The organism is Aeromicrobium terrae, from assembly GCF_008039565.1.
Taxonomy (GTDB): domain Bacteria; phylum Actinomycetota; class Actinomycetes; order Propionibacteriales; family Nocardioidaceae; genus Aeromicrobium; species Aeromicrobium terrae.
On sequence record NZ_VDUX01000002.1, the window covers coordinates 555,963 to 607,327 of the forward strand.

Below are 51,365 nucleotides of genomic sequence, written 5' to 3' on the forward strand. Positions count from 1 at the left end.
ATCCAGTGCCACGATCCTGACGTCGAGACCCACCTGCTTTGCCGTCAGGGCTAGGAACAGCGTCGATACGCCGCTCCCGCATTCCACGACGACCGACGGCCGTACGACCAACATCTCCTGCACGAGGATGTTCAACGCGTCCGGCGAGACGGCCCACCCACGCATCGGTGGCACGGGTGCCTTGACGTCGGCCAGGGTGAACAGGTTGATCGTGGCCTGGACCTGTTCGAACGTGGATTGGGACTCGCGCGTGATCTGCCGCAGAAGGCCGGGCTTCGTCGGGTCGACGAAACCGTCGCGCATCAGCTTGAGTCGATGGATGACCTCGTTGGTGGCCAGCTCGTTCGCCGACACAGCGCGGCGCAGCTGCTCCATCTGGGCTGGTCCCAACGACTTGCTCAGGGCCGTCATCTGAGCGGCACGCTCGCGGTCGCGGGCGAGCAGACGTCGACTCTGCTGCTCCGATCGCAGGATGCCCACTGCCACCAGCATGGCAAGCCCCGTGCTGAGGGTTGCCAGGTAGTACTCGTCGAGGAGTGCGACGAGTCCGATGCTCAGGGCGAAGGCCAGCAGAGCCACGACCACCGCAGCCGCGACAAGCTTGCGCCGCATGAACAGCGCAGCGCGAAGTCGCTGCGCACGTCCGGCTCGGGGAACGGACGCGACCGCGGGAGGCGGAGGAGCCGGGCTCGGCGCGGGCGAGACCGGTGCCTCCGGACTCGGCGCCTCGATTGCGGACAACCAACCATGCAGGAACGGGCCGGCCGACATCTGTGCGTCATCGGTCGGCTTGAGCACGGCGGAGCGGAACTCCTCCTCGGTCTCGACGACCTCGAAGCCGACGAATGCGGTGGCCCACGACTCGGCGTCGGCGTCGGCGACCGACACGGCAGTGACGTGGACATCGCCGGGACCGAGGCTCGCAGCCAGGTCGACAAGGGAGCGCAGCTCAGCGGGCGAATCACCTGAAGCCACGACGACGACTCGCGCGTAGGGAGCATGAGCCGCGTCGACGCCCCCGTCATCCGACACCAGCGTCACATCGGTCTCGGGGCCGTCGCCGAGATTACCGGCGAGGTCTTCGAGCGAGCGGAGGATGATGAGGGCTCGCTCATCGGGCATGCTGTGACCACTCCTCAGTCGGCCGGAACGGGTCGACGTGGCCATCCCCACGACGTCCAGCCCGATCGTAGCGTCTGACTACCATGGGGAGACCATGAGCCTCGAGTCGCCCGGCGTCAGCGTGCTGGTCAGGACCCACGAGGGCGCTGCCTCTATCCTCGAGACCCTCGAGTCGCTCACGGGACAGACTCTCGAACCGGACCGTTTCGAGATCCTGGTCGTACCCAACGGCCCCGACGACGGCACTGTCGAGCTGGTTCGTGACTTCCGGGACCGGCATCATGAGTCGAACATCCGCATCATCTGGTGCCCTGTCACAGGCGTCGGCCCCAGCACCAACGTGGGCATGGCTGCGGCACGCCGCGAGTACGTCACGATCGTCGACGACGACGACACTGTCTCGCCCAGCTTCCTGTCCTCGCTGTTGGCTGTGGCGCGGCCCGACACCATCGCGCATGCCTATCTCGCAGACGTCTCGCCAGACGAGGACTTTCCCGACTTCGACACCTATGTCAACCGATCCGTCACCCGTGCATCAGGCCGCACGGTTCATCCGGCAGAGGTCAGGTCCGCCCTCAGCTTCAACACGGCCAAGCTCGTCCTGACACGGCACGCCCGGGCCGTGAGAGCCCGCGAGAACCTGCGGTTCGGGACCGATGTGGTGTTCTGGAACACCCTCGCCAACCGGTTCAAGCTCTCCGTCACCGTCGTGCCGACCAGCGACCATGCCATCTACTATCGGCACCGCCGGATCGGCTCATACTCACGGCCGGCCGAGCTGTCGCGCGAGATGGGGATCAGCGCCCGGTTGGACACCATCGAGGCGTTGTGGCCCATCTACTCGGACCCGACCCAGTACGGACACCGCGCCGCCAGGCATGCGGTGCAGTCCGCGGCGCGCGGCATCGGAGAGTTCCTCCACGAGCACCCGGACGATCACGAGCTCGCCGTCGACGAGATCAAGGACCGCCGTCTCGAGCCCTTCCCCTGGCGCTCCATGAACCGCGATCGGGCGCGTGACCTCGCCACGTGCTACGCCTTCCTGCCCAGCAACAACACGAGCGCGATCGTGGGTGGACGCCGGGTGCGTGCTCATGGACTGGCCGTCGATCTCATCACGCAGGATTTGTCGTCCCGATTCGAGCACGACCGAGCTGCTCTCGACATCGTCAAGCCGTACGTGGGCAACCAACACACCGTGGGCGGCAGACCCGGGGAACGCACGTGGGCACCGATGGCCGCCTACGCGCTCGAGGGCATCGAGAAGATCGCCGAGTGGGAGCGAGCACAGGGTCCGTACCGATCCGTGTACAGCCGCGCCATGTGGCCCGCTTCCCACGTACTCGCTGCCTTGCACAAGGTCAGACGGCCATCGACCTTCTGGATCGCAGAGTTCTCTGACCCCTTGTCCCACGGCCTTCGATCGCAGCCTCGCCGATCCGGACGAGGCGAGGACGCCTTGACCGAGGAGCTGGACCTCGGCTTGCGTCAGGCAGGTTTCAAGCCGCCGAGTGGCGAGCTACTCATGCCCTGGATTGAGCACCTCGCCTACGTCCTCGCCGACGAGATCCTGTTCACCAACGAGCACCAGCGCTCGTACATGATCAGCCACATCGACGACGAGGCGCTTCGCCGGCGCGTGCTCGACCAGAGCGTCGTCACCCCGCACCCGACGCTGCCGCCGGAGTTCTACCAGCGCAGTGACGCCACACTCGCCCGCAAGCCCGACACGGTGCACGTCGCCTACTTCGGGGCGTTCTATGTCACCCGCGGACTGACCGAGGTGGTCGACGCGGTGCGCCGCCTCGACGCGTCGCAGCGGTCACGCCTGGAGATCCACGTGTACACGAAGGACCCGCGCGACCTCGGCGACCAGCTCAAGAAGCACAAGCTCACCGGCATCATCAAGCCGCACCCGTACGTGCACTACCTCGACTTCCTGCACCTCACCACGCAGTTCGACTGCCTGATCGTCAACGACGCCCGCACGCTCGACACGCACGAGGTGAACCCGTACCTGCCGTCGAAGCTGAGCGACTACCGCGGGTCCGGCCGGCCGATCTGGGCGGTCGTCGAGCCCGGCAGCATCCTCAGCCGGCAGGACGTCGAGCACATGTCGGAGCTCGGCGACGTCGAGGGCGCGCTGCGCGTGCTGACCGACCTGCTGGGCGAGGGTCAGGCGCCGACGACGTCGGCCACCACGGCAGCGATCCGCTGACCCGCGGCGCCGTCCCACAGGGGCGGCGTGACGGCCGGGGTGTCGGTGCGCGGCAGCGCGAGCGCCTCCTGCACCGCACCGGCGAGGCCGTCGGACGTGACGAGCCGGTTGGTGCCGTGCGTGATGGTGACCGGCCGCTCGGTGTTGGGCCGCAGCGTCAGGCACGGGACGCCGAGCATCGTGGTCTCCTCCTGCACGCCACCGGAGTCGGTGACCACCGCGCGGCTGCCGCGGACCAGACCGATGAACTCGACGTAGCCGAGCGGCTCGATGACCGTGACGTTCTCGTGGTCCATCAGCCCGGCGCGCGCGAAACTCTCGCGGCCGCGCGGGTGCAGCGGGATGACGACGCGGACGGTGTCGGCCACCTCGTGCACGGCGCGGACGATCTTGGCGGCCTGCTCGGGGTCGTCGACGTTGCCCGGCCGGTGCAGCGTCGCCACGACGTAGTCGCCCTCGAGCCCCAGGTCGGCCGTGACGGCGACCGGGTCGAACGTGTCGAGGTTGGCGAGCAGCGTGTCGATCATCGGGTTGCCGACGAAGTGGATCTTGTCGGCCGCGACGCCCTCGGTGCCGAGGTGGACGTTCGCGTCCGGGCTGGTGGTGAACAGCAGGTCGGCGAGCGCGTCGGTGACGACCCGGTTCACCTCCTCCGGCATCGTGCGGTCGAAGCTGCGCAGGCCGGCCTCCACGTGGGCGAGCGGGATCTGCAGCTTGGCGGCGACGAGCGCGGCGGCGACGGTGGAGTTCACGTCGCCGTAGACGATGACCAGGCTCGGCCGGTCGGCGACGAACATCTCCTCCAGCGCCACCATGACGGCGGCGGTCTGCGCCCCGTGCGACCCCGACCCGACACCGAGGTTCACGTCCGGCTCCGGCAGGCCGAGCTGCTGGAAGAACACCTCCGACATGACCGGGTCGTAGTGCTGGCCGGTGTGCACCAGGACCTGCCGAACCCCGAGGCCGTCGAGCGCTCGGATGACCGGTGCCGCCTTCGGGAAGTTGGGCCGGGCGCCGGTCACGTGGAGGACGTGCGGAGCGGCGGTGCTCGTCATGGGCGCCACCGTATCGGTGGGGCCGACGTGGCAGAATGAGTTGGTACTCCAACACCTCCTCGCGGTGGGGTGACCCGTGCGAACCGCCCCCGACCACGTGACTGTCACAGCTCCTTCACGACGCACGCCCGAGCCTGCTCGGGCCCCGTCGTCGACGGCGATCCGTGGTGACGTCCAGGGCCTTCGCGCCCTGGCGGTCTCCCTCGTCCTCCTGTTCCACCTGTGGCCGAACCGGCTCAGCGGCGGCTACATCGGCGTCGACGTCTTCTTCGTCATCTCCGGTTACCTGATCACGTCGCACCTGCTCGGGCGCCCGCCGCGCGACCTCCGCGGCCTAGGCACCTTCTGGTCGCGCCGCATCCGGCGCCTGCTGCCCGCGTCCTTCCTCGTGCTCGCCGTCACCCTGCTGGCGTCGCGACTGATCGCCCCCGAGACGCAATGGGCCAACACAGCGCGCGACGTCCGGGGCGCGACCCTGTACATCCTCAACTGGCGGCTGGCGGGCAACTCGGTCGACTACCTCGCCGCCGAGAACGCACCCTCGCCCGTGCAGCACTTCTGGTCGTTGTCGGTCGAGGAACAGTTCTACCTCGGCTGGCCGGTCCTGATGCTCGTGCTCGGGTTCCTCGCCGTCCGTCGTGGACGCGACGCCCTGACGACGATCCTCGGCGGTCTGGCCGTCGTCGTCGCCGCGTCCTTCACCTACTCGGTCTGGATGGGCCAGCACTCACCCGCCCCGGGCTACTTCGTCACGCCCACCCGCATCTGGGAGCTCGGCATCGGCGCCCTCCTGGCCGGGTACCTGCTCCGCCGCGAGCGGTCCGGGCAGGGGTACCTCGCACCGGCCGGCCCGGCGCGAGCAGTCGCCACAGTGCTCGGCCTGGCCGCCGTCGTGTGGGCGGCGTTCGACTTCTCCGGCGCGACACGGTTCCCGGGATGGCACGCCGCCATCCCGGTGCTCGGGTGCGCGCTGCTCATCGGCATCGGTCCGGCCGACCGGGGCGGCGCGCTCGACCGCGTGCTCGACAACCCGGCCGCACGCTGGCTCGGCGACATCTCGTACTCCGTGTACCTGTGGCACTGGCCGATGATCGTGCTGCTGCCGTCGGTGAGCGGCGGCGAGCTCGGGCGGCTCGACAAGGCCGCGATCATCGTCACGGCGCTCGTGCTGTCGGCCCTCACCAAGACGTTCGTCGAGGACCGGTACCGCCGCGTGCGCACCACGGGCCGCAGTCGTCCGCGACTCACATCCGTGTTCGTCACCGCTGCCACCGGCATGGTGCTGCTCGTCGGCCTCACCGTGGCGCAGACCCACGAGGTCGCCCAGCGGCAGGAGGATGCCCGGGCGTCGCTGCAGCGCGCGCTCAGCGGCGACCAGAAGTGCTTCGGCGCCAACGCCATGACTCCCGGTTCCGGGTGTGGGATCACGCGGTCCGGCGACGTCGTGCCCGCTCCCGCGCAGGCCGTGGACGACCACTCCACCGCCTACGACCACGACTGCCGCGCGGTCGAGCCGTTCAAGAGCACGCCCACCTGCACCTACGGCGACCCCGACGGCGACGTCAAGGTCGCCATCACCGGCAACTCGCACGCCGTCCACTTCCTGCCGGCGCTCGACCGGATCGGCAAGCAGTCGGGCTGGAAGATCACCACGTACCTGGCTTCGGCCTGCCGACCCACCGAGGCTCGTGACGTCTGGGACTCCAAGGAGTCTCAGACGGGTTGCTACGAGTGGGGTCAGCGAGTCCTGGAACAGATCCGCAAGGGCGGGTTCGATCTCGTCGTGATGTCCAACTCCACCACCGGTGAGGCCGAGGGGGCTTCGGATCACTCGGAGAGTCTCCGGATCTGGCAACGCGGCTACGAGAAGTACCTCGGGGAGCTGACCCGGGCCGGCGGCCCGTCCATCGTCGCGATCCGCGACGTCCCCACCCCGGCACGCACGCTTCGCACTGCCGTGCCCGACTGCGTGGCAGAACATCGTGACGATCTCACGAGATGTTCGGGCCCGCGGAAGGCATGGCTGGTCGAGGATCCGTTGATCGACGCTGCGAAGGCCATGCGTGACCGGAAGGTTCGAGTCACCGACCTCACCGACCGCTTCTGTGACGCCAGAACCTGCTTCGGCGTGATCGGAGGAGTGATCGTCTACTTCGACCACCAGCACATTTCTGCCACCTACTCCATCAGCCTCGCCCGATACCTGGCTGAGCCTCTCTCCGAGGCGCTCGGTGCAGCGACCGGGTGATCCGCATCGCTCAGGTAGCCTGACGCTCGGCATCCTCACGAATCACAAGGAGAACGCGTTGTCCCACGACATGGCCATCATCGGCCTCGGTTACGTTGGACTCCCCCTCGCCCAGCAGGCAGCACGCTCGGGCCTCTCCGTCGTCGGCTTCGACGTCAACCGGGGCCTGGTCGACTCGCTGAACGCGGGCACCAGTCACATCGACGACCTCTCCGACGCCGACGTCGCCGAGATGCTCAACCTCGGCTTCTCCGCCAGCACGGACGAGGCCGTCCTCGCCGACGCCGACACGATCGTGATCTGCGTGCCCACGCCGCTGTCCGATGAGGGCGAGCCCGACCTCGCGGCCGTCCGCGCCGCCACCACGACGATCGCGCGCCAGCTCCGCGCCGGCCAACTCGTCGTCCTGGAGTCCACCACGTACCCCGGCACCACCGACGAGGTCGTCCGCCCGATCCTCGAGGAGGGCGGGCTCGTCGCGGGCCAGGACTTCAACCTCGCGTTCTCGCCCGAGCGGGTCGACCCGGGCAACCCGACCTACGGCATCGAGAACACCCCGAAGGTCGTCGGCGGGCACACGCCGGCGTGCACCGAGCGGGCCGCCGCCTTCTACGGCCGCTTCATCACCACGGTCGTGCCGTCCAAGGGCACCCGCGAGGCCGAGATGACGAAGCTGCTGGAGAACACGTACCGGCACATCAACATCGCGCTGGTGAACGAGATGGCGCAGTTCTGCCACGAGATGGACATCGACCTCTGGGAGGTCATCCGCAACGCCGCCACCAAGCCGTTCGGCTTCCAGGCGTTCTATCCCGGCCCCGGCGTCGGTGGTCACTGCATCCCGATCGACCCCAACTACCTGTCCTACAAGGTGCGGGCGTCCCTCGGCCGGCCGTTCCAGTTCGTCGAGCTCGCGCAGTCGATCAACCTGCAGATGCCGGCGTACGTGGTGGAGCGCGTCGCCGATCTGCTCAACGACGAGGGCAAGGCGCTGCGCGGATCGTCGATCCTGCTGCTCGGCGTGACCTACAAGCCCAACATCGCCGACCAGCGCGAGTCGCCGGCCACCCCGCTGGCGCAGCTGCTGCTCGACAAGGGCGCCGACCTGAGCTTCCACGACCCGCACGTCCAGGAGTGGTCCCCCAACGGCGTCTCCGTGCCCCGGGCCGACGACCTGAACCAGGCGATCGCCCAGGCCGATCTGGCGGTCCTGCTGCAGAACCATGCCGAGTACGACCTCGAGGCGATCGCGAAGGGCGCCCACCTGCTGTTCGACACCCGTGGCGCCACCCAGCATCCTGGCGGCTTCCGCCTCTGACCAGCCGAATGGGCTGACGTTCGTCTCAGTCATCTCCGGACGCTCGAAGGATTCGCTGGAGCGCCTCGGACTCGGTGACCACGCGCGCCGAGACGTTCGCGACGTCGCGAGACACCCGCAGCTCCATGCGACGCAGCTGCTCAGCCTTCTGGAGGTGAGTCTGGAGAAGCAGCAGCCCGACGCTCACCAGTAGACCGATCACCCCCGTCGAGGCGAGGCGCCAGGAGTCGATGGCGACTCCGACCATCCCGACGACACTGGCAGCGCCGCCCATGACGACCAGGCTGAGCACACGACGACCAAGACGCTTCACCATGTCACCCATTGTGGTCGATCAGGTCGGACACCTGGTGCACGTACACGGCCGCCGTCAAGCTCTCGTCGACGTGCCGCCACCCACGCTGCTGCTGCTCAAGGTAGCGACGCGGGTCGTTCACGACGTCGCTGACGACCTGCGGCACCTCCGGAGCAGCGGCATAGAGGACCGCCTCACCCCACGTCGACCGGTACGTCTCGTCGGCAACCACGAGACAGCCGACGGACAGTGCGTCGTCGACGATCGTCGACCGGGCAGGCCCCCAAGATCGTGGCGGCAGGGAAACGAACGCGTCGAGGGACCAGAGCATGTCGTTGACGGTCCCGGCATGGACGAGCCAGTTCGGTGGAACCGCGCGGGTCCCCCTCACCCGCTCGATGACGCCCGCTGGGTCGTGGATCCGGACATCGAAGGCGTCGTCATCGGGCAGGCGGTCCACCAGGTCCGACCACGTCGGGCGATCCTTCGACGGGACCTCGAGACCGGCGGTCCCGATCACGGGCCGTCCACTCGTCGGACGACCCGAGTACGGCCGGCGCTGCGAGGCAGCGACGCCCCAAGGCCGCGGTTCCAGCATCGGTCCGATGGCGCCCTCGGCACGAAGCTCTCGCGCCACCTCATGGGTGGCGGGCCACCACGTCGCCTCGACATGAAACAGCGATCTCACGGCGGACTCGACGTACGCCGGGTCATACGTGAGCCACCCGCCCTCGGGCGCCCGGGGTGGCCACGCGGCCTTCACGACGACCCGCTCGGCGCTAAGACGGACGCGCGCGGCGGGCGGCGCATGTCCGAGGATCTCGGGATCGTCGACGAGCACGAGACGAGAGGTGACGTCAGAACCCCAGAAGTCCCAGTCCAGAAGCCCGGCCGCGACCGCGGCGTTCACCCGCCGATCATTCGGATGACGACCCCTTCGAGCGAAGCGCGGAGTCTCGGCATGAAGGAAGTGCGTACGCCATGGCGACCCGGCCAGCGCCAGGAGCTCTTCCACGGCGCCTCGGTACCGTCCGATGCCAGCCCGCCAGTCAGAGATCACGAGCACGTCGCACGTCGTTCTGGCGACGTCTTCTCCGAGGATCTGCGCAGGCGCCCGAAAGGGTCGGGGCGCCGAGGGGTCGAGCCACGGATCCGCGCGACCCGCCTGGATCTCCTCGTGCCAGAGACCGTAAGCCTGTCGGTAGGCCACCCGGTCGGGATCGTGGTGCCCGAGACGGAAGTCCGAACGCGACAAGGACCCATGGGTGAGCTGGATCAGCGCCAGCGGCTCGTTGATGCTGGTCACTGACGACGCGCCGAAGACAGCCACCAGTCGGGACGTGAACTCCGAGTCGGCGGCCTTGCGTGTCGTGTCGAAGCCGCCGAGACGCTCGAGGACCGGTGCCCGACGAAACACCAGCGAGGACGTGTTCACCCAGTACGGCGAGTAGCCGATCTTGACGGAGCTCAGCTCGGGATACACGCGCACCGCTCTGCTTGTCGTGGCGAGCACGGCAGCGTCCTCCAGCATCGGCGCCATCTGTCGTCTGATGCGATCGGGGTGCGACCAATCGTCCGAGTCCTGGAACGCGATGAACTCCCCTCGGGCCAGGGCGAGGGCCCGGTTCCGGATGCGGTAGGTGCCGCCGTTGATCTCCATTCGCACCAGAGTGAACCGATCGTCGGTGGCGACCGCCTGCTCGATCAACGATGTGTAGTCCGGGCCAGAGCAGTCGTCCACCACGAGAACCTCGAGCGACCGCCACGTCTGTGCGGACAGAGACCGAAGAGCCGTGAAGAGGCTGTCATCGGGGCGGAACACCGACATGACCACGGTGACGAGGGGGCCGTTCTCGACCACCAGCGAGGGATCGGTGACGCCGTGCAACCGGTTGAACGCCTCGGGTGCGTCACCGTGGAGCTCCACGGGGGTCAATCCGCGCTCGGCGAAGATCTCGTTGAACACCTTCAGCCAATGGTCTTGGCTGACCGCATCGTGACCGGCTCGACGGCGCAGGAGCTCCGTGCGAACCATCCACCTGACCCAGCGGTCATTGAGCCGGGACACCAGGCTGGCCGCGTACTCGTCCCGCCCGATCGCCACGTTCGTCTGGGCGTCCAGGAGCTCCGAGGTCCGATCGAGCGGCTCGGACCCCGACAACAGCCTCAGAACCTGGTAGAGGTCGGCCGCTTCCTCCGCGCGATGGGTCGCGCGACCCGCTGCCAGCCACGCCAAGGCGGCCAGACCCTGCAGGTCCGTGGACCGTCGCTCCGCGTCCAGGTCGTGGTCCGATGGCGAGGCCAGCAGGTCGCGCGCCCAGGCCAGCACCTGGGGGAAGTCGCGACGACCCTGTGAAGCGATGAGGGCCAGATGCGTCTCGCCTACCTCGGCGTCGAAGCGAAGAAATGCGGCGCTGAGGGCCAGCGGGTTTTTGGCAAGATGAAGAGCCTGGTCACGCAAATACCCCGGGACGTTGTCCAACGCGGCTCAGCTGACCCAGGTGGGGCGCAGGGGCATGTGCGCGTCGCCGTCGGGGCCGACCTTGACGCCGAGCACGTGGTGCAGGCCGATCTCGTTGCGCTCGAACGCGAGCCGCGAGCCGGCCATGTAGATGCCCCACACCTTGGCGGTGCCGAGGCTGACCTCCTGCAGCGCCTCGTCCCAGTGCGCCTCGAGGTTCTCGTTCCAGCCCTTCAGCGTCATGGCGTAGTGCTCGCGGATGTCCTCGACGTGGCGCACCTCGAGGCCGTTGTCGTGCACGGCGTTGACGATGCGGCCGACCGAGGCGAGCTCGCCGTCCGGGAACACGTACCGGTCGATGAACGCGCCCGGGCTGGTGTCCATGGTGTTGTCGCGGCGGGTGATGCAGTGGTTGAGCAGGCGCCCGCCGACCTTGAGCTTGCCGGCCAGGAACGAGAAGTACGACGGGTAGTTGCGCACGCCGATGTGCTCGGTGAGGCCGATGGAGCTGACCGCGTCGAAGCCGGTCTCGACGACGTCGCGGTAGTCGCCGAAGCGCACCTCGGCGAGGTGGTCGAGGCCCTGCTCCTTGATCTTGTCCTGCGCCCAGATGGCCTGCTGCTCGCTGAGCGTGACGCCGATGGCCTTGACGCCGTAGTGCTCGGCGGCGTGCCGGACCATGCCGCCCCAGCCGCAGCCGACGTCGAGCAGGCGGTCGCCCTCCTTGAGGTCGAGCTTGCGCGCGACGAGGTCGTACTTCGCGAACTGGGCCTCCTCGAGCGTGGCGTCCTCACTCGGGAACACGGCGCAGGTGTACGTCATCGACGGGCCGAGGACCATCTCGTAGAACCGGTTGGAGACGTCGTAGTGGTGGTGGATGACCTCGGCGTCGCGGGCCTTGCTGTGCCGCCAGCCCTCCATGACGCGCCGCCACTTGGGGAGGTGCTCCTCCGGCGGGGGCGGCGGCGGCTTGAGGTTGGAGATGCCGAGGCTGCGGACGATCTGCAGCAGCTCGGTCGGCGTCGGCACCTTGAGGGTGAGCTTGCTCTGGATGAGCTTCATCGCCTCGTACGGGTTGCCGAGGCTGATGCCGTCGGCCTCGAGGTCGCCGGCGACGAACGCGCGGCCGAAGCCGAGGTCGCCCGGTGCCGTCATCAGGTAAGCCAGTCCCCGCTCGTTGAGCAGGCGGAGCGTGAACGGGGCGTCGTCGGCCGACGGGCCGGCGGTGCTGCCGTCGTACGCCTCGAACCGGAACGGCATGCCGTCCTTCATCAGGCGCGACAGCGCGTCGGCGATGGTCAGGCGGGTGCCGACATCGATCGTCATGAGTTCCTCACCGCTTTCTCGTAGAGGGTGCTGAGCCGACCGTCCGGGTCGTAGCGATGACGTGCAGCGGCCAGCACCTCGCCGCCGTACATCTGGGCGAACGTCTCCTCGTCGTAGAACGCCTCGGAGTACAGGGACTTGTGGCCGCCGAGGGCATGCACCTGCTCCTCGATGCGGCGGTTCATCAGGCCGGGCTCGGAGCCCGCGGGCACCTCGACCGTGCCCCAGAACCCGACGTTGACGTAGATCTCGCCGGGCGTCAGCGGGTACACCGGCCAGGTGCGGGTGGCGCGCAGCGGGCACAGCCATACCGGGCGCATGCCGACCTCGGCGTCGAACCAGGAGAGGAAGTCCGGGAGCTGCTCGACCGGCACCTCGATGTCCTGGATGACCTTCTCGCGCCCGGGCACGCGCTTGATCCGGTCGAGCACCTTGCTGACGCCGATCTTCGCGTCGAGGCCCAGGAGGCGGTGGTAGACGTCGCTCCGGCGGTACCGGCGCGGCCAGACGCGGCGCACCCAACGGTTCTGCGCGCCGAACGCGGCCGAGCACCAGAACCAGTCGGTGTCCCAGCGCCAGAGGTAGTCGTACATCGTCAGCAGGTCGGTCTCGCGCCGCTGGATCGACTTGTAGTAGACCCTTTGGCCCGCGTAGTCGCTGGTGGGGCCGGCCTTGTCGGTAAACGTGGCGAGCGTCAGGTAGATCTCGTCGGGGCTGAACGCCGTGCCGTCCAAGCCGTCGATCTTCTCGCCGTGCCACGAGCCGGCCTCGACGATCTCGGCGATCGCCTTGGCCGCCGACGGGGCGTCGACGAACCGCAGGTGCCGCAGCACGACGTGGCTCGGCACCTTCTCCAGCTTGATCCGGAGGCGCGTGGCGTAGCCGAGGCTGCCGTAGGAGTTGGGGAACGCGTCGAACAGGTCGGCGTGGTCGGTGCCCGGCGCCGCGGTGACGACCTCGCCGCTGCCGGTGAGGATGTCCATCTCCAGCACCGACTCGTGCGGCAGGCCGTTGCGGTACGACGTGGACTCGATGCCGAGGCCGGTGACGGCGCCGCCGAGCGTGATCGAGCGCAGCTGCGGCACGACGTAGGGGATTAACCCGTGCGGCAGCAGCTCGTCGACGAGCGTCTCGTACGTGCACATCCCCTGGACGTCGGCGGTGCCGGCGTCCGCGTCGATCGCAATGACGCCGTCGAGCCCGCTGACGTCGAGGCCCGGCGCGTCCGTGGCGCTGCGCGGACGGAACAGGTTCGACGTGGGCTTCGCGAGGCGGACCGGGTCACCCGGGGCGATGGCTGCGTACGACGCGACGAGCGCCTCGACGGCGCGAGTGTGAGACTCCCATCCCTTCACTCGCTCAGACTATGCCCGGCCGTCCAACGCAAGGAAGCGCAGGGCAGCCGCGTACCCCTCGGTGCCCATGCCCATGACCACGGCGGCGGCGATGTCGCTGAGGTACGAGGTGTGCCGGAACGGCTCGCGCGCATGGATGTTGCTGAGGTGGACCTCGACGAGCGGCGCGGTGAGCTGGCTGGCGGCGTCACGAACGGCGACGGACGTGTGCGTCCACGCGCCGGCGTTCAGCACGACGGCCGACCCGGCGTCGGCGGCGGCGTGCAGCCAGCCGATCATCTCGGCCTCGTCGTCGGTCTGCCGGACCTCGACGCCGAGCCCCAGCTCGGCGCCGGTCTTGGTGCAGAGCTCGACGAGGTCGTCGTACGTGGCGGTCCCGTAGACGTCGGGCTCGCGCACGCCGAGGCGGCCCAGGTTGGGGCCGTTCAGGATGAGGACCGTCATCGCGTCACCTGCCAGATCAGCGCGTCCGCGGGGCCGGACGCACTCAGATCGTACGCGGCTCCGTCGGTGAGCCGGGCCTCGTCGCCGGCCTCGAGCGTCTCGCCGTCGAGCGAGATCGACCCGGTGGTGACGTGCACCAGGCTGCGCGGAGCACCGGGAACCGTGACGCTCTGACCGGCGTCGAGGTGCAGCACGAACAGCTCCGCGGGCGCGCTCACCGACACCGCCGGCGTCAGCACCCCGGGCTCCGGGGAGACGTCGACGCTGTCGTAGTCGGGCTCGTCGAGGTGCTCGGACGCAAGCATCATCTGCACGAAGCGGAGCGGCTCGGTGGCCGACGCATTGCGCTCGGCATGCTCCACGCCGGTGCCGGCGCTGAGCCGCTGCGCGGTACCCGGACGGATCGTGCCGCGGTGGCCGGTCGTGTCCTCGTGGTCGAGCGCCCCCTCGAGCACCCAGGTGACGATCTCGACGTCGGCGTGCCGGTGCGCGTCGTACCCGGCTCCCGGCGCGACGTTCTCCTCGTTGATCGCGATCAGCGGGCCGAACCCGACGTTCTGCGGGTCGTAGTGAGCGCCGTAGCTGAACGAGTGGAACGTGGTGACGTCGGGCGACTCGGTGACGTACCGGTCGGCGGACCTGCGGATCTCAGGCATAGCCGAGCTCGTGCAGCCGGTCGTCGTCGATGCCGAAGTGGTGCGCGATCTCGTGCACCACGGTGATGCGGACCTCGTGGACCACGTCCGCCTCGGTGTCGCAGATCTCCAGCGTCGGGTTGCGGAACACGACGATGCGGTCGGGCAGCACGCCGCCGTACATGCTGTCGCGCTCGGTCAGGGCCACGCCGTCGTAGACGCCGAGCAGGTCGGGGTCGTCCGGCGGCGGGTCGTCCTCGATGAACAGGGCGACGTTGTCGAGCAGCGACGCCAGCTCCGGGGGAACGGACCGGAACGCCTCCTCGACCAGCTCGGCGAACCGGTCGTCACTCAGCTCGACCATTTCCCCATCCTGCCCGACCGCCGAGTACTACCGTTCGAGCAGAGGTACCAGATGGCCAAGTTCGCCCCCCACACCGCGTCATCAGCAGCCGCCCGGGCCAAGGCCAAGGTGGGCGAGAAGAACGCCGTCGGCATGTGCGCCCGCGAGGTGATCGTCGGGATCTTCGAGATCCCGCCGCCGTGGAAGTGGGGAGGCAACGGCAAGGCCTGGGCGGTCAACTACTTCAAGGGCGCCCAGCAGGTGGTGCGCACGAGCGACCCCAAGGAGATCCCGAAGGGCGCGATGGTCTTCTGGGACGCCCGCCCGAACGCGAAGACCAACGGCCAGCGGGCGGGTCACGTCGCCGTCGGCGCGGGCAACGGGAAGTGCTACTCGACCGACCTGCCGACGAGCGGCCGCTGGGGCCTGATCAACATCTCCCTCGTCGAGAAGCAGTGGGGCAAGAAGCTGCTCGGCTACGTCGTCATCGACGGCATGGGGTTCACGCTGACGGACGAACCGGTCGAGCTGAAGCCGCTCGACCAGTACACGTCGGCGGACTTCGGCACGGGCGCCGTCGGCCCGCAGGTGACACTGCTCGGCGAGCGCCTCGTGGTGCACCTCGCCGCGCTCGGCATCGCGTCGCCGTACGCGAAAGGTCCCGGCCCGAAGTGGGGTGACGCCGACGAGCGTGCCGTCCAGCTGTTCCAGCTCGCGCAGGGCTGGCAAGGCGCTGCGGCCGACGGGCTGCCCGGGCCCGAGACGCTCAAGCGGCTGGTGGCCGAGCCCACCGCGGTCGGGCCGATCGTCCCGCTCGTCGACATCCCGGCGACCGCCACGGTCACCGTCCGCACGCTGCAGATGAACGTCGCCGGCTACAACGCGGAGAAGGGCATGCGGACCGCGGTCAGCCGGTCGAAGCGCATCGTGAAGCGCGTGCGGGCGCTCGAGCCGCAGGTCGCGTGCTTCCAGGAGCTGTCCAACCTGAAGAAGTCGAAGATGCTGCCGCTCTTCGACTCCGGGCTCAAGGGTGTGCTGACCCGGGCGAAGGGCGGCTCGGACGGCCGGCACGTCTACTTCGGCGGGCCCGCAGGGCACCGGGTGCAGCGGGTCGCCTCGGGCGTCATCCAGGTGACGGCCGGCCACCGTTTCCGAGGGGACGACAAGCAGGCTGCCTGGCTGGCCTACACCGTCGACGGCGTCCTCGCGATGGATGTTTCGTTCCACCTGGAGAGCGACGACGGGATCGACGCCAAGACCGGCCTGACCGCCGACGAGCTCCGGCCGCTGCAGATGCTCGACTTCCTCGACCAGACGATCGCGCTGGCCAAGAAGCACCAGGTCGACCAGCGCAACGTCATGCTCTGCGGCGACACCAACAGCAAGCGCGCCGTCCGGGACGCGATGGCCGCCCGCGACTGGGTCTCGGTGGCCGAGGTGGCGAGGACCGCCGAGAAGGCCGACCTCCAGACGCACAACCGCTGGAGGAAGACCGTCAAGGGCCCGCCGATCGACTACGCGTTCGTCCCGAAGGGCGTCGAGTGCGTGAAGTGGCGGCAGGAACCGGACGAGACCCTGGCCGACCACAACCTCATCGTCTTCACCCGGGAGCTCACCCGTCCCTGACGGCACTATGCTGGTCCGGCATCAGGCCCCCATCGTCTAGCGGCCTAGGACGCCGCCCTTTCACGGCGGTAGCACGGGTTCGAATCCCGTTGGGGGTGCTTCGCCCACAGGACGGACGTGATGACGATGGCCAAGAAGACGGTGGAGACCTACTTCTCCGACCTCAGCGGCGCGCAGATCGACGGGTCGGCGCCCACCACGCACTTCGCGGTCGACGGCCGCTCCTACGAGATCGACCTCACGCCGCAGGAGAAGGCCGCGCTCGACCAGGCCCTCGCCCCGTACGTGGCTGCCGCCCGGCCGGCGTCCGGCACGCGGCGCGCCCGGTCGTCCACGCCGTCCGGCGTCGACCCGAAGACGGTCCGCGCCTGGGCCGTGGAGCAGGGCCTCGACGTGCCCGCCCGTGGACGGGTCCCGGCCTCAGTGGTCGAGGCCTACACGGCCGCGCACTAGCGTCGCGCGCTCGGCCCGGCGCTCACGCGCCTTGAGGAAGAGGTCCTCCGCCCGGAAGACCAGGACGTAGCCCAACGCTCCCACGACGAACAGTGCTGCGAGCGTGGCGATCAGGAACGTCAACATGCGTTGCTTCTCCTCGAACGTGCAGGTCAGGGGGTTGTTCCTGACAGTACCCAGAGCGTTCAAGGGCAAACCGAGATGCAGCCGCGGCCCGGGTGGCGTACGTCTGGAGACGAGAGCATTCCCCGACGAGAGGAGCCGTCATGGCTGCCGTGATCATCGTCCTGCTGCTCGTGGTGCTGGCGGGAGCGGGCGCCGCGATCTTCTTCGGGGGCGCGGTCGGCGTCAGTCGTGCGGGCGGCGCGGCGCACACCACCGAGCCGGACCTCCGGTACCCCGTGCCCTACGGCGTCGACCCGGCCACGGTGATCAACGTGCTCCGACGCGAGGGCTACGAGGCGACGGAGGCCGAGGACGTGCAGCACCAGCCCGTCGTGCACATCCGCGGCAAGGGCGCGACGGCGGACCGCGAGGCGGTGCGCTCCGCGCTGACCCGGGTGCCCTTCAACGAGGGGCACGACCCGGCCGGCGTGGCCGTCCGGTTCAGCGACGAGTAGGTCAGTCCGTCGCGACGGCGACGACGACGCAGACCACGGCCGCGAAGACCACCGTCGCCACGACGTCGAGGTTCACCCGGCGGTGGCTGACCACCTCGGCGCCCCTCGTCGTCGTCCGCTCGATCAGGCTGAACATCACGCCGAGCGAGCCGGCCGCCAGGAGCACCCAGAACGCCGGCATGAGCGACGCCCCGGCGAGCATCCGGAGCACGAGCGCCACCAGGGCCGTGGCCAGCGTCTTCGCGCCGTAGACGAACGAACGCGTGCCGATGGGGCGCTTCGCCACCTCGTCGACGTCCTCGACGTCCTCCTCCGGCGGCGGAACACGACTGAGGTCCTCAGGCTTCACCCTTCCGTTCTACCGACTCACGGCCGCGGCGCATCCCGAGCGCTCGACATACTGACCTCATGAGTGCCGGACGGTTCGCCCCGTCGCCGTCGGGCGACCTGCACGTCGGCAACCTGCGGACCGCGCTGCTCGCGTGGCTCTTCGCCCGGTCGACGGACCGGTCGTTCCTGATGCGTGTCGAGGACCTCGACCGCGTCCGGCCCGGCGCGGAGGAGCGCCAGCTCGACGACCTGCGAGCCATCGGTCTCGACTGGGACGGCGAGGTCGTCCGGCAGAGCGAGCGGCTCGCGCTGTACGAGGACGCCATCGACCGGCTCACGGAGGCGGGCCGGATCTACCCGTGCTTCTGCACCCGGCGGGAGATCCTCGACGCGCCGTCCGCCCCGCACGTGCCGCCGGGCTCCTACCCGGGTACGTGTCGCGACCTGACCGAGGAGGAACGCGCCCGCCGTGCCGTGGAACGGCCGGCGGCGCTCCGGCTGCGCGCGGACGTCGCCGAGTGGACGGTCACCGACGCGCTGCACGGAGAGTTCACCGGCGTCGTCGACGACCTCGTGCTCCGTCGCAACGACGGCGTACCCGCCTACAACCTGGCGGTCGTCGTGGACGACGGAGAGCAGGGCATCGACCAGGTGGTCCGGGGCGACGACCTGCTCACGTCCGCCCCGCGCCAGGCGTACCTCGCGTCGCTGCTCGGCCACGCCCAGCCGGAGTACGCCCACGTGCCGCTGGCCATCAACACCGCCAACCGGCGGCTCGCCAAGCGCGACGGCGCGGTGACACGTGGCGAGCTCGAGGAGCGCGGCGTCGACGTCCTGCGTCTGATCGCCGCCTCCCTCGGTCTCGAGGGCACCACCGCGCTCGACCTCCTCGACGGCTTCGACCCTCAGGCCCTCCCCCGCAACCCCTGGACCTTCGTCCCCCCTGCCTGACCAGCAATCGTGGCCCCCGGGTCCTCGAGATTTGGCCGCTTGCGCACGGTTTTCGCGTCGGATCGTCGAGATTTCGGTGCGCAAGCGGCCGAATCTCGCGGACCGGGGGGTGCGTGCAAGGCTGGAGGCATGACTGACTCGACGATCGTGGTGACCGGGGCGAACGGGTTCGTGGGGGCGCGGCTGTGCGAGGAGCTCGCGCGACGCGGGGCGACGGTCCGCGCGGTCGTCCGCCGCGAGGGCGCGGCGCCCCAGGCCGACGGGATCGAGGAGTGGGTCGGCGACTTCGGCGACGCCGATCTGGCCGCCCGCGTCACCGACGGTGCCGACGCCGTCGTCACCACGGTCCACCCGATGGGCTCGGACCGGGCGACGCAGCACCGCGTGGCCGTCGAGGGCACGCCGGTCCTGGCCCGTGCGGCGAGCGTGGCCGGCGTCGCTCGCTTCGTCCACCTCTCCACCGCCGCGGTCTACGACCGCTCCCCCAGCGCGGGCGACGTGGACGAGTCGTCCGCCCTCGTCGGCGACGACGCCAACGACTACGGCGCCACCAAGCGCGACACCGACCTGGCCCTCGCCGAGGTGGACGGCCTGACGACGGTGCTGGTGCGCCCGCCCGCGATCCTCGGCTCCGGGCCGACGTCGGTGTGGAACACCCTTCGCCCGCAGGGCATCCGCGACGACGAGAAGGCGCGCCACGCGATCCCGGACCAGACGTTCGCCTGGGTGCACGTCGACGACCTCGTCACGCTGCTCGCGGACCTCGCCACGGCGCGGATCGCCCCCGCGGACGACGTCACGGCCGGCCCCGTGACCGGCGCGTGCACGCCCCTGAACGTCGCGGCACCGCCGGCCACCGTGCGCGACTACTACGAGACGGTCACCAAGGCCCTCGGCGTCGATCCGGTCTGGGACGACCGCCCGGCCTGGACCGGCCGCATGGTCGCCGACCGGGCCCTCGGATGGGGCTGGGCGCCGACCGTCACCTTCGAGCAGGCCCTCGCGGAGCTCGACCGGGACGCTCGCGACGCCTAGTGCGCGTCGACGTGCGCGCGGATCAGCGCCGTGATCACGTCGGGCTGCTCCATGGTGCTCGAGTGGCCGGCACCCTCGACCACCTCGAGGCGCGAGCCGGCGATGCCCGACGCGATGACCTCGGACTTCGCCACCGGGGTCGCGACGTCCTCCGCACCCACGATCACCAGGGTCGGCGTGGTGATCGACGACAGCAGGTCCTCGCAGGGCTCGCGGTCCGTGACGCCGGCGATGGCGCCACGCATGCCCTTGCGCTGCGCTCCGCCGACGATCTCCACGAGCTCGGCGACGACGGCGTCGCCACGGGGCCCGTCGAGCGTCGACCGGCCGAACATGATCTGCGAGACCTTGCCGATGAGCGGCCGCATCCCGATCCAGCGGTAGATGTTCCCCAGCAGCCGGTACTGCGAGACCTTCTCCGGGTCCTCCGGACCGGCGCTGGTGTCGAGCAACGTCAGGGAGCGGAGCCGCTCCGGGTGCCGCGCGGCCAGCCGCATGCCGACGAACCCACCCATCGACAGCCCGACGTAGTGCAGCGTCTCGAGCCCGAGCTGGTCGATCAGCGCGACGACGTCGGTGGTGAGGGTGTCCATGTCGTAGCGGCCGTCGGCGGCGGGCTTCGACAAACCCTGGCCGCGGAAGTCGATGGTGATGCAGCGGTAGTCGCCGCGCAGCGCCTCGACCTGCGCGGCGTACATCCGGCCGCTGAACAGCAGGCCGTGGCCGAACAGGATCGCCGGGGCATCCGGCTTGCCGTCCGGCGCACCGGTGTCCTCGACGTTGACGTCGGTGCCGTTGAGCGCGAACAGGGCCATGTCAGCCTCCCTGGAGGTAGGCGACCACCGCGAGGACGCGACGGTTGTCGTCGTCGTCCGGCGGGAGGTCGAGCTTGGCGAAGATGTTGCTCGTGTGCTTGGCGATGGCCTTCTCGGTGACGAACAGCTGCGCGGCGATGGCGGTGTTCGACCGGCCCTCGGCCATCAGCGCGAGCACCTCGCGCTCGCGCTCGGTCAGCCGCTGCAGCGGGGTGTCGCCCTGGCGCCGCGAGAGCAGTGTCGAGACGACCTCCGGGTCGAGCGCCGTGCCGCCGGACGCCACCGTCCGCACGGCGTCGACGAATGCCGAGACGTCGGACACCCGGTCCTTGAGCAGGTAACCGACGCCACCGTCGCCGCTGCTCAGCAGCTCCCGGGCGTACAGCTGCTCGACGTACTGCGAGAGCACGAGCACCGGGAACCCGGGGCGCTCCGCGCGAGCCGCGATCGCGACCCGCAGCCCCTCGTCGGTGAACGTCGGCGGCATCCGGACGTCGACGACGGCCACGTCGGCCTCCGTCTCGCGGAGGGCGTCGGCGAGACCGTCGGCGTGCTCGGCGGCCGCGACGACCTCGAAGTCGTTGGCCTCCAGGATCCGGGTCAGTCCGTCGCGGAGGAGGGCGTTGTCCTCGCCGATGACAACGCGCACTCGACCTCCAGCGTGACGACCGTCGGCCCCCCGTCGGGACTGACCACGCTCATCCTGCCGTCCAAGGCATCAAGGCGTCGAGCGAGGCCCGCCAGTCCGCTGCCCTTGTCGAGCGAGGCGCCACCGACACCGTCGTCCGTGACGACCGCGCGGAGCGTCCCGTCGTCCCACGTCAGCTCGACGCTCGCGCGGGTGGCCTCGGCGTGCTTGGCGACGTTGGCCAGGCACTCCGCCACCGCGAAGTAGACGGCCGACTCGACCGGGGCCGGTGGCCGGCCGGGCAGCGAGACGACCGCGGTGACCGGCACCGCCATGTCGAGCGCGAGCGCCTGCACCGCTCCGGCGAGACCGCGGTCGGCCAGCACCGGCGGGTGGATCCCGCGGACGACCGAGCGCAGGTCACCGAGCGCGGTGGTGGAGGAGTCGCGGGCCTCGGCGAGCAGCCGGGCCGCGCCCTCGGGATCGGTCGTCAGCATCTGCTCGGCCAGGCCCAGCGTCATGCCGAGCGAGACGAGCCGGGCCTGGGCGCCATCGTGCAGGTCGCGCTCGATGCGCCGGAGCTCGGCGGCGGAGTGGTCGATGGCCTCGGCGCGGGTCTGCGCGACGTGGGCGACGCGACGCTCGAGCTGGTCGCGGGAGGGGGCGAGCATCGCTCGGTCGAGCCGCGCGACCCAACGGACGAGCACCGGCTCGAACCGCCACCACAGGGCGAACGAGACGAACATCCAGGTCCACTCGAAGAAGGACTCGATCTGGGTGTCGACCCTGAAGATGCCGTAGTTGACGTCGAACACGCCGTCGGGCGTGACCCAGAACAGGAACGGGTAGATCGCGTAGAAGATCGGCGCGAGCGTGAGCCCGAAGGCCAGCCACGAGATGGTCCAGCCGACCGTGACGCGCATCCACAACCAGGCGTAGTCGCGCCACCGGGCCGCGTCGCCGGCCCAGACGCGCAGGAGCCCCATCGACGAGGTGGCGCCGTTCATCGAGTAGGGACGCTCGATCTTCACGCGGAGGAGCCGGCCGGAGATCGCGCGGTGGGCGTCGGCGAACTTCGCCGTGAGGGGCACGAGGACGAGGAGGAGCGCGAGCCCGACGCCGACGGCCGCGACGCCGAGGGACACGGTCACCAGCACCAGCAGGACCAGCGCCGGGACGGCGAGCAGCACGTAGACGAACGCCATCGCGCTCATCCGCAGCCGGTGCGCGAGGCCGCCGCCGAACGACAGGAGTCGCTCGTCGCCCTTGCCGATGGTGGTGGTGCTCATGGTGATGCTCCTTCTCGGGATCAGGGTCTCATCCTGCGGAAACCCGCGGCCCGAGTCAGTGGGGCTGGGCCTACCTCTGAGTGGGGGTCCACGACCATCGATTCGCCGCCCGTCGCTCACGAGGCTGGAGTCCTCCCTTTGATCCGAGAGGAACGACTCATGAAACGCACCAACGCGACGGTTCGCGTCGCACGGTGGAGCGCCACCCATCCGTGGCGCGCCATCGCCCTGTGGGGCGCCGTCGTCATGGCCGCCCTGGCCCTCACGGCCACCGTCCCCACCCAGACCGCCTCGTTCTCCGACTCCCGTGTCGGCGAGTCCGGGCGGGCCGCCGACCTGATCGAGAAGGCCGGCCTCGCCGCCGACCCGGAGGAGTCCGTGGTCGTCACTGCACGGAAGGGCGCGCTCGACGAGGGCGCGGCCACGGCCGTCGCCGACGACGTCCGCACGCGGATGAGCCGGCTCCACGCGGTGAAGGCCGTCGCCGACCCGGTGTGGTCGTCCGACCGGTCGGCGCTCCTGGTGCCGATCTCGCTGCGCGGCACGCCGGACGACGCCGACGACAACGTCGGGAAGCTGCTCGACGTCACCGACGCCGTCCAGCGCGACCACCGCGACGTCGTCGTGCGCCAGGCCGGCTCGGCGTCGCTGGACTCCGGCATCAACGACCACGTCAACGAGGACCTGGCGTCCGGCGAGGCGCTCAGCCTGCCGATCACGTTCGCGATCCTGCTGGTGGCGTTCGGCGCGCTCATCGCGGCCGGCATCCCGGTGCTGCTCGCGTTCAGCTCGGTGCTGACGGCGCTCGCGATCTACGGACCGCTGTCCCACCTGGTGCCCGACGAGGGCACGGTGTCCAGCGTCGTGCTGCTGATGGGCATGGCCGTGGGTGTCGACTACTCGCTGTTCTACCTGCGCCGCGAGCGCGAGGAGCGGCGGCGTGGACGCTCGACCCTGGACGCGATCGAGATCGCCGCCCAGACGTCCGGTCACGCGGTGCTCGTCTCCGGTGCGGCCGTCGTCCTCGCGATGTCCGGCCTGTTCCTGATGCGCGAGGCGACGTTCGCCGGTCTCGCCGTCGGGTCGATCCTCGTCGTCGCCGTCGCGGTGCTCGGCTCCCTGACCGTGCTGCCGGCACTGCTGGCGAAGCTCGGCCGCTGGGTCGACCGCCCGCGCGTGCCGCTGCTGTGGCGCCTGAACCGGCGCATCGGCGAGGGCGGCATCAGCTCGCGGATCCTGCGTCCGGTGCTGGCCAACCCGCGGACGTCGACGCTGGTCACGGGCCTCGTGCTCGTCGGCGTGACGCTGCCGGTGCTCGGCCTGAAGACCGGCGAGGGCACTCTCGACACGCTGCCGCAGGACATCCCCGCGGTGCAGGCGTACGAGGCCGTCCAGGACGCGTTCCCGCAGGAGCACCCGACGATCGACGTGGTCCTGCACGGTCCGGCCGACTCGGCCGGCGCGGCACGTGCCGCGCTCGAGCAGGTCGGGTCCACGCTCGGCGGCGGTGACGTCCGGACGAGCGCGGACGGACGCACCAGCGTCCTGACCGTCGCGGCTCCGTACGTCGAGGGTGACGACCGCAACGCTGACGTCGTCGAGCGGCTGCGCGACACCGTCGTGCCGCGGGCGACCACCGGCCTCGACCACACCACGCACGCCGTCGGCGGCGACGTCGCCGAGCTCATCGATGCCGACGCCCAGCCGTCGCGCCTGCCCTGGGTGATCGCCTTCGTGCTCGTCCTGACGCTGGTGATCATGGGCTGGACGTTCCGCAGCGTCGTCATCGCGGCTGTCACCTCGGTGCTGAACCTGCTGTCGGTCGGCACGGCGTTCGGCGTGATGGTCCTGGTGTTCCAGCACAGCTGGGCGGACGGACTGCTCGACTACACGTCGCAGGGGTTCATCGTGGACTGGGTGCCGGTGTTCTGCTTCGTGGTGCTCATCGGCCTGTCGATGGACTACCACGTGTTCGTGCTCAGCCGGGTGCGCGAGTCCGTCGCCGCGGGCATGCCGTACGCGGACGCCGTCCGCACGGGCATCCGTGACACGGCCGGCGTCGTGACGAGCGCGGCCGCCGTGATGGTGTCGGTGTTCGCCGTGTTCGCCACGCTGAGCATGGTCGAGATGAAGCAGATGGGCGTCGGCCTCTCGGTCGCGATCCTCGTCGACGCGACGCTGATCCGCCTGGTGCTGCTGCCGTCGCTGCTGCTGCTCCTCGAGCGTCCGCTGTCGCGGGCGTGGGCGCCGCGGCCGCGGGCCGCCGAGCTGCGGGAGCCGCAGTACGTGTGAAGGAAATCCTTTCGACAGGCTTAAGGACCATTCCTTGAGCCAGGGGGCACCGCCCGCGGGCATTCCCGTGGGCGGTGTCCCCGTGGGGGAGCGAAAGGCTCTTGACAAAGTTTGTGAGTGATCACTAACTTGTCGACCCATGGCTCCTGACAAGCGCATGAAGGCCGACGAACGACGTCGGCTCATCCTCGACGCCGCGATCGAGGAGTACGGCCGGTCCGGCATGCACGAGGTCTCCACCGAGGCCATCGCCGAACGCGCCGGTGTCTCCCAGCCGTACCTGTTCCGCCTCTTCGGCACGAAGGCCGGGCTCATCACCGCGGCGATCAAGCAGCACACCGACCAGCTGCGCGAGCGCTTCCGGGAGGCCGCGGAGAACCGCGCCCCGGACCAGTCGCCACTCGAGGCCATGGGCACCGCCTACATCCTCCTGATGGAGGAGGACCCGAACTCGATGCGCTGCCAGCTCCACACCTGGGGCGCCGCGTCGGACCCGGAGATCGGGCCCGTGGCCCGCGAGACCTACCGCGACATCTGGCGAGACATCGCCGAGCTCAGCGGTGCCACTGCGGACGAGGTCCGCGACTTCATGGCCCAAGGGATGCTGCTCACCGTCGTGGCCGCCCTCGACCTGACCGAGATGTACGGCGACCCGCTCGCCGTCGTGAAGGAGTTCTGATGTTCGACGCCCTCTCCCGGCTGGCCACGTCGCGTCCCGGACGCGTCCTTGCCGTCACCGGATTCTTCTTCGTCGTCGCGGCGGCCCTCGGCGGCCCCGTCGCCGGCCTGCTCAACTCCGACAACGACTCGTTCAGCGACACCGGCGCCCCCAGCGCGACGGCCATGCGCCAGATCGAGGACGCGTCCGGAGCCGCGGCCACGCCCGCGATCCTGGTGGTCGTCGACCGCTCGGACGAGCAGGCCATGCGCGAGGTGCCGCAGATCCTCGGCGACGACCCCACCGTCGCCCGAGTGATCGGCGGACCGGACGCCGCGACCGGCGGCGGCCCGGCCTTCGTCTCCACGAACGGCGAGAAGACCTACTTCGGCGCGCTCTACAAGGCCGACGCCGACTCCGACACCACCACCGAGCACCTGCGCGACGAGCTCGACGACGTCGACGGCGTGGTCGTCGGCGGCTTCGGCCCGGCGTTCCAGCAGGTCAACCACCAGGTGGAGAGCGACCTCGTGACGGCGGAGATCATCGCGTTCCCGCTGCTGTTCGTGTTCTCGCTGCTGGTGTTCCGCTCCGCGGTCTCGGCCCTGCTGCCGCTGCTCGTGGGCGGTCTGACGATCGTCTCCTCGCTGCTCGTGGTGCGCGGGATCAACGAGGTGCTCGACGTCTCGATCTTCGCGCTCAACCTGATCACCGGCCTGGGACTCGGTCTGTCGATCGACTACTCGCTGTTCCTGGTCTCCCGGTTCAGGGAGGAGCTCGACCGGGTCGGGCCGGGCGCCGATGCGGTGCGCCGCACGATCATGACCGCCGGCCGGACGGTCCTGTACTCCGCGATCACGGTCGCGGGTGCCGGCCTGGCGCTGCTCGTCTTCCCGCTGCGGTTCCTCTACTCGATGGGCATCGGCGTGACCGTCGTGTCGCTCGTCGCCGCGGCCGTCTCGCTGATCGTGCTGCCCGCGCTGTTCTCCGTGCTCGGCACGAGGGTCAACGCCCTCAGCCTCAAGCGCTGGCAGCGCGCGCTCCACGCCGAGGCGCGCGCCGAGAAGTCCGGGTTCTGGTACCGGATGTCGACGTTCGTCATGCGCTTCCCGGTCGGCATCGCCCTCGTCGGCACGACGCTGCTGCTGGTGCTGGGTGCCCCGTTCCTCGGCATCAAGTTCACCGGCGTCGACGCCAGCGTGCTGCCCGACGGCGCGGAGGCCAAGACGGCCGACACGATCCTGCGCACCGAGTTCAAGGACGCCGACGTCTCACCGTTCATCATCTCGGTCAAGGCTCCGGCGTCCGACAGCGCCGAGATGGCGACGTACGCCGACGAGCTGAGCAAGCTCGACGGCGTCGCCACCGTGCGCGAGCCCCGCTCGCTCGACGCGAACACCTGGCAGGTCGACGTCCTGCCGGCCAAGCCGCCGCTGGACGAGAAGACGCTCGACCTCGTCGACACCGTGCGCGACGTCAAGGCTCCCGGCCCCGCCTCGGTGGGCGGCCAGAGCGCCGAGCAGGTCGACCAGGTGGCGTCCATCATGGACGGCATCCCGGCCGGCATCGCGATCCTGGCCGTGCTGACGTTCATCACGCTGTTCCTGATGACCGGATCGATCGTCCTGCCGCTGAAGGCGCTGGTGATGAACGTCCTGACCATCAGCGCGACGTTCGGCATCCTCGTCCTGATCTTCCAGGACGGCCGGTTCCAGGGCTTCCTCGACTACACCAGCCAGGGCGCGCTGGAGTCGACCCAGCCGGTGTTCCTGTTCGCCGTGGTCTTCGGGCTCTCCACCGACTACGCGGTGTTCCTGCTGACCCGCATCAAGGAGGCCCGCGACGCGGGGGCCGGCGAACGCGAGTCGGTGGCCCTGGGCATCCAGCGCACCGGCCGGATCGTCACGGCCGCGGCCCTGCTGTTCGCGATCGCGCTGGGCGCCTTCGCGACGTCGCAGATCATCTTCATCAAGGAGCTGGGCATCGGGACGGCCGTGGCCGTGCTGATCGACGCCACGATCGTGCGCGCCCTGCTGGTGCCGTCACTGATGGCCCTGCTGGGGCGGGCCAACTGGTGGGCCCCCGCTCCCCTGCGCCGGCTGCACCAGCGCATCGGCCTCAGCGAGGGCGAGCCCGAGCCCGCCCTGACCCGCTGAGCGTGACGTTTTCGCCCGGTTTTCCACGAAATCCGGGCGAAAACGTCACTGCCAGGGCTAGAGCAGGCCCTTGTCGGTCAGCCACTGCTTGGCCAGCTCGGCCGGGGCGACCTTGTCCGAACCCTGGTTCTTGGCGTTCAGGTCGAGCAGGTCAGCGGTGGTGAGCTGGGCCGAGATCTTGTCGAGGACGTCCTCGACGGTGTCGGTGGCCTTGTCCTCGTTGATCAGCGGCACGACGTTCTGGGCCGCGATGAGGTTCTCCGGGTCCTCCAGCGTCACCAGCTTGTTGGCCAGGATCGACGGGGTCGTGGAGTAGATGTCCGCGACGTCGACCTTGCCGTCGAGCAGCGCCTTGAGGGTGGCCGGGCCACCGCCGTCGCTGATCGGGGTGAACTTCACGCCGGTGATGCCGTAGACCTTCTCCAGGCCCGGGATGCCGTACGAGCGCTCCTTGAACTCCGGGTTGGCAGCCAGCTTCAGACCGTCGATCTTCTTGAGGTCGGCGATCGTCTTCAGGCCCTCCTTCTCGGCGAGCTCGGGCGTGACGTTGAGCGAGTCCTTGTCCTCGGCCTTGGACACGTCGAGGATCTCGAGCGGATCCGGCAGCGCGTCGTCCAGCGCCTCCTCGACGTCGGCGGGCGCCGTGGCGGTGGCCTTCTTGTCGACGTACGTCAGCAGGTTGCCGGTGTACTCCGGGATGAGGTCGATCGAGCCGTCCTTGAGGGCCGGGATGTAGGCCTCGCGGGCGCCGATGTTGAGCTTCTTCTTCACCTTCACCCCCTTGGCCTCGAGGGCCTGGGCGTAGATCTCGGCGATGATCTCGTTCTCGGGGAACGCCGCGGAGCCCACCGTGATGGTGTCGGACGCGGACTTGCCGCCGGCCTTGGACGTCGGGTCGTCGCTGCCGCACGCGCTCAGCGTGAGGCCGAGCGCGGCCGCGGCGAGCACGGCGATGGGTCGTCGGATGGTCATGACATTTTCTCCTAGGGGTGAGGGATCGAAGTGTTTCAGGAGCTTCGGACAGGAAGAGCGGCTCGAGAGCCGATCGCGAGACGTTGCAGGAGGACGAAGACGCCGTCGAGGATCAGCGCGACGGCGATGACGAGCACCGAGCCGGCGACCATCCGGGGATAGTCACCCAGCTGCAGCCCGTCGATCAGGTAGCGGCCAAGGCCGCCCAGACCGACGTAGGCGGCGATCGTCGCGGTGGCGACGACCTGCAGCGTGGCCGAGCGGATGCCGCCGACGATGAGCGGCAGGGCCAACGGGACCTCGACCTTGCGCAGCACCTGCCACTCGGTCATGCCGATGGCCCGTGCGGCGTCGATGGTGGCGCGGTCGACGGACTCGAGCCCGGAGTACGCGCCGGCCAGCAGCGGCGGGATGGCCAGGAGGGTGAGCGCGAGGATCGGCGCCTTCAGGCCGATGCCGCTGAGCAGCACGAAGTAGGTGAGGACGCCGAGCGTCGGCAGCGCGCGCAACGCACCGGTGACTGCGACGGCTACACCGCGCAGCCGTCCGGTGTGACCGATCGCCAGTCCGATGGGCAGCGCGACGGCCGACGCGACGGCGACCGTGAGCAGCGAGTACTCGACGTGCTGGGTCACGCGGAGAGGAATGCTGTCGTCTCCGACCCAGTGCGCGTGGTCGGTCAGCCAGTCGATGGTGTCGCTCGCGACGCTCATGAGCCCGGCCCGCTTCCGAACGCGTATCGGAACGACCTGATCCGCTCGAAGCGCGGGCGCGCGGTAGCCCTGGTCCACGGCATGAGGAGCCGACCGGTCAGCACGAGGACGGCGTCGAACAGCAGCGCGATCACGACGATGCCGACGACGCCGACCATGATCTCGGTGGTGAAGTCGCGCTGGAACCCGTCGGTGAAGAACGAGCCGAGGCTGCTGACGCCGATCAGTGCGCCGACGCTGACCAGGCTCACGGTGCTCACGCTCACCACACGGAGCCCGGCGAGCAGCACCGGGCCGGCCAGCGGGAGCTCGACGCCGAACCCGCGCTGCGGCCCGGAGTACCCGGTGGCCTCGGCGGCGTCGAGCACGGACCCCGACACCGACTCGAACGCGTCGCAGGCCGAGCGCACCATGATCGCGGTGGCGTAGACGGTCAGGGCCACCACGACATTGGTGGGGTCGAGGATCCGCGTGCCGATGATGGACGGCAGGATCACGAACAGCGGCAGCGACGGGATCGAGTAGAGGACGCTGCCGAGGCTGAGGATCGGCCCGCGGAACCACCGGCGCTTGTTGGCGTACCAGCCGATCGGCAGCGCGATCACGAACCCGAGCACGATCGGGATCGCGCTCAGCCACATGTGCGTGAGCGCCAGGTCGAGGATCCTGTCCCGGTTGTCCCAGCCCCAGGTCATGGCAGCACCGTCATCGAGCCAGGACTCCCGTGGCCTTGCCGGACGCGTCGACGACGATGGACCGGCCGTCACGCTCCTCCACGTGCAGCGTGCGGCCGCCGCGGTCGAGGCCGACGAAGCTGCTCACGAACTCGTCGGCCGGCGAGGCGAGGATGTCGGCGGGCGCGCCGACCTGCGCGATCTCGCCGCCCTGCTTGAGGATGACGACCTGGTCGCCCAGCAGGAACGCCTCGTCGACGTCATGGGTGACGAACACGATGGTCTTGTCCAGGTCGTGCTGGAGGCGCAGCAGCTCGCGCTGCAGCTCGTCACGCACGATCGGGTCCACCGCGCCGAACGGCTCGTCCATCAACAGGATGTTGGGGTCGGCGGCGAGCCCGCGGGCCACGCCGACGCGCTGCTGCTGGCCACCGGACAGCTGGCTCGGGTACTTCGACGCGTGCGAGGAGTCCAGCCCGACGGTCTCGAGCACCTCCTGCGACCGGCGGTCGGCCTCCTTGCGGCTCATCCCGTTCAGCCGCAGCACGGAGCCGACGTTGTCGAGCACCGTGCGGTGCGGCAGCAGGCCCGAGTGCTGCATGACGTATCCGATGCTCCGGCGCAGCTTGACCTTGTTGCGCGTGGCGATGTCGACGTCGTCGATCAGGACCTGGCCGTGCGTCGGGTCGATCATCCGGTTGACCATCCGAAGCAGCGTCGTCTTGCCGCAGCCGGACGAGCCGACGAACACCGTGGTGGTGCGGGAGGGGAGCACGAGGCTGAAGTCGTTCACTGCCTCCGTCCCGTCGGCGAAGGTCTTGGCGACGGAGCGGTACTCGATCATGCGGTCCTCAGCTCCAAAATGTTGAGCGTCAACGGTAGGCAATGAAACTCGTGACAGTCTTCCCTGATCACTGTCGGTGGGCAACCACGACGGGAAGCCCCGCATTCCGCCACGCCACGATTCCTCCGGCCAGGTCGGTCGCGTCGAGGCCCAGGGAGCGGAGGCTCGCCGCGGCCAGCGAGGACGCATAGCCCTCGGTGCAGTAGACGATCCACTCCTGGTCGGCGCGGGCTTCCGGCAGGCTCGCCCCGGACCCCGGGTGCAGGCGCCACTCCAGGTGGTTGCGCTCGATGATCAGGGAATCCGGGATGACCCCGTCCTCGACGCGCTGCCACTCCGGACGGATGTCGACGAGCACCGCGCCGGCCTCGACGCGAGCCTGCGCCTCGCTCGGCGTCAGCCTCCGCAGCCCGGTGCGGGCGTCCTCGACCAGGGCGTCAACGGACGCGAACGTCGCGGTCATGACGCCGCCTTGAGCGTCGGTGCCGGCTCTTCCGGGTCGTCGGTCCAGACCTGCGCGAGCGTCTCCAGTCGTCCGTGCGCGACGTCGTAGAACCGCATGCTCGTCAGCGGCGGCGAGTACGCGTGCACGCTCACGGCCGTCCGCTCCCCCGTGTTGCGGACGTCGTGCACGTAGTGCTCGCCGAAGACGACGGAGTCGCCGGCCGTCCGCACGTGCTCGTCGAGCCCCCCGGCGCCGTCGCGCCACACCGACTCGTCGAGCACGCCCTCGACGACCGTGAAGGCACCGGACGAGCCGCCGTGGTCGTGCAGCTGGGTGCCCTGCTCCGTCGTCCAGCTGATCAGCCAGATGTCGACGGCGTCGTCACAGAGCAGCCGCACGTGCCATCGCTGGTCGGCGTCGGCCCGTACGTCGTACAGGCCGGCGCGCACGTCGTCGGCCACCGCGCTCGTCCACTCGACGAGCTCGGCGAGCGACAGGGTCGTGTCGTCTCGGCTGCTCATGCGTCCATGGAAGCGGTCGGCCGACGCCCGTGGAGACCTTCTCACCGCGCGGACGCCACCCCCATGAGCAGCGCGTCTGTGCCAACGGGCGGCCGGGCCCGAGCGTCGATACGCTGAAGCCGTCGCCTATGGGGGAGGCACCATGAAGATCCTGATCGTCGTCGTCATCGTCGTCCTCGCGCTCCTGCTCCTCAGCCGGATGTCACGACCGAGGCAGGGCTCCGGGCCGTCCGTCCCGACCGTGCGGGAGCCGTCCGCGAACGAGTCGCCCACGGTGGGTCCGCCGCCGGACGTCGCGGCCACGCAGACCGACGCCAGTCCCCTGCCGCCCGAGCCGCCGCCCGAGGATGCGCCGGTCACGGAGGCCGAGGAGGAGGCTCAGGCGCGCCGTCTCGACGCCTCCGCCGGGTGGGACGAGACGCCCCCGCTGATCCGCGCCGACCCCGAGTCCGGGACGTACCACACGCCGGAGTCGCCGGACTACGACGACGCCTCCGACGGCCAGACGTTCGACACCGAGGAGGACGCGCAGGCGGCCGGATTCACCCGGTGGGACGAGTCGCGTTGAGGCTCGGGGCCGTTTTGGTCGGGCCTCCGGCCGTACGGTAGAGTCGCCGTCGCGCAAGGCCCCGTGGCGCAGTTGGTTAGCGCGCCGCCCTGTCACGGCGGAGGTCGCGGGTTCGAGTCCCGTCGGGGTCGCCATGTGTTGAGCTTCGTACCGCTGGTGCGGAGCTCAGCGCATACCCCGGCCAGGTAGCTCAGTTGGTACGAGCGTCCGCCTGAAAAGCGGAAGGTCGCCGGTTCGACCCCGGCCCTGGCCACCAGCATCAGCGCAGGTCAGCGAGACTCTTTGGACAGACGCCTCGGCGCCTCGCTTCGATTGACAGCGATTTCTGACAGCAACGCGACGCCATCCTTCACGCGAGTCTGTTGCCGAGCAGGCGCAGGGCTTTCCGCTTCTCGTCCAGAGACGTGTGCGCATAGATCGTCATCGTGACGTCGATGGCGCTGTGACCGACGATCTGTTGGACGATGTGCGGCGCCACGCCCTCGGTCAGGAGCAACGTGACACACGTGTGCCGGAGGTCGTGGAATCGAGGCTGCGGTTCATCCAGGACCGCTCGGACCTTGTACCAACTGCGTGACAGATTGTCCGGCTCGATCGGCGTGCCGACCGTGGTGGCGAAGACCATGCCGGAGTCGACCCACCGTTCCCCTGCCGCCAATCGCTCCTTGTTCTGGGCGACCTTGTGCGCGCGGAGCGCTTCGACGACGGGATCCGGCAACGGGATGGTGCGCCTGGAGGTCCGCGTCTTCGGCGGCAGCAGCTGTAGCTCGCCGTCGACCCGCTGGAGGGTCTGCACAACCTGGAGCGTCTCCTCTTCGAGGTCGACCTGTTCCCACTGCAGGCCGAGCAGCTCACCGCGACGCAGCCCGAGGTACACCGCCACGACGTACAGCGCAGAGAGGCGGTCGTCCTTCGCGGCCTCGAGCAGTGTTCGCGCTTGCTCGGGAGTCAGCCCACGACCGACTTCGTACCGCGGCGTGGGCACCTGGACCAGCTTCGCGACGTTCCGCGTGACGAGGTCGTCCCGCATCGCGTTCTGCAGTCCGGCGCGCAGAGTCGAGTGAACGAACTGAACGCCTCGCGGCCGCAATCCTGAATCCTGCAGCTCCTGCACCATCCGACGCACGTCCTGAACCGACAGCGCCCGCAGCTTCTTGCGACCGATGCGCGGAGCGATGTGCCGACGAACGACCAGCTCGTACCCCTGATGTGTCTTGGGCGCCCGGTTCGGCTTCACCACGTCTCGCAGCCAGTGTTCCAAGTACTCCTGCACCGTCCAGTTCTCGACCGGCACCCGCACACCACGGTCCAGCTCCCGCTGCAGCGCCGTCAGCTTCTCCCGTGCCTCCACCCGGGTCTTGCCGTAGACGTACACGCGCTTTCGTCCGCCCGTGTTCGTCGCGGCGTAGGTGGCGCCGACCCAGCGACCGTCCTTCCGCTTCCAGATGCTCCCCTCGCCGTTCGCATGACGGCTCATGCAGAGTCCGCCTCCAGCCTCATCCGATCGACGAGCTCCTGGCACGCCGCGGCCGGCACGAGTCGACGACGCCCGATCTTCAGCGAAGCCAACGTCCGCATTCGGATCAGGTCGTAGATCGTCGACCGCGCCACTCCCAGGACCTCCGCAGCCTCCTCGGGACTGAGCAACAACTTCTCCATCGTGATCACCTTCCAGTTCCAGGTTTCCTTCGAGCACAGACAGCAACCCGCAGCTATCGAGCCCGCGCCAGAGCGGCGGATCGTACCGCTGCGGCGGCCTGGTCGAGCCCGAGATATCCACGGCCGACATAGACGAACGAGGAGACGACTTCGAAGCCTTCTGGTGGGTCGTCGTCGAGCAACTCCCGGATGTCTGCGTCGGGGTCGAGCCCCGCCGGCTTGCTCCGGAAGACGCGGCGCGACCGGCGCAGTTGTTCGAATGTCACCGAGTAGCGGCGCGACTTGGTGATCGGATGCCCGCGATAGCCAAGTGTCCCTAGACAGGAGGCGAGCCGGCCGTACGACTCGTGCTCCCGCGAGAGGCGAATCGCGGTCTCGATGATCCTCAATGCGTGGGGTGATGCGCCGGCACGACGGGCATGCAGGACTGAGCGGACGCGGTTCGGGAGCCCGAAGTCCTCGGTCGACTTGGTCAGATACTTCGCCAGGTAGGCCGCGACTTGCTCCGGGTGCACCACCCGACCCACGCGACCCGATTCGCGGTCTGCAGTGTCGACGATCGTTCGAGTGTCGATCTGACTCCCCCACCGCAGCCGCACCACGGTTCCGTCACGAAGCGGCTCGGCGTCAACGCGGACGTTGGCCGCGGCTGTCTGGATCGCATCCTCGAGGTCAGCTGTCGACAGATCGAGAGCGCATGGCAGCCCATCAGGTCCGTCTGCACCATCGAGGCGGATCGGTGCATGGACGTGGATCGCTGCCCGAGCTTGGAACTCGACGACCTTGGAGTACGAGATCCGGCACGCTTTCCGGAACGCCGGCATCGTCAATCCGACCTGCTTGGCCAGCTCCCGCTGCAGCCCGATAGAGAATCGACGCCACAATTCAGGTGCGTACCACTGCCAAAGCACCTGGCCGACGTAGTCGTAACACTCCCAGCAGAGCGGCTGACCCACCTGCGAGTCGTCGTCACGATGCCGCTTGCCGCACCACAACGGCCGACCATGAGTACACGCCGGCTTGTCCCGTCGCATCCGACAGGGACCCTTGCCACGGATGCCATGAACCGGACCGAACGAAGGAGCCGTCAACGTCGCGAACGTGCACGGCCACGCGGCCACATTGGCGGGAATGCCCTTCCCACCGGCGAGTCCGCACATCAGCAGATGCCACGCGTCGCCCTTGTACTCATGGCTGCACGACGGGCACACCGACGCCCTCCGATCGCCGCACCGCACGTAGGTCTGACCATCGACCTCATCACCCGAGTCGTAGACCGTCGCAGATTCCCCGGTCGCTTTGTGGACGACCTCCTTGCGCCCGCGTAGTCGCACCGGACGCGCACAGCCCATCCCACGTTTCACCGCCGAGTCCATCGCGACTTCTGCGATGAGTGAGTTCGATGGTCTTAGGGTCACAACATCCAGCGAACCCACGACTGGGGGACGTTTGAACCACGTTATCGGGACGTTTCCGGACGTCTGTCCACGTCCTGGGACGTCCCCCAGACGTCCCGCCCCCACGATGAATCTGCCACCTGCAACGTTCGCCCAAGGGTCTGCGACCACATCGCCAAGGTTCGATGAAGACGTCGCGGATCAACAACTTGCCGCTCACCGTCCTGCCGGGCGACACTCACGAGGCTCGCGGCGATCTCAACACCAGGTGGCCGTCATCCTTTCGCTGCTGCGGCAAGCAACGTGTGAATCGCGGCTCGAGAAGCGCGCGGATAGTCGTGGATACGGATAAGTAGTTGCTCCTGACCATCCGCGACATCCTCTTCAATGACAGTCAAGAAGCCGCGAGCCTGCGCTTTCGCCTCCGTGTCGTCCCAGGAATTGAACGCTGTTCTGGCCCGAAGCACCATGCTCCTTGCGTTCTCAATCAGCGTGTACTCATCTCCTGCAGGAAGTTTTTGCCGCGACAAGTCGATTCCTGTTCGAAAGCTGACGTCTCGCATCTTCATTCGCGCGAAGTCGTTACCTTCGAATTGGTTCATGGTGCGGCGGGTGTCCGTTCGCTCCTGAGCCGGGACTGTCCCGTTGAACACAGCCTTCGTCAGGCGCCCTGAGAACGTGCAATTCACAATTTCGACTGCGAAGCAAAACCAATTGCTGATGTCCGCGTCCTCGAAGGTGCAGTCGACAAAACGCGCGTAACCCCCTGGACCCATCGTCACTTTCACATGGTCGAAGCTGCACCCGATGTACTCCGATGTCGCGCGGCCTGCACCAAACGAAGCCGACTTCACGACAAGCCTGTCGAACTTGCACTCCTCGAACCGACAGCCCTCCGAGGAGAATTGCATCAAACTTCGATTGCTGAAGTCTGCGGCGACGAGGCGTTGACCCGAGAGAATCACGCGGTCACCCGTCATCGGATTTGAGGCTGACGCCCGGACTTGGTAATCCATGTCAGCAACTCGACAGTTCGTATGTGCACATTGTCACGCCCCCGTATCCGGGCCGCTTCTCATGAGCTGCCACTTGTTTCGGCGTAGTCAACTCCAACATCTTTCCCGTCGTCGTGTCCAGGAAGTCTGGACCACGTGTGCTGTAGACGAAACGGCCAGGGTAGTTACGCTCCAACTCTCGTGCAGTTGCGCGATGCACAGCTTGACCCAACATGGGCCTCCTAAGCCATGGCAGCCGCTCCATTGCATCTCGCTCAGAACTCGATAGCGATTTCATCAGTTCACGGGACCCAAGTGCTGCTTGAGCGCGCGCGGTGGATTGAACTATCGCTTGTGCAGAGTCGGCGGTCCCAACGCTTCGCGCGAGTTGGCTGGCAGCGGCACTCGCCGCAGCCTCGCGCTCGAGCATCATGACAATGGGTTTCGAACCGAACCTCCCCATAGGACCGCCCACGAAGAAAGAGCCGATCGTCAGTCCGACGGCACCCGACGCTTGCTTGCAGGCCATAAAGGAGCCGTTGCCGCTGGCGCACGATTCGACCCAGGTGTCTCCGAGATCTTCTGCGTCGTCCGCCACGGACTCGAGGATGTCTTGGCCAAGCTGCCCGCGAGGATCTGGCGAGTTCGCGAGCTTCCTCCCGTAGTCGACGGCATTGCGCGTTCCGGCCTTGGCCTTGCCCCAGCCCCAATTGGCAGCAGAACCCACTGCGCCTAGGAAGCCGCTCCCACCGCTTGACATCTTCGGGCTGGCGGATCGGTCGCGGTCGCAATACCCACCTTCTCCGCACGTCTGCATGAGTCCGTCCGGATCCGAAGCTGTGACCGGCGAATTGTTGGCGTACGCGTAGCCGTTCATCTGCTGCGGATCCATCGCATCCAGGATTGGATCGACGGAGATGAATCGGCCAGCAGCGGAGTCAAACTCGCGGGCGTCAAGATGCGTCGTACCCGCAGAGGCGTCGGAAGTCTTGTTCAGATAGCCCTTGTCGGACGGCCACGCAGACGCCGGTGCCTGAATCTGCTCGCCGAACGGCGTGTAACGGCGCTTGATGAATGCTTGAGTGGTCGAATTGACGCTGACCAGCGGGGTGCCGTGATGGTCGGCTTCGGTGACGTGCAGGCCGCTGGCGTCTCGCGTCGCGATCGGTTCACCGTTGAGTGTGTACGTGCGGACGGTGGACCGGACTCCGTCCTTGACCTTCATCTGGGCGGTGCCGACATTAAGCGTGGTCGACCCGTCGATCCCATCGCGTTCGATCAGACGGTTGCCGTCGGCGTCGTAGAGGTAGTCGATGCTCTTGCCGGTGGCCAGATCGGTGACGGACTTGACGTGCCCTTCGTGGTCCCACACGTAGGACTTTCCAGCGGTGGCTGACGTGGAGCGTTTCGTGAGGTTGCCGGCCTCGTCGTACGAGAAGGTCTCCGTGCCGGTCGAACTGCCGGTCTTGACGGTCTTGCTCGCGGCATGCGGACGCGTCGCCGTGGCAGCTGGGAACGTCGACGTGCGTGTTGTTGAGGTCACCGAGGTCGACGGCTTCCGCAGTGAGACCGCAGTGTTCCGGTTGCCGTTCTTCGCGTACGTGTAGGTATCTGCGTATGGTGCGAGGCTGCCGAGGTTGGTCGTGGTCGGCGCCGCGCAGGTCGTGCCGGACGAGGTCCACGCCTTGGTCATCCTGCGCAGGTAGTCGTAGCTGAAGCACTGACGCCAGGTTGCTGTCGACGTCTGGGCGGTGTCACCAGCGGCCACGTCATTCAGTCGCGTCACGTTGCCGGCCTGGTCGTACGTGTAGCGCAGGTCCATCCGCGGCGTGGTCGCGGTGCCCTGCAGGCTCACGCTGCGCTGAGTGATTCGGCGTGTGGCCTGGTCGTAGTTGCGGGTGTCGTAGACCGACTTGCCTGAGGTGCTTCCGGAGTCGCGCTGCAGGAGCTCACCGGTTGCGGCATAGATGTTGCCGTAGACGATGGGGGTCGCGCCGAGCAGCGACTTGACGTTCCCGAGATCGTCGTAGGTGTAGTTGAGGTTCTCGTTCGTGATTCCGTAAACCAGCGGCTGGGTGATCCGCTTGACGGATCCGTCTGGGTTGTAGCTGGTGCTCGTGACGTGTCCGCCGGCGCGGTATAGCAGCCCTTCGCTCTCGGGGATGAGCACTCGGCTGGACGTGGGTCGGCCGGCCGTGTCGTAGGCGGTGACCTCATTGGTGTACTCCCCACCATCGGCGTACCGCGTCGACGACGTCAGCGCACCCGGCCGCACGGTGTCGTAGACCCACTTGGAGCGCAACGTGCCGTCAGAATCATCGTCCCGCAACTCGGTCTTGCGGCCGAGCTTGTCGTAGCCGGTCCACAGGGTGACGTCGCGAGCGTCGGTCGAGGTGACCTGACGATCGAGTGCGTCGTACGTGAAGGTCGACGTGCCCTTGTCGGGATCGACGTCGCTGCTCAGCCGGCCGCGGATGTCGTAAGACTTCGTCCATTTCGTGCCCGACGCGTCCGTCACGGTCGCGAGCTGACCGGCCGGCGTGTAGGTGTACGTCGTGACGTCGCCTGTTCCCGTGGGCGTAGCCGCGGTGTGCTGCGTGAGGCTTGTGGTCTGGCCGCGTGCGTCGGTGACGGTCGTGGTCGCGGTGCCACCCGTCGGAGGCGTGACCAGGACGCGGTCTCCTCCGTAGGAGGTGCTAGTGGACCACTTGATGCCGCCCAGAGATGCGAGCGACTCCTTGGTCACCCGGCCAGCCAGGTCGTAGGTGTAGTTCGTGTAGCTGGGGATTGCGTTCTCGGCCGCGGAGACGAGCGTCGTGTCGACCGAGTCGGAGTTGAAGTACGGGCCGCGCGAGGAGAGCACCCAACCGCGGTCGTCGTAGATCTTGTCGGTGATCAGCCGGCCGCCGTCGACACCAGCCGACGGCGTCTGGGTGGAGCGTTCGCGCATCAGTCCGTCATAGAACGCCACGGACTTGACGTAGTTCTCCTTGGCGTTGAGGCGCTCAGTGCTGACCGCGTTCGCCTCCGTTGCACTGACTCGATAGGAGTACTTGACCGTCGGGGTCTGAGTCGCCTGATCACGATCCGGTCCCCAGATGCTGACCACGCGGCCGAGGCCGTCGTAGGCGTAGTCCGTGTTTCCGCCGGCGACATCGGTCTCCCGTGATGGCGATCCCCAGGCACGACTCGGGTGGACGACGGAGTCCTGCCCGAGGGCGTTGGTCGTGGTGATGCTGTCGACCGGACCCGTGGACGGGTTGTAGCTGGTCGTGGTCGTCTCGTCCCTGGCGTTCGTGACGGAAGTGGCGCGACCGTACGCGTCGTAAGCCGACGTGGCGTCGATCTGGTACAGAATCCCGGTCGTCCAGCCCGCCGCGGTCTCAACCTTGGTCGGATCGCCCTTCGTCGGCGCGTCCCCTGGAGCACCGCCGTCGTATGACGTGCGGGTGGCGCTGATGATGTCGGCCGCCTTGGTCGGGACCGATCCACACGCCAGTGCCGTGGTGATCTGCGTCGACGGGTAGTCGAACATGCCGTTAGTCGAGTTGGTCGCGTATGCGGTGGTTGTGCAGCGGTTGTCCGCTGCGGTGGATGTGTCGCCGGCATCGTCGACGGCCGTCGGCTGTCCCCGATCGTTGTAGGTCGTGCTCGTCTTCGTGGTTCGGTACAGCCCCGTGGACAGACGCGTACGGGTCTCCGTGCCCCCGACGTTCAAGATGTAGGCGCTCTTGCCCCCAGAAGTCGCCGTGGCGTCGGACGTCCACGGAGTGTTGACCGTGATGTCAACGACGTTGCCGCTCGCGCCGAGGCGGGTCCGGGTTCGCCGCTCGAACCCGGCGCGTTGCTCGGAATCCGTGATGTTGGGGCTGTCGCCGAGCGGATCGGTGACGGTGACGGACTTCGTACCGCCACCCTGCGCCTTGTCGCCGTGCATGCCGCGGAGGAACAGCGTGTCGGAGTAGGTCTTGCCGGACTCGGCGCCGACCTCGGTTCGAACAGTCGAGTATCCGCGCCAGTCGTTCCACGTCCGGTGCTCAGGCTCCTCGATCGTCGAGGACGTGAAGTGCCATCCGTCGCCGCCGCTGTACGTGTAGCTGGTGGTGACATTCGCACCGCCGCCGGTGTTGTCGGCTTCGACCACGCTGTCGACGCGGTACTTGTGGAAGAACTCCAGCTGCGGATCCTCCGACCACCACGGCTGATACCAAACGGGGAAGCATCGCCGAGAATTCGTGTCGAGCGAGGATGACGACGGCTTGCTTGAGGCCGTGCAGTCCCGGCCAGAGTAGTTGACCGCGATCGATCCTCCGGTGCCGTTGTCGATGGCATTGACTCGATAGCGCGCGAAGGAGTCGACACCGTTCGTGTCGTACACCCGGTTGTCCATGATCTGCTTGTTGAACTTGACCGGCGGGAGGCTCACGTCGGTGCCCGCCTTGCCGGTCTGCTGGATCTGAGCCAGCCACAGGGTGCGGACGGCTCGCTGCTCGAGGTCAGGGTCGGTGCTGACGTCGCCCGTGGCAGGCAGCTCGTGCGAGAGCGTCCACTCGTTGACGGCGTTGTAGCCGCTTTCGCCCTTGACGTACGTGGTGATCTTGGCGAGCCGCTTCCGGGAGAAGAAGGTCGGCGCGGTTCGATCGGCACACGACGTGTCGCTGGAGCAGATCTGGTCATACGGGACGTCGGGCCAGTGCGAAGCCGTGTCGGACGTCAGGCTGCCGCAGTCGAAGTCGGCATCGGGCAGGCAGCGCTCCGCGGTGGAAAACACGACCTTCGCAGGTGCGTCGTCCTGTCCGACGCGGGTGCCGTACTCGATCGACGTCAGGAGGGGCGAGCGATCGTAGCTGCGGACCGTGTCGTTCCTGTTCGCACCGTACTTGTTCTTCTCCTGGTCGTAGAAGAACGACATCGTGTTGTCGTGAGGGTCGATCACATAGTCCAGTCCCCAACGCCAGGCCTGGTCACAAGCACTCGAGGCATACGTGGAGTCGTGGCAAGGGTCACCTGACTTCGCCCCGTAGACCGGCACGGTCGAGACCGAGTCGGTCTTCCGGTTGTCTCCAGAAAATCGTTCGTTGCGTCCGTAGTAGTAGCGCGTCCCGTCGGATGTGGTGACACGCCAGTACTCACCATTGTTGTCGCGGTTGATGCCGTCGTTGGTGAGCAGCTCGACGCGGGTGCCGTCGTCGCTCTTCATCCGCCACTGGTTCGACGATCCGTCCTGGATCAGCTCCGAGCTCTGGCCGTTCAGCGAGATAGTCAAGTTGTCGTCGCGCCAACAGAGATCCCCCACGTGATCGGGTGTGCCGTCGACCTGGTCGCACGGCTCGTAGGAGCGCTCGATGAACCCGGGGTCGAGCGAAAACCCCTCCCCCACCCACGAGGTCTGGTTGTTCGTGGCTGACGTGCGGCCGTCGACGGAGCCGGACGAGTAGTTGACGGCGAGGTCCGGCTGCGGGCCGTTGATCCCGGGCGGGACCGCGAGCGGGTAGGACCAGGTGAAGTCACCCGACTGATTGCCAGCCGCCCACGACGAGGAAGGCGCCAGAGACGACGCCTTGTAGTCACCCTGCGAGCCGCTCGCAGCCGCTGCGGCCGCGACCATCATGGTCGTCGCGCCCGCGGTGGAAGAGGGCGCAACGGCGGTCAAGGTGTCTGTCTTGGTGTCGTTCGTGGTCTTCAGCGGTGTGGCCTTCTTGCAGGTCACCTTCGCGCTGCGCGTGTCGCAGTCGTCGAGGAGGACCAGGCGCAAGCGACCGGCCCAGTCCCCGCCGTACGAGTTGGCAAACGACGAGTAGTCCAGGCGGAGCTCAAGCGGCTCGTCACCCACTGAGATCGCCTTGGTGACCTGGCCGAGCTCGCCTTCTGAGGCGTCAGGAGTCGATTGGTCGCTCGGCGCAGTGATCTTTGGAGCCGGTGGTGGCGTGGGGCCATCACTCGGTTCAGGATTGGCCGGTGGCTTTGGTGACGACTCCGGCGACGGGGTGAGATCGGGAGCAGGTCCAATGCGGTACACCGGTCCGGTGCCGGCGCCCCCACTGGCGCTCGTGACGCCGACAGACTCGATCGTGAGGCCGCCGGCATCGGGCGCAGCGTGAGACTTCGCGCGCACTGAGAACCCGGCTACGGCTTCGGACCAGTCGCCCCGCAGCTGCACGAGCTTCTCGGTCCCGGGCTTGGGCAGATTGTCAGCTGGCACGCTCTTCGGGCCGCGCTTGACCTTCGATGCCTTGGTCTTGACCGAACCCACCGGCACCGACTTCGTCGACTGCACGGCGGGCTTCCCGCCAGCTCCGGCCGCCGTGGCGACCTGCGGAACAGACATCAGCGAAGCCATCACGGCGCATGCGATCAGCGCACCACCGGCGCTGCGGGTGATCGAAACCATGGTCAGCACACTCCGTCCAGCTCGACGCACTCCGTCGCACGAGTCTTGATCGTCATCTGATCGGCGATGTCGTTCGCCGAGAAGGATCCAGCCGCGACGACGAGCTGGTCGAGCCAGCCGTTCCATCGGCGGGTGCCATCAGCAGCTGCACCGACTACGAGGTGCTGATTTGTGAGTTCCAAGGGCGGAACCACGCCGCCCGCGGACATTCCGTCAGGCGCCGTGCCCTCTGGCACCGAGAGGGTCAAGGTTCCGCTGATCGCGTCGAAGGATGCGACGACCAAGCGGGTCCCGGGTTGACCGTCATCTCCAGGCACGGTGGCCGTGGCCCAACCGTTGGTCGCGGTGTCCCATACTCGGAAGACGTAGTCGAAACCGGTGCCATTGGGCTCGACACCCAGCTCGACGCCATTGGTGTTCGAACCCGCGATACTGAGGGCTGTCATCGAGGTCGGTGTGCCGGAAGCCGCGGGGTCGATGAACGCCGAGATCGCGAACGACCGTGTCGTGTCGATGAGCGATCCGGTGACCGAGGGAAGGGTCGTCGTCGCGTCGGTCACGCCGATCATGCCGTCCCGTTCCGGGTTGTCCGGGTCGTCCCCGACCACCAAGGCGCGGGTGGCCCGAGTGGCGGTGCCAAGGTTGAGGGTGAAGGCGCCGGTGGAGTCGATCGCATCGTTGCCAGACTCCTCGTCGAAGGAGTACGTCGACCGTGCGACCGCGTTCGGGTCGACGACCTCGAACGGGAACGACAGCGGATACTCGCTGCGGTTACCTGCCAGGTCATAGGCCCAGAGCCAAAGCGTGTGGGTGCCAAGATCAGGGATAGTCAGGACCTGCTGGTACGTGTGATCCGTGGCGCTCGCCGGAAGCATCGCTGTGGTCGGCGGAGTGTTGGAGTCGATCGCGAACCGGTAGCCGACGGTGTCGGCAGCAGGCTGTCCATCGCCGGGCGCGAACGTGACCGCGTACGACTCGCCAGCCTTCCAGCGCTCCGTCGGATCAATCTGACCCGGCGCATTTAGCAGAACCGGTGTCGCAGCTGCCGTGGCGTCGACAGTGAACGTGCACTCGTCCGACCATCCGCTGGTGATACCAGTCGATCCCGATGGGAGACGGTCTTGCGCGCGAATGCGGAAGGACCAGGTGCCCGATGGGATAGTGCCATCCGTGCCCGGACTGACCGGGAAGTTCTGTGAAGCCGTGGACCCGCTGGCCACGTAGCTGCCGATGACCTCAGGACTCGTGGAGATGACGCTCGACCCGGCGTTCCACTGGTACCGCGCTCGGACGTTGTCCTTGTCCGGATCGGACAAGCCAGCGCGCATCACCGGCGGAATCGTCATGCGGCCGAGGCGGACGACGGTAGACGCGGGGCAAGAGATGCCGTTGATCGAGCGGGGCGACGGCGTGTTCGGCTTGCGGTTGTACTCCACCGTGATCGACGTCGTGTGCCGGAAACGGCGCCACGTGAGCGGATCGGTCTCGTCGGAGACGCGGAGGCCGAACGCCACTGTCGGGCGTCCCTCAGCAGCGGCATCGGTGACCGCGTTCTTCACGTTCCAGACCACGTCGCGCCCGCTCGGATTACAACCGGACCAACCGGCCGAGTAGGACTTGCTGTCCTGGTACTCGCCCCACGTCGGCTGGTCGTTCCACGTTCGATCCGACGTCACGGCGCCCGCTCGGTAGATCTTGACCGCACGCGTCGTGCACGAGGCGGACCAGTTCATTCGAGCCTTGAAGGTCGCAGAGAGAATCTGAGTGCCAGTGACCGAGCTGATGCTGTGCTGGAAGAAGAGCCGCTTCGTCGAGACCCCGTTGTAATTCTGGTAGCCGACACCCTGCCCTTCAGAGTCGGTCCACTTGTAGAACGACGACGTCGGGTGCTGCTTGAACACCATCGCCCACGCGAATGCCGACGACGACGCCTTCGGATCGATGAAGACGGGGTAGGAGACGTCATCGCCTGTCAGAGCATCAGTGTCCGGCTCAAGCGTCAGGTTTTCGTCGTTCACACTCAGATCGACCGGGGTCACGTCATCGCCCACAGCCGGTCCCTCGACTCGCTGGTCGATTGCTTCGGCACTCGTGTCCGAAACGGGCTTGGCGTCCTTGTTCAGGACCGTGCCGCTGGAGTCCCACATCGTCGGCTCCGCGGACTCACCCACCTCACGGCCGGTCTTGTCGACAATGGCAAAGCCGTCGCCCTTGGCCTTCAGCGAGCCGTTCTTTACGTCCGATTCGAGCTTCAGCTTTTCGAGCTTCGGGTTCTGAGCAGCGGCCTCGTTGTGAACGACCAGAATCTGCGAAACACCGCCGTCAGTAACGGTCAGTTGAAGATCTACATCCTCGAGGACGTCGCGATAGATCGCGGTCGGACCATCGATCTCAGGCTTCGGCAGTGCCGATGGCCACGACACCGCAGTCTCGACGCCTCCCACCGACATCGACATCATCGGGTCAGTGCCACCGGCCGACAGCTCAACTGCACCCGGCGCGGCCTTCGGACGGACAACACCATTGACCTGCTCGAGGTTCAGATCAACCGGCACCCAGCCCGACCCACGACGAACCCGAACCGGCGCTGACGAGATCTCACGCGAGTACGACCCGGACGGGTTCGCCCACAAAGTCTCGGTCGCCGTGCGGGCCTCAGCGATCTCGACCGGCGAGTCGGTCTCAGCGGCCTTCGCGAACTCCGATGAGTAGGGCCCAGTGTGGGTCGTCTCCTCGCCCGAAGCCGGCACTACAAGAGCACCCAGAACGGAAGCAAAAACTGCGGCAGCGAACCAGCGCATGAAATCCCTCGCAACTCAAACGCCACCCCCGATGAGTTGCGCAGAGCAATGAATATCAAAGCGTCAGCCGCCTCGTACGCGATTCGCAAAAACTTCTTCGGGTTCCTCCTTCGCTGCCACGTCTGGCAATGAACTTCCGTGTGGACCCGCCCCGAGTCTCCTTACCCTGAGGACAAACGAAAGATCCCATCTACGCTCATGTTCACGACGGGTCCAACCCGGGCGGTGGCTGGATGTCGTTGTCTGGAACTAACCCTTCTTGCGCGACTTAGCCTGCGAGAGGGCGCTGCCGGCGATGCTGCGGGTACGCGCGGATGAACGCCCGTCACGAAGTGCGGACGACGCCTTGCGAGCTACACCAGCGCTCGTGACACGGCGGGACGAAGACTTAGCCATACGAATCACCTCCGTTCTCGCCCGATCCCGGCACGACGAAGTCGTCGCGTGAGCCAAGACCTCGGCATCACGCCGCCCCGAAATGCTGTGTACCGGTGTCTGAGCCGACGAGCTCACGGGCGCGAAGCCGTCAACCACTCGCGCTTCTGACGCGCAAGAAGATCCGAGGCTGACGAACATCAAAACCTCGGCAAATAGAGAAGATTGTCGGTGTACGTGTTGTTGGCGGCCGTGCGGAGGTACCGGGGCCGGGCGTCGACGACATGCACACGGACGTCGGGAGGCCCTTGTACCCGGGCGTCGCCGCCACGCTCGATCCAGGTGACGAGCTGCTCTCGGCTACTCTGCCCGGTTTCCCCGCTCGACGGATCTCGCCACGCCAGCTTCACGATGTGCTGATGATTCCTCGAGTCTGGCGGGCTCAGACGAACATGGGTGACGTAGATCATCGGTATCCCTTGCTAGCGGCGTCGGTTGGGGTGGAACTAGCGGAGGTTGAACGCCTTGCCGCACGACCCGCACCGGATCAGGCCGGGGCTGTATCCCCCGATCAGGAACTTGGTGCGGCAGTACGGGCAGGTGACGGTGTAACCGTTGGCACGGCGCTTCATGCTGGCTCCTTGAGTCAAACGACTGAGATTCCTTGAACTTCCAACCCTCGTAGATGACGAACCGGCCAAGGCTGTCCAGCACACGTGGGAGAATTCGATAGTCGTCACGGCTGTTGTCGTCAGGGCGGATCGGGTGGGCCTACCCGTGCGGGCTGTGCCCGTTGGCGCCACCGACGAAGCGCGGCATCGATGCAGTCGGACTTGCCTACACGAAGGTACGAACAGGAGGCGCAGCGTCGTGCTCATCCGCCCACCGGAGCATCCAAGGGCCCAAGGGGTGTATCGGATGCCGCACGAGCTGTACGACGAGCAGGATCACGCGGACCATCCTGTCCTGGTCGTCGCGAACGACGGCCTCCGGCGACGCGCTATCGTCATCACCCGCACCTCGACGTTCCGACCAGAGCGCAAGAACGAGATGGTCGCTCATCCCCCGAGCGCGGACCTGGCCCTCGAGCGCCCGGGATGGTGGGATCCTTTCCGCCGCTATCCCGTGCCCTGGTCGCATTTCGAGGATTCTGCGGTCGACTTTGCGGGACTGCTCGAAGAGCGGGTCTGGCTGCGGGTTCAAGAGATGCTGAGGGCACGAAAGGAGTCGAGTTGAACGCCTTAGAAGAGTTGCGATCAGGCCGACTCGGCGAAGACTTCGTGAAGTTGCTTTACCGGCAACTCGCCGTGGCGGCCGTACGCGGACAGTTTCCTCCACCGGATGGTCACGGAAGTTGGTCAATGGAAGCCGTGCTCGAAACGGCACACGATTACCTCGTCGACTCCACCAACTACGCGGGCCTCACGGAGATCGCTGCCCGCGTCGAGGACGAACCAGGCCTCCGCAACTATCTGACCGCGGCGCTGACCAACTACTTGCGGGCCGCTGGCCGCCGAACGACGATGGGCAGGCTGGTTCGCCGCTTGCGTGATCGCCTTTCGGAAGATGATCGATTTGCTTGGGTTCCCGCCGGCTCACCAGGTGCCGGTAACGTCATGCTTAGTGGTCAGAGTTCAGTTCCCTATGGAGGACCTCTAGCCGAACTTGCTGAGGCGGCCGCTGCCGTCGAAGTGAATGTCGTCCGATGGCGGTCGAGTTCCAAACGCGAAGGCCCCCTCGCGGATACGCCGGCTTTAATGGCAATGTCTCAAGCGATGCTGAGAAAGGCTCAAGGTTCGCTGTCCGTACCGCAACTCGCCGAAGTGATGTCCCGACGGCTCGGGGTTGACCCCCGGTCCATCCCTGCGACCATTCCTGTTGAGGACCTCGGTGAGAACCTCGCCGTCGACATGGAACGACACTCATCCGGTCGTTTCGACGCTCACAATTTGGAAGTGGCGGATGCGCTAGAGGTGATCTTCGACGAGCTCACTGAACGGGAGATTCTGGTGCTTTCGGCACTCCACGAACCGATTCGAATCATCGCCGACCAGACAGGTATGCCGGTTTCGACTGTCGGTGCCGTGAAGCAGCGCGTTCAACTGAAACTTTCGACCATCCTGCGTGAGTACCACGAAGCTGACGCCGAAACGATCGCCTTCGCTGCGCGCGACACAGCTCGACAACATCTCGGCCTCGACCCGGTGTGAGATGGCGAGCTGCGTAACGACCCAACTTTCGATCCGCGTCAAGAGCCGCCTTTGTGGACAAGAGAGGGTGATTCGGCACTTGAATGTGTTGCACACGAAATGGAAGCCATTTCAGACGGGCAGCCAACCATCTGCTCCTCTGAATCGGCGCTTCGATAGTCAAAGCGCCTCATGAAGGGAAATGGATTGTCCAAAGGAGGCGCGTCCAGCTGAACTGGGACGCGAAGACACATGAATGACGACCAGGCCAGACTCGTACCACCCCCGTATGCACCTACAGCGCACCTAAGCGATGTTGACATCGTTGAGGTTGAGCTTTCTTCCCACGCCCAAAAGCACGTCTCTGACTGTGCGTGGTGCCGAGCTAGGCGAGCGTCAATGTCTCAAGATGAGCGCGGAGAGTTGCACGAACTCTTGGGTGAACTCGACCAGATCTCTCCAAGCGCCGATGTCTTGAATCTTGCCGCCGAATGGGCTCTGCCGTCGGAGTTGGCCTCCTTCGTTGGCGCTTCAAGCAATGATTTCCCCTCTGTGGCCCCAGGGCAACTTTGGCGATTGTCCTGGCTGGGCAACCAGATGTTGGCAGTCGTCCTGTCGCAGTCGAGTTGGTGGACCCGCGTTGCTCCGCTCACTACGGATGTAGATCTTGCAGACGAATACACCCTCTTGATTGATCCTCGTTGTACTTCCTTGGCTCTTCAGACGGCGACCTTCCTACGGGCAAGTGCCTCGGTCCCGACCTTCACTCTTGCTCAGTACCTCGGCGATGTCGGCCAGGTGGAGGGTCGCGACGCGGTCGAGGCACTCCTTAGCCTCGAAGTTGCGATGATCGACGGCACGCTGCGCTCGGATTTGAGTACCGGCCCGATGCTCGCGCAAAGCGATTGGGATCGCCAGGAGTTCCTTGATTCACTTCAAGAGTCGATGAATTGGTTCGAAGGTGCAGCATTATCAGTCCTCGATGACGACGGTTCGATCGCCGGGGGATCTTCGAGCCTTGACGATTCCGAGGCTGACGTTTCGGACCTTCTGCGTACAAGTCAGGATCTACCTTCGCTGGTAGAGGCGACAGGAATTGCACCTGGAAGGCTCCTAAGCCTCAAGACTGGACGCGCAAAGCCACAGGGTCCGGAGATCGAAGTTCTGAGTTCATACTTTGGCTCGAAGGTCCGTGTGGGCCATCCCGAGAACATGAGAATTGCAGCTCTAGAACTGATCGCGGAGCCTGCAAATCGTCAGCTCTGGCTCGAGGCTGCCCAGTCGAGCGAGGCCGGAGCACCACTGAGTCCGCGCAAGTTTCTCGTCGACCTAATTGAGACACCTATTGCCGCACGCACGGTGTACGGACCCACGAGTGCACCAGGGAACAACGCGACAGTAGAGGAGTGGAAACGCGCCCTACGGGATCGAATCGCTGTGCGGTTCCGAAGTGAGTCGTGATTCCGGTGTCTCCAAGCCACGCGAACCTCGTCATTTGACCAATAGAACCTCGCCATGCACGCAACCGCCGGACAGCTTGCCAGTCGTCTTCTAGACCACGTCATGCAAGTCGAGGTGGTTGACGTCGAGTTGATGTCATCAGACCCACAGGTGGCACTGGAGAGGGACTCGAGCGTCACAGTTCGTTGGGTCGAACCATCCGTACTCCCGGGGGGCTGCTCCATAGCTGCCACGTACGTTGGCGCCACTGTGCCAGCCGAGATCTCGGTGGCGCTGGATGCATCGCCAGGGCGCCGACGGTTCAGCCTCGTTCATGAATACGGTCACCATCTCCGAGATCAAGTCTTCGAGGTACTGACAGACCTCTTCGCTTCTACCGACCCTGGTTGGCTCGAGGAAAAGATGTGCGACGCTTTCGCGTCCCTGGTACTAGTGCCGTTGGCAACGCGCGAACAGGCCTTTACCAATGGGGTGACAGCTCGAGCTGTCTTAGATCTGATGAGCCGGGTTTCCGCCTCCGAAGAAGCGGTCGCCGTAGCATCGGCAGAGTCGATGTCGCATCCGGGTTATGTGATGCTGCTCAACGAGCTTGGAGAAGCCGAATTCACGGCGAGGTCTGGCGACGTGTTTCCGATACCACGCAGCACACCTCAATCTGGACTGGCTCTTCGGGCCGCTTCCGGAGCACTCGTCCGCGGCATTGACCGACTGAATCAGGGGATCAGCAGGACCGGCGAGATGCATATTGATGCCGCGACGGATACGGGCCGCACCGTCCTCGTTGCAGTGGATGGCCAAGCTCCGTGGACCCGTTTTGGTGGTGGCCGTGCGTATTCGGCGGAGTTTGAGGAACGGCACTGTGAGTACTGCAGCGCCAGTTTCGCAGTACTCACAACCCCATGCCCACGCTGTGGAGAACCGCCATGCTCCGAGTGCAGCCGCTGCGCATGCCACGAGGAGCAACTTGTCGGCGCGCGCACATGTGATACCTGCTGGACCATCCAGCCGCCCGCTGCCTTTGAATCCACGGATGCGACTACGTGCCTGGGTTGCTCGTAAGCAAAACTCAACTTCTCAGGCGCCACATCGTTCTACCTTCGAGAACGCACAACAGATCAGGCGTCAACTGGTGACGCAGATTCATGGCTGACCGAGGTTGTGAGAACTTTCTTTACTCCGTCAAGGCGCCGGCTCCGCCGGCGCATCCCGACTGCGCGCGGCGCTGGCGCGCCGTGCTCGTCGGCTCGAATCCTCGACCCACCTGACAGCAGTGGTGACAGCAACGGGGCTCGACCGAGCTGAACGCGCGCGGACTCGACCGCTGTCATTCCAGGCCGAATCAGCCGAGCAAGAGACCAGGCGAACGTCCTTCAGCGCCTGAAAAGCGGAAGGTCGCCGGTTCGACCCCGGCCCTGGCCACCGAAAGTACAGGCGCGTCCGCTCTGGCGGGCGCGCCTGTGGTTTCGGTGGCCGCGGCGGGTGGGAGACCTGCACAGTGGAGCCTGGGGGTGCCCCCTGCTCGGAGCGCTAGCTGTAGTTCCCCACGAGGTTGTGAACAGATGACGTGAGACGAGGACCTCCGGTATTGGAGGGGTTACCACAACCAACTCCGCCGGAGGTCCTCGTGACTCACGTTAATGCTCCGATGATGCCTGAGGGACGTCGTCGACTTGCCGTTCTGATCGTT

The 51,365-nt window shown here is 67.3% G+C and carries 44 protein-coding genes and 4 tRNA genes (1 of these 48 only partly in view); 20 read left to right on the forward strand and 28 right to left on the reverse strand.

Annotated elements, in window-relative coordinates:
* Window positions 1-1,122 carry the 5' portion of a class I SAM-dependent methyltransferase gene (locus FHP06_RS06410; protein ID WP_147684884.1) on the reverse strand. 396 nt of this gene lie to the left of the window's left edge, so 1,122 of the gene's 1,518 nt are visible here — the first part of the coding sequence; the start codon lies at window positions 1,120-1,122; its stop codon lies beyond the left edge, outside the window.
* A 94-nt stretch (window positions 1,123-1,216) separates the two neighbouring features.
* Between FHP06_RS06410 and FHP06_RS06415 the strand changes: the two genes are divergently transcribed.
* Complete coding sequence (locus tag FHP06_RS06415) at window positions 1,217-3,340, forward strand: glycosyltransferase (protein ID WP_147684886.1); 2,124 nt, start codon at window positions 1,217-1,219, stop codon at window positions 3,338-3,340.
* Here the strand turns inward: FHP06_RS06415 and wecB are convergent.
* Window positions 3,298-4,395 carry a non-hydrolyzing UDP-N-acetylglucosamine 2-epimerase gene (gene wecB, locus FHP06_RS06420; RefSeq protein ID WP_147684888.1) on the reverse strand — a complete coding sequence of 366 codons (1,098 nt, stop codon included), beginning with the start codon at window positions 4,393-4,395 and terminating at the stop codon, window positions 3,298-3,300. The two genes, FHP06_RS06415 and wecB, sit on opposite strands and share 43 nt — an antisense overlap.
* A gap of 97 nt (window positions 4,396-4,492) precedes the next feature.
* Here wecB and FHP06_RS06425 point away from each other — a divergent pair, with 97 nt between their 5' ends.
* Together FHP06_RS06425 and FHP06_RS06430 are read left to right on the forward strand one after the other, a co-directional pair.
* Window positions 4,493-6,643, forward strand: coding sequence for an acyltransferase family protein (locus FHP06_RS06425; RefSeq protein WP_187271811.1), 2,151 nt, complete (start codon window positions 4,493-4,495; stop codon window positions 6,641-6,643).
* 58 nt (window positions 6,644-6,701) lie between these two features.
* Window positions 6,702-7,961: a nucleotide sugar dehydrogenase gene (locus FHP06_RS06430; protein WP_147684891.1), complete on the forward strand. Its 1,260-nt coding sequence runs from the start codon at window positions 6,702-6,704 to the stop codon at window positions 7,959-7,961.
* Window positions 7,962-7,986: 25 nt separating this feature from the next.
* Here the strand turns inward: FHP06_RS06430 and FHP06_RS06435 are convergent, their stop codons facing one another.
* From FHP06_RS06435 to FHP06_RS06465, 7 genes are read right to left on the reverse strand one after another with little or no spacing between them, the layout of a single operon-like run.
* Window positions 7,987-8,277 carry a hypothetical protein gene (locus FHP06_RS06435; RefSeq protein ID WP_147684893.1) on the reverse strand — a complete coding sequence of 97 codons (291 nt, stop codon included), beginning with the start codon at window positions 8,275-8,277 and terminating at the stop codon, window positions 7,987-7,989.
* A gap of 1 nt (window position 8,278) precedes the next feature.
* Window positions 8,279-10,738, reverse strand: coding sequence for a glycosyltransferase family 2 protein (locus FHP06_RS06440; protein WP_147684895.1), 2,460 nt, complete (start codon window positions 10,736-10,738; stop codon window positions 8,279-8,281).
* 6 nt (window positions 10,739-10,744) lie between these two features.
* Window positions 10,745-12,043, reverse strand: coding sequence for a class I SAM-dependent methyltransferase (locus FHP06_RS06445; protein ID WP_147684897.1), 1,299 nt, complete (start codon window positions 12,041-12,043; stop codon window positions 10,745-10,747).
* A complete protein-coding gene (locus FHP06_RS06450) occupies window positions 12,040-13,398 on the reverse strand; it encodes an FAD-binding oxidoreductase (protein WP_147684899.1) in 1,359 nt (452 codons plus the stop codon). Before FHP06_RS06450 ends, FHP06_RS06445 begins: the two co-directional genes overlap by 4 nt.
* Before the next feature lie 9 nt (window positions 13,399-13,407).
* Window positions 13,408-13,842 carry a type II 3-dehydroquinate dehydratase gene (gene aroQ, locus FHP06_RS06455; RefSeq protein ID WP_147684904.1) on the reverse strand — a complete coding sequence of 145 codons (435 nt, stop codon included), beginning with the start codon at window positions 13,840-13,842 and terminating at the stop codon, window positions 13,408-13,410.
* The gene (locus tag FHP06_RS06460) at window positions 13,839-14,498 is read right to left on the reverse strand and encodes a pirin family protein (RefSeq protein WP_147684906.1); all 660 of its coding nucleotides are present in this window, start codon (window positions 14,496-14,498) and stop codon (window positions 13,839-13,841) included. Before FHP06_RS06460 ends, aroQ begins: the two co-directional genes overlap by 4 nt.
* Window positions 14,491-14,841, reverse strand: coding sequence for a metallopeptidase family protein (locus FHP06_RS06465; protein ID WP_147684908.1), 351 nt, complete (start codon window positions 14,839-14,841; stop codon window positions 14,491-14,493). The genes FHP06_RS06460 and FHP06_RS06465 overlap by 8 nt, the downstream gene beginning before the upstream one ends.
* Window positions 14,842-14,892: 51 nt before the next feature.
* On the opposite strand from FHP06_RS06465, the gene FHP06_RS06470 reads away from it, so the two are divergent.
* The 3 genes from FHP06_RS06470 to FHP06_RS06480 all read left to right on the forward strand — a co-directional run bounded on the left by FHP06_RS06470 (window position 14,893) and on the right by FHP06_RS06480 (window position 16,899).
* Window positions 14,893-16,446, forward strand: coding sequence for a peptidoglycan-binding protein (locus FHP06_RS06470; RefSeq protein WP_147684910.1), 1,554 nt, complete (start codon window positions 14,893-14,895; stop codon window positions 16,444-16,446).
* A gap of 25 nt (window positions 16,447-16,471) precedes the next feature.
* A tRNA-Glu gene (locus FHP06_RS06475) sits at window positions 16,472-16,544 on the forward strand.
* Between the two features lie 28 nt (window positions 16,545-16,572).
* Window positions 16,573-16,899 (forward strand): histone-like nucleoid-structuring protein Lsr2, encoded by a 327-nt coding sequence (locus tag FHP06_RS06480; protein ID WP_147684912.1) that lies wholly within the window; start codon window positions 16,573-16,575, stop codon window positions 16,897-16,899.
* On the opposite strand, the gene FHP06_RS15935 is transcribed toward FHP06_RS06480, so the two are convergent.
* Entirely contained in the window at window positions 16,867-17,025 is a 159-nt protein-coding gene (locus FHP06_RS15935; RefSeq protein WP_187271812.1) for a hypothetical protein, read from the reverse strand. The two genes, FHP06_RS06480 and FHP06_RS15935, sit on opposite strands and share 33 nt — an antisense overlap.
* Before the next feature lie 140 nt (window positions 17,026-17,165).
* Here FHP06_RS15935 and FHP06_RS06485 point away from each other — a divergent pair, with 140 nt between their 5' ends.
* A complete protein-coding gene (locus FHP06_RS06485) occupies window positions 17,166-17,519 on the forward strand; it encodes a hypothetical protein (protein ID WP_147684914.1) in 354 nt (117 codons plus the stop codon).
* 1 nt (window position 17,520) lies between these two features.
* Here FHP06_RS06485 and FHP06_RS06490 read toward each other — a convergent pair whose 3' ends face one another.
* On the reverse strand, window positions 17,521-17,868 hold the full coding sequence (locus tag FHP06_RS06490; RefSeq protein ID WP_147684917.1) for a hypothetical protein: 348 nt from the start codon (window positions 17,866-17,868) through the stop codon (window positions 17,521-17,523).
* Window positions 17,869-17,927: 59 nt separating this feature from the next.
* Between FHP06_RS06490 and gluQRS the strand changes: the two genes are divergently transcribed.
* Together gluQRS and FHP06_RS06500 are read left to right on the forward strand one after the other, a co-directional pair.
* A complete protein-coding gene (gene gluQRS / locus FHP06_RS06495) occupies window positions 17,928-18,800 on the forward strand; it encodes a tRNA glutamyl-Q(34) synthetase GluQRS (RefSeq protein ID WP_147684919.1) in 873 nt (290 codons plus the stop codon).
* 129 nt (window positions 18,801-18,929) lie between these two features.
* Entirely contained in the window at window positions 18,930-19,835 is a 906-nt protein-coding gene (locus tag FHP06_RS06500) for an NAD-dependent epimerase/dehydratase family protein (RefSeq protein ID WP_147684922.1), read from the forward strand.
* On the opposite strand, the gene FHP06_RS06505 is transcribed toward FHP06_RS06500, so the two are convergent.
* From FHP06_RS06505 to FHP06_RS06515, 3 genes are read right to left on the reverse strand one after another with little or no spacing between them, the layout of a single operon-like run.
* Entirely contained in the window at window positions 19,832-20,650 is an 819-nt protein-coding gene (locus tag FHP06_RS06505) for an alpha/beta fold hydrolase (protein ID WP_147684925.1), read from the reverse strand. The two genes, FHP06_RS06500 and FHP06_RS06505, sit on opposite strands and share 4 nt — an antisense overlap.
* Before the next feature lies 1 nt (window position 20,651).
* Window positions 20,652-21,299, reverse strand: coding sequence for a LuxR C-terminal-related transcriptional regulator (locus tag FHP06_RS06510; protein ID WP_147684927.1), 648 nt, complete (start codon window positions 21,297-21,299; stop codon window positions 20,652-20,654).
* On the reverse strand, window positions 21,251-22,567 hold the full coding sequence (locus FHP06_RS06515) for a sensor histidine kinase (protein WP_187271813.1): 1,317 nt from the start codon (window positions 22,565-22,567) through the stop codon (window positions 21,251-21,253). The genes FHP06_RS06510 and FHP06_RS06515 overlap by 49 nt, the downstream gene beginning before the upstream one ends.
* 159 nt (window positions 22,568-22,726) lie before the next feature.
* Between FHP06_RS06515 and FHP06_RS06520 the strand changes: the two genes are divergently transcribed.
* The 3 genes from FHP06_RS06520 (at window position 22,727) to FHP06_RS06530 (ending at window position 27,673) form a co-directional block, all read left to right on the forward strand.
* Window positions 22,727-24,859, forward strand: a complete 2,133-nt coding sequence (locus FHP06_RS06520) for an MMPL family transporter (protein ID WP_147684933.1) — start codon at window positions 22,727-22,729, stop codon at window positions 24,857-24,859.
* Window positions 24,860-24,998: 139 nt separating this feature from the next.
* Window positions 24,999-25,538, forward strand: a complete 540-nt coding sequence (locus tag FHP06_RS06525; protein WP_147684936.1) for a TetR/AcrR family transcriptional regulator — start codon at window positions 24,999-25,001, stop codon at window positions 25,536-25,538.
* A complete protein-coding gene (locus FHP06_RS06530) occupies window positions 25,538-27,673 on the forward strand; it encodes an MMPL family transporter (protein ID WP_147684939.1) in 2,136 nt (711 codons plus the stop codon). The genes FHP06_RS06525 and FHP06_RS06530 overlap by 1 nt, the downstream gene beginning before the upstream one ends.
* A 57-nt stretch (window positions 27,674-27,730) precedes the next feature.
* On the opposite strand, the gene FHP06_RS06535 is transcribed toward FHP06_RS06530, so the two are convergent.
* From FHP06_RS06535 to FHP06_RS06560, 6 genes are all read right to left on the reverse strand, one after another.
* A complete protein-coding gene (locus FHP06_RS06535) occupies window positions 27,731-28,645 on the reverse strand; it encodes an ABC transporter substrate-binding protein (RefSeq protein ID WP_147684941.1) in 915 nt (304 codons plus the stop codon).
* Window positions 28,646-28,680: 35 nt separating this feature from the next.
* Window positions 28,681-29,358, reverse strand: coding sequence for an ABC transporter permease (locus tag FHP06_RS06540; RefSeq protein WP_147684944.1), 678 nt, complete (start codon window positions 29,356-29,358; stop codon window positions 28,681-28,683).
* A complete protein-coding gene (locus FHP06_RS06545; protein ID WP_147684947.1) occupies window positions 29,355-30,053 on the reverse strand; it encodes an ABC transporter permease in 699 nt (232 codons plus the stop codon). Before FHP06_RS06545 ends, FHP06_RS06540 begins: the two co-directional genes overlap by 4 nt.
* A 10-nt stretch (window positions 30,054-30,063) precedes the next feature.
* Entirely contained in the window at window positions 30,064-30,876 is an 813-nt protein-coding gene (locus tag FHP06_RS06550) for an ABC transporter ATP-binding protein (protein WP_147684950.1), read from the reverse strand.
* Between the two features lie 67 nt (window positions 30,877-30,943).
* Window positions 30,944-31,339 carry a rhodanese-like domain-containing protein gene (locus tag FHP06_RS06555; protein WP_147684953.1) on the reverse strand — a complete coding sequence of 132 codons (396 nt, stop codon included), beginning with the start codon at window positions 31,337-31,339 and terminating at the stop codon, window positions 30,944-30,946.
* Complete coding sequence (locus FHP06_RS06560) at window positions 31,336-31,842, reverse strand: cysteine dioxygenase (protein WP_147684956.1); 507 nt, start codon at window positions 31,840-31,842, stop codon at window positions 31,336-31,338. The genes FHP06_RS06555 and FHP06_RS06560 overlap by 4 nt, the downstream gene beginning before the upstream one ends.
* A 142-nt stretch (window positions 31,843-31,984) precedes the next feature.
* Here FHP06_RS06560 and FHP06_RS06565 point away from each other — a divergent pair, with 142 nt between their 5' ends.
* The 3 genes from FHP06_RS06565 (at window position 31,985) to FHP06_RS06575 (ending at window position 32,666) form a co-directional block, all read left to right on the forward strand.
* Window positions 31,985-32,410: a sunset domain-containing protein gene (locus tag FHP06_RS06565; protein WP_147684959.1), complete on the forward strand. Its 426-nt coding sequence runs from the start codon at window positions 31,985-31,987 to the stop codon at window positions 32,408-32,410.
* A gap of 57 nt (window positions 32,411-32,467) precedes the next feature.
* A tRNA-Asp gene (locus FHP06_RS06570) sits at window positions 32,468-32,544 on the forward strand.
* 45 nt (window positions 32,545-32,589) lie between these two features.
* A tRNA-Phe gene (locus FHP06_RS06575) sits at window positions 32,590-32,666 on the forward strand.
* Between the two features lie 93 nt (window positions 32,667-32,759).
* On the opposite strand, the gene FHP06_RS06580 is transcribed toward FHP06_RS06575, so the two are convergent.
* The 8 genes from FHP06_RS06580 to FHP06_RS16265 form a co-directional block, all read right to left on the reverse strand.
* Window positions 32,760-33,785: a site-specific integrase gene (locus FHP06_RS06580; RefSeq protein WP_230973423.1), complete on the reverse strand. Its 1,026-nt coding sequence runs from the start codon at window positions 33,783-33,785 to the stop codon at window positions 32,760-32,762.
* A gap of 98 nt (window positions 33,786-33,883) precedes the next feature.
* Window positions 33,884-34,069, reverse strand: a complete 186-nt coding sequence (locus tag FHP06_RS16320) for a helix-turn-helix domain-containing protein (protein WP_147685094.1) — start codon at window positions 34,067-34,069, stop codon at window positions 33,884-33,886.
* 53 nt (window positions 34,070-34,122) lie between these two features.
* Window positions 34,123-35,445, reverse strand: a complete 1,323-nt coding sequence (locus tag FHP06_RS06590) for a replication initiator (protein ID WP_147684962.1) — start codon at window positions 35,443-35,445, stop codon at window positions 34,123-34,125.
* A gap of 296 nt (window positions 35,446-35,741) precedes the next feature.
* A complete protein-coding gene (locus tag FHP06_RS06595) occupies window positions 35,742-36,446 on the reverse strand; it encodes a hypothetical protein (protein WP_147684964.1) in 705 nt (234 codons plus the stop codon).
* A 37-nt stretch (window positions 36,447-36,483) separates the two neighbouring features.
* Complete coding sequence (locus FHP06_RS06600; RefSeq protein ID WP_187271814.1) at window positions 36,484-42,852, reverse strand: RHS repeat domain-containing protein; 6,369 nt, start codon at window positions 42,850-42,852, stop codon at window positions 36,484-36,486.
* A 2-nt stretch (window positions 42,853-42,854) separates the two neighbouring features.
* Window positions 42,855-45,653, reverse strand: a complete 2,799-nt coding sequence (locus FHP06_RS06605) for a DNRLRE domain-containing protein (RefSeq protein WP_147684968.1) — start codon at window positions 45,651-45,653, stop codon at window positions 42,855-42,857.
* 575 nt (window positions 45,654-46,228) lie between these two features.
* Window positions 46,229-46,498: a DUF3892 domain-containing protein gene (locus tag FHP06_RS06610; protein ID WP_147684971.1), complete on the reverse strand. Its 270-nt coding sequence runs from the start codon at window positions 46,496-46,498 to the stop codon at window positions 46,229-46,231.
* 36 nt (window positions 46,499-46,534) lie between these two features.
* On the reverse strand, window positions 46,535-46,660 hold the full coding sequence (locus tag FHP06_RS16265) for an MJ0042-type zinc finger domain-containing protein (RefSeq protein ID WP_269140118.1): 126 nt from the start codon (window positions 46,658-46,660) through the stop codon (window positions 46,535-46,537).
* Between the two features lie 286 nt (window positions 46,661-46,946).
* Between FHP06_RS16265 and FHP06_RS06615 the strand changes: the two genes are divergently transcribed.
* From FHP06_RS06615 to FHP06_RS06635, 5 genes are all read left to right on the forward strand, one after another.
* Window positions 46,947-47,264 carry a hypothetical protein gene (locus FHP06_RS06615; protein ID WP_147684974.1) on the forward strand — a complete coding sequence of 106 codons (318 nt, stop codon included), beginning with the start codon at window positions 46,947-46,949 and terminating at the stop codon, window positions 47,262-47,264.
* Window positions 47,265-47,389: 125 nt separating this feature from the next.
* The gene (locus FHP06_RS06620) at window positions 47,390-48,238 is read left to right on the forward strand and encodes a sigma-70 RNA polymerase sigma factor region 4 domain-containing protein (protein ID WP_147684977.1); all 849 of its coding nucleotides are present in this window, start codon (window positions 47,390-47,392) and stop codon (window positions 48,236-48,238) included.
* Between the two features lie 378 nt (window positions 48,239-48,616).
* On the forward strand, window positions 48,617-49,678 hold the full coding sequence (locus FHP06_RS06625) for a hypothetical protein (RefSeq protein WP_147684978.1): 1,062 nt from the start codon (window positions 48,617-48,619) through the stop codon (window positions 49,676-49,678).
* Between the two features lie 132 nt (window positions 49,679-49,810).
* Window positions 49,811-50,737: an ImmA/IrrE family metallo-endopeptidase gene (locus FHP06_RS16325; protein ID WP_407921279.1), complete on the forward strand. Its 927-nt coding sequence runs from the start codon at window positions 49,811-49,813 to the stop codon at window positions 50,735-50,737.
* A 293-nt stretch (window positions 50,738-51,030) separates the two neighbouring features.
* Window positions 51,031-51,097 (forward strand) — tRNA-Phe (locus tag FHP06_RS06635).
* Window positions 51,098-51,365: the final 268 nt, after the last annotated feature.

Bases quoted from the DNA above. Each gene is read 5' to 3' on its own strand.
- FHP06_RS06415 (WP_147684886.1), top strand. From the start codon at position 1,217: ATGAGCCTCGAGTCGCCCGGCGTCAGCGTGCTGGTCAGGACCCACGAG.
- wecB (WP_147684888.1), bottom strand. From the start codon at position 4,395: ATGACGAGCACCGCCGCTCCGCACGTCCTCCACGTGACCGGCGCCCGG.
- FHP06_RS06435 (WP_147684893.1), bottom strand. From the start codon at position 8,277: ATGGTGAAGCGTCTTGGTCGTCGTGTGCTCAGCCTGGTCGTCATGGGC.
- FHP06_RS06445 (WP_147684897.1), bottom strand. From the start codon at position 12,043: ATGACGATCGATGTCGGCACCCGCCTGACCATCGCCGACGCGCTGTCG.
- aroQ (WP_147684904.1), bottom strand. From the start codon at position 13,842: ATGACGGTCCTCATCCTGAACGGCCCCAACCTGGGCCGCCTCGGCGTG.
- FHP06_RS06460 (WP_147684906.1), bottom strand. From the start codon at position 14,498: ATGCCTGAGATCCGCAGGTCCGCCGACCGGTACGTCACCGAGTCGCCC.
- FHP06_RS06465 (WP_147684908.1), bottom strand. From the start codon at position 14,841: ATGGTCGAGCTGAGTGACGACCGGTTCGCCGAGCTGGTCGAGGAGGCG.
- FHP06_RS06470 (WP_147684910.1), top strand. From the start codon at position 14,893: ATGGCCAAGTTCGCCCCCCACACCGCGTCATCAGCAGCCGCCCGGGCC.
- FHP06_RS06480 (WP_147684912.1), top strand. From the start codon at position 16,573: ATGGCCAAGAAGACGGTGGAGACCTACTTCTCCGACCTCAGCGGCGCG.
- FHP06_RS15935 (WP_187271812.1), bottom strand. From the start codon at position 17,025: ATGTTGACGTTCCTGATCGCCACGCTCGCAGCACTGTTCGTCGTGGGA.
- FHP06_RS06485 (WP_147684914.1), top strand. From the start codon at position 17,166: ATGGCTGCCGTGATCATCGTCCTGCTGCTCGTGGTGCTGGCGGGAGCG.
- gluQRS (WP_147684919.1), top strand. From the start codon at position 17,928: ATGAGTGCCGGACGGTTCGCCCCGTCGCCGTCGGGCGACCTGCACGTC.
- FHP06_RS06500 (WP_147684922.1), top strand. From the start codon at position 18,930: ATGACTGACTCGACGATCGTGGTGACCGGGGCGAACGGGTTCGTGGGG.
- FHP06_RS06505 (WP_147684925.1), bottom strand. From the start codon at position 20,650: ATGGCCCTGTTCGCGCTCAACGGCACCGACGTCAACGTCGAGGACACC.
- FHP06_RS06515 (WP_187271813.1), bottom strand. From the start codon at position 22,567: ATGAGCACCACCACCATCGGCAAGGGCGACGAGCGACTCCTGTCGTTC.
- FHP06_RS06520 (WP_147684933.1), top strand. From the start codon at position 22,727: ATGAAACGCACCAACGCGACGGTTCGCGTCGCACGGTGGAGCGCCACC.
- FHP06_RS06525 (WP_147684936.1), top strand. From the start codon at position 24,999: ATGGCTCCTGACAAGCGCATGAAGGCCGACGAACGACGTCGGCTCATC.
- FHP06_RS06530 (WP_147684939.1), top strand. From the start codon at position 25,538: ATGTTCGACGCCCTCTCCCGGCTGGCCACGTCGCGTCCCGGACGCGTC.
- FHP06_RS06535 (WP_147684941.1), bottom strand. From the start codon at position 28,645: ATGACCATCCGACGACCCATCGCCGTGCTCGCCGCGGCCGCGCTCGGC.
- FHP06_RS06540 (WP_147684944.1), bottom strand. From the start codon at position 29,358: ATGAGCGTCGCGAGCGACACCATCGACTGGCTGACCGACCACGCGCAC.
- FHP06_RS06545 (WP_147684947.1), bottom strand. From the start codon at position 30,053: ATGACCTGGGGCTGGGACAACCGGGACAGGATCCTCGACCTGGCGCTC.
- FHP06_RS06550 (WP_147684950.1), bottom strand. From the start codon at position 30,876: ATGATCGAGTACCGCTCCGTCGCCAAGACCTTCGCCGACGGGACGGAG.
- FHP06_RS06555 (WP_147684953.1), bottom strand. From the start codon at position 31,339: ATGACCGCGACGTTCGCGTCCGTTGACGCCCTGGTCGAGGACGCCCGC.
- FHP06_RS06560 (WP_147684956.1), bottom strand. From the start codon at position 31,842: ATGAGCAGCCGAGACGACACGACCCTGTCGCTCGCCGAGCTCGTCGAG.
- FHP06_RS06565 (WP_147684959.1), top strand. From the start codon at position 31,985: ATGAAGATCCTGATCGTCGTCGTCATCGTCGTCCTCGCGCTCCTGCTC.
- FHP06_RS16320 (WP_147685094.1), bottom strand. From the start codon at position 34,069: ATGGAGAAGTTGTTGCTCAGTCCCGAGGAGGCTGCGGAGGTCCTGGGA.
- FHP06_RS06590 (WP_147684962.1), bottom strand. From the start codon at position 35,445: ATGGACTCGGCGGTGAAACGTGGGATGGGCTGTGCGCGTCCGGTGCGA.
- FHP06_RS06595 (WP_147684964.1), bottom strand. From the start codon at position 36,446: ATGACGGGTGACCGCGTGATTCTCTCGGGTCAACGCCTCGTCGCCGCA.
- FHP06_RS06600 (WP_187271814.1), bottom strand. From the start codon at position 42,852: ATGGTTTCGATCACCCGCAGCGCCGGTGGTGCGCTGATCGCATGCGCC.
- FHP06_RS06605 (WP_147684968.1), bottom strand. From the start codon at position 45,653: ATGCGCTGGTTCGCTGCCGCAGTTTTTGCTTCCGTTCTGGGTGCTCTT.
- FHP06_RS06610 (WP_147684971.1), bottom strand. From the start codon at position 46,498: ATGATCTACGTCACCCATGTTCGTCTGAGCCCGCCAGACTCGAGGAAT.
- FHP06_RS16265 (WP_269140118.1), bottom strand. From the start codon at position 46,660: ATGAAGCGCCGTGCCAACGGTTACACCGTCACCTGCCCGTACTGCCGC.
- FHP06_RS06615 (WP_147684974.1), top strand. From the start codon at position 46,947: ATGCCGCACGAGCTGTACGACGAGCAGGATCACGCGGACCATCCTGTC.
- FHP06_RS06620 (WP_147684977.1), top strand. From the start codon at position 47,390: ATGGAAGCCGTGCTCGAAACGGCACACGATTACCTCGTCGACTCCACC.
- FHP06_RS06625 (WP_147684978.1), top strand. From the start codon at position 48,617: ATGTCTCAAGATGAGCGCGGAGAGTTGCACGAACTCTTGGGTGAACTC.
- FHP06_RS16325 (WP_407921279.1), top strand. From the start codon at position 49,811: ATGTCATCAGACCCACAGGTGGCACTGGAGAGGGACTCGAGCGTCACA.